Source organism: Oribacterium sinus, from assembly GCF_014202695.1.
Classification (GTDB): domain Bacteria; phylum Bacillota; class Clostridia; order Lachnospirales; family Lachnospiraceae; genus Oribacterium; species Oribacterium sinus.
The window spans coordinates 284,081-341,751 of the sequence record NZ_JACHHH010000001.1 but is presented as its reverse complement, the minus strand read 5'-3'; the positions used below and the strand labels follow the sequence as shown (position 1 = coordinate 341,751).

50 protein-coding genes, 1 tRNA gene and 1 riboswitch (2 of these 52 running past the window's edge) are annotated in these 57,671 nt (G+C 43.3%); of the genes, 9 read left to right on the top strand and 42 right to left on the bottom strand.

Going from position 1 to position 57,671, the window contains the following annotated elements:
• Together HNQ46_RS01420 and HNQ46_RS01415 are read right to left on the bottom strand one after the other, a co-directional pair.
• Positions 1 to 1,481: the 5' portion of a formate--tetrahydrofolate ligase gene (locus tag HNQ46_RS01420; RefSeq protein ID WP_183681999.1), read on the bottom strand. 187 nt of this gene lie to the left of the window's left edge; 1,481 of the gene's 1,668 nt are visible here — the first part of the coding sequence; the start codon lies at positions 1,479 to 1,481; its stop codon lies off the left edge, out of view.
• Positions 1,482 to 4,112 (bottom strand): FtsK/SpoIIIE family DNA translocase, encoded by a 2,631-nt coding sequence (locus HNQ46_RS01415; protein WP_183681996.1) that lies wholly within the window; start codon positions 4,110 to 4,112, stop codon positions 1,482 to 1,484. It lies immediately after the preceding gene.
• 247 nt (positions 4,113 to 4,359) lie between these two features.
• On the opposite strand from HNQ46_RS01415, the gene HNQ46_RS01410 reads away from it, so the two are divergent.
• Entirely contained in the window at positions 4,360 to 5,697 is a 1,338-nt protein-coding gene (locus HNQ46_RS01410) for a helix-turn-helix domain-containing protein (protein WP_183681993.1), read from the top strand.
• Positions 5,698 to 5,703: 6 nt separating this feature from the next.
• Here the strand turns inward: HNQ46_RS01410 and HNQ46_RS01405 are convergent, their stop codons facing one another.
• The 23 genes from HNQ46_RS01405 to HNQ46_RS01295 all read right to left on the bottom strand — a co-directional run bounded on the left by HNQ46_RS01405 (position 5,704) and on the right by HNQ46_RS01295 (position 27,391).
• Positions 5,704 to 6,573 (bottom strand): DegV family protein, encoded by an 870-nt coding sequence (locus HNQ46_RS01405; RefSeq protein ID WP_183681990.1) that lies wholly within the window; start codon positions 6,571 to 6,573, stop codon positions 5,704 to 5,706.
• Positions 6,574 to 6,756: 183 nt separating this feature from the next.
• Positions 6,757 to 8,334: a C40 family peptidase gene (locus HNQ46_RS01400; RefSeq protein ID WP_315270714.1), complete on the bottom strand. Its 1,578-nt coding sequence runs from the start codon at positions 8,332 to 8,334 to the stop codon at positions 6,757 to 6,759.
• Positions 8,335 to 8,412: 78 nt separating this feature from the next.
• Entirely contained in the window at positions 8,413 to 9,270 is an 858-nt protein-coding gene (pgeF, locus tag HNQ46_RS01395; protein ID WP_183681985.1) for a peptidoglycan editing factor PgeF, read from the bottom strand.
• A 17-nt stretch (positions 9,271 to 9,287) separates the two neighbouring features.
• On the bottom strand, positions 9,288 to 9,905 hold the full coding sequence (locus tag HNQ46_RS01390) for an HAD family hydrolase (protein WP_183681982.1): 618 nt from the start codon (positions 9,903 to 9,905) through the stop codon (positions 9,288 to 9,290).
• Between the two features lie 114 nt (positions 9,906 to 10,019).
• Positions 10,020 to 10,091 (bottom strand) — tRNA-Glu (locus tag HNQ46_RS01385).
• Between the two features lie 41 nt (positions 10,092 to 10,132).
• On the bottom strand, positions 10,133 to 11,461 hold the full coding sequence (gene aroA, locus HNQ46_RS01380) for a 3-phosphoshikimate 1-carboxyvinyltransferase (protein ID WP_183681980.1): 1,329 nt from the start codon (positions 11,459 to 11,461) through the stop codon (positions 10,133 to 10,135).
• Positions 11,458 to 12,093 carry a cytidylate kinase-like family protein gene (locus HNQ46_RS01375; protein WP_183681977.1) on the bottom strand — a complete coding sequence of 212 codons (636 nt, stop codon included), beginning with the start codon at positions 12,091 to 12,093 and terminating at the stop codon, positions 11,458 to 11,460. Before HNQ46_RS01375 ends, aroA begins: the two co-directional genes overlap by 4 nt.
• A 17-nt stretch (positions 12,094 to 12,110) precedes the next feature.
• Positions 12,111 to 12,905: an ABC transporter ATP-binding protein gene (locus tag HNQ46_RS01370; RefSeq protein WP_183681974.1), complete on the bottom strand. Its 795-nt coding sequence runs from the start codon at positions 12,903 to 12,905 to the stop codon at positions 12,111 to 12,113.
• Positions 12,898 to 13,839, bottom strand: a complete 942-nt coding sequence (locus HNQ46_RS01365; RefSeq protein WP_183681971.1) for an ABC transporter permease — start codon at positions 13,837 to 13,839, stop codon at positions 12,898 to 12,900. Before HNQ46_RS01365 ends, HNQ46_RS01370 begins: the two co-directional genes overlap by 8 nt.
• An 8-nt stretch (positions 13,840 to 13,847) precedes the next feature.
• Positions 13,848 to 14,972, bottom strand: coding sequence for an ABC transporter substrate-binding protein (locus HNQ46_RS01360; RefSeq protein WP_207719922.1), 1,125 nt, complete (start codon positions 14,970 to 14,972; stop codon positions 13,848 to 13,850).
• Positions 14,973 to 15,163: 191 nt separating this feature from the next.
• On the bottom strand, positions 15,164 to 16,006 hold the full coding sequence (locus HNQ46_RS01355) for a bifunctional hydroxymethylpyrimidine kinase/phosphomethylpyrimidine kinase (protein WP_183681966.1): 843 nt from the start codon (positions 16,004 to 16,006) through the stop codon (positions 15,164 to 15,166).
• Between the two features lie 627 nt (positions 16,007 to 16,633).
• Positions 16,634 to 17,248 (bottom strand): superoxide dismutase, encoded by a 615-nt coding sequence (locus HNQ46_RS01350; RefSeq protein WP_183681963.1) that lies wholly within the window; start codon positions 17,246 to 17,248, stop codon positions 16,634 to 16,636.
• 156 nt (positions 17,249 to 17,404) lie between these two features.
• Entirely contained in the window at positions 17,405 to 18,214 is an 810-nt protein-coding gene (locus HNQ46_RS01345; protein ID WP_183681960.1) for a hypothetical protein, read from the bottom strand.
• A gap of 11 nt (positions 18,215 to 18,225) precedes the next feature.
• Positions 18,226 to 19,050 carry a metal ABC transporter permease gene (locus tag HNQ46_RS01340; RefSeq protein WP_183681957.1) on the bottom strand — a complete coding sequence of 275 codons (825 nt, stop codon included), beginning with the start codon at positions 19,048 to 19,050 and terminating at the stop codon, positions 18,226 to 18,228.
• Positions 19,051 to 19,758: a metal ABC transporter ATP-binding protein gene (locus tag HNQ46_RS01335; protein ID WP_007155900.1), complete on the bottom strand. Its 708-nt coding sequence runs from the start codon at positions 19,756 to 19,758 to the stop codon at positions 19,051 to 19,053.
• Positions 19,758 to 20,858: a metal ABC transporter substrate-binding protein gene (locus tag HNQ46_RS01330; protein ID WP_183681954.1), complete on the bottom strand. Its 1,101-nt coding sequence runs from the start codon at positions 20,856 to 20,858 to the stop codon at positions 19,758 to 19,760. Before HNQ46_RS01330 ends, HNQ46_RS01335 begins: the two co-directional genes overlap by 1 nt.
• Positions 20,859 to 20,884: 26 nt before the next feature.
• Positions 20,885 to 21,319 carry a Fur family transcriptional regulator gene (locus tag HNQ46_RS01325; protein WP_183681951.1) on the bottom strand — a complete coding sequence of 145 codons (435 nt, stop codon included), beginning with the start codon at positions 21,317 to 21,319 and terminating at the stop codon, positions 20,885 to 20,887.
• Positions 21,320 to 21,784: 465 nt separating this feature from the next.
• Positions 21,785 to 22,549 (bottom strand): LamB/YcsF family protein, encoded by a 765-nt coding sequence (locus tag HNQ46_RS01320; RefSeq protein WP_183681948.1) that lies wholly within the window; start codon positions 22,547 to 22,549, stop codon positions 21,785 to 21,787.
• Positions 22,550 to 22,551: 2 nt separating this feature from the next.
• A complete protein-coding gene (accC, locus tag HNQ46_RS01315; RefSeq protein ID WP_183681945.1) occupies positions 22,552 to 23,901 on the bottom strand; it encodes an acetyl-CoA carboxylase biotin carboxylase subunit in 1,350 nt (449 codons plus the stop codon).
• A gap of 11 nt (positions 23,902 to 23,912) precedes the next feature.
• A complete protein-coding gene (gene accB / locus HNQ46_RS01310; RefSeq protein WP_007155895.1) occupies positions 23,913 to 24,350 on the bottom strand; it encodes an acetyl-CoA carboxylase biotin carboxyl carrier protein in 438 nt (145 codons plus the stop codon).
• A 13-nt stretch (positions 24,351 to 24,363) separates the two neighbouring features.
• Entirely contained in the window at positions 24,364 to 25,374 is a 1,011-nt protein-coding gene (locus HNQ46_RS01305) for a 5-oxoprolinase subunit C family protein (RefSeq protein ID WP_183681942.1), read from the bottom strand.
• 1 nt (position 25,375) lies between these two features.
• The gene (gene pxpB / locus HNQ46_RS01300) at positions 25,376 to 26,101 is read right to left on the bottom strand and encodes a 5-oxoprolinase subunit PxpB (RefSeq protein WP_183681939.1); all 726 of its coding nucleotides are present in this window, start codon (positions 26,099 to 26,101) and stop codon (positions 25,376 to 25,378) included.
• Between the two features lie 84 nt (positions 26,102 to 26,185).
• The gene (locus tag HNQ46_RS01295; protein WP_183681936.1) at positions 26,186 to 27,391 is read right to left on the bottom strand and encodes an NRAMP family divalent metal transporter; all 1,206 of its coding nucleotides are present in this window, start codon (positions 27,389 to 27,391) and stop codon (positions 26,186 to 26,188) included.
• 323 nt (positions 27,392 to 27,714) lie between these two features.
• On the opposite strand from HNQ46_RS01295, the gene HNQ46_RS01290 reads away from it, so the two are divergent.
• Complete coding sequence (locus HNQ46_RS01290) at positions 27,715 to 28,437, top strand: anthrax toxin lethal factor-related metalloendopeptidase (protein ID WP_183681933.1); 723 nt, start codon at positions 27,715 to 27,717, stop codon at positions 28,435 to 28,437.
• 235 nt (positions 28,438 to 28,672) lie between these two features.
• Here the strand turns inward: HNQ46_RS01290 and HNQ46_RS01285 are convergent, their stop codons facing one another.
• The 9 genes from HNQ46_RS01285 to HNQ46_RS01245 form a co-directional block, all read right to left on the bottom strand.
• A complete protein-coding gene (locus HNQ46_RS01285) occupies positions 28,673 to 31,654 on the bottom strand; it encodes a leucine-rich repeat protein (RefSeq protein WP_183681930.1) in 2,982 nt (993 codons plus the stop codon).
• Positions 31,655 to 31,858: 204 nt separating this feature from the next.
• The gene (locus HNQ46_RS01280; protein WP_243155798.1) at positions 31,859 to 33,817 is read right to left on the bottom strand and encodes an SseB family protein; all 1,959 of its coding nucleotides are present in this window, start codon (positions 33,815 to 33,817) and stop codon (positions 31,859 to 31,861) included.
• Positions 33,818 to 34,037: 220 nt separating this feature from the next.
• Complete coding sequence (locus tag HNQ46_RS01275; protein ID WP_243155797.1) at positions 34,038 to 35,261, bottom strand: PepSY domain-containing protein; 1,224 nt, start codon at positions 35,259 to 35,261, stop codon at positions 34,038 to 34,040.
• Positions 35,254 to 35,826, bottom strand: coding sequence for an RNA polymerase sigma factor (locus HNQ46_RS01270; RefSeq protein WP_183681927.1), 573 nt, complete (start codon positions 35,824 to 35,826; stop codon positions 35,254 to 35,256). Before HNQ46_RS01270 ends, HNQ46_RS01275 begins: the two co-directional genes overlap by 8 nt.
• Before the next feature lie 57 nt (positions 35,827 to 35,883).
• Positions 35,884 to 36,729: a mechanosensitive ion channel family protein gene (locus HNQ46_RS01265; protein WP_183681922.1), complete on the bottom strand. Its 846-nt coding sequence runs from the start codon at positions 36,727 to 36,729 to the stop codon at positions 35,884 to 35,886.
• Between the two features lie 184 nt (positions 36,730 to 36,913).
• Entirely contained in the window at positions 36,914 to 37,402 is a 489-nt protein-coding gene (locus tag HNQ46_RS01260; RefSeq protein ID WP_183681919.1) for a hypothetical protein, read from the bottom strand.
• Between the two features lie 153 nt (positions 37,403 to 37,555).
• Positions 37,556 to 38,590, bottom strand: coding sequence for a TIGR03943 family putative permease subunit (locus tag HNQ46_RS01255; protein WP_183681916.1), 1,035 nt, complete (start codon positions 38,588 to 38,590; stop codon positions 37,556 to 37,558).
• Positions 38,591 to 38,678: 88 nt separating this feature from the next.
• Positions 38,679 to 39,938 carry a CobW family GTP-binding protein gene (locus HNQ46_RS01250; protein WP_183681913.1) on the bottom strand — a complete coding sequence of 420 codons (1,260 nt, stop codon included), beginning with the start codon at positions 39,936 to 39,938 and terminating at the stop codon, positions 38,679 to 38,681.
• Between the two features lie 127 nt (positions 39,939 to 40,065).
• The gene (locus HNQ46_RS01245; RefSeq protein ID WP_183681910.1) at positions 40,066 to 40,821 is read right to left on the bottom strand and encodes an HAD family hydrolase; all 756 of its coding nucleotides are present in this window, start codon (positions 40,819 to 40,821) and stop codon (positions 40,066 to 40,068) included.
• Between the two features lie 208 nt (positions 40,822 to 41,029).
• Here HNQ46_RS01245 and HNQ46_RS01240 point away from each other — a divergent pair, with 208 nt between their 5' ends.
• Entirely contained in the window at positions 41,030 to 41,761 is a 732-nt protein-coding gene (locus HNQ46_RS01240; RefSeq protein WP_183681907.1) for a ribonuclease H1 domain-containing protein, read from the top strand.
• A gap of 316 nt (positions 41,762 to 42,077) precedes the next feature.
• Here HNQ46_RS01240 and asnA read toward each other — a convergent pair whose 3' ends face one another.
• From asnA to HNQ46_RS01225, 3 genes are all read right to left on the bottom strand, one after another.
• Positions 42,078 to 43,085 (bottom strand): aspartate--ammonia ligase, encoded by a 1,008-nt coding sequence (gene asnA / locus HNQ46_RS01235; protein ID WP_183681904.1) that lies wholly within the window; start codon positions 43,083 to 43,085, stop codon positions 42,078 to 42,080.
• Between the two features lie 103 nt (positions 43,086 to 43,188).
• Positions 43,189 to 43,506, bottom strand: coding sequence for a hypothetical protein (locus tag HNQ46_RS01230; protein WP_243155796.1), 318 nt, complete (start codon positions 43,504 to 43,506; stop codon positions 43,189 to 43,191).
• 122 nt (positions 43,507 to 43,628) lie between these two features.
• The gene (locus HNQ46_RS01225; RefSeq protein WP_183681901.1) at positions 43,629 to 44,933 is read right to left on the bottom strand and encodes an SPFH domain-containing protein; all 1,305 of its coding nucleotides are present in this window, start codon (positions 44,931 to 44,933) and stop codon (positions 43,629 to 43,631) included.
• Positions 44,934 to 45,107: 174 nt separating this feature from the next.
• On the opposite strand from HNQ46_RS01225, the gene scfA reads away from it, so the two are divergent.
• Together scfA and scfB are read left to right on the top strand one after the other, a co-directional pair.
• Entirely contained in the window at positions 45,108 to 45,254 is a 147-nt protein-coding gene (gene scfA, locus HNQ46_RS01220; RefSeq protein ID WP_007155875.1) for a six-cysteine ranthipeptide SCIFF, read from the top strand.
• Between the two features lie 167 nt (positions 45,255 to 45,421).
• Entirely contained in the window at positions 45,422 to 46,804 is a 1,383-nt protein-coding gene (scfB, locus tag HNQ46_RS01215; protein ID WP_183681898.1) for a thioether cross-link-forming SCIFF peptide maturase, read from the top strand.
• A gap of 283 nt (positions 46,805 to 47,087) precedes the next feature.
• On the opposite strand, the gene HNQ46_RS01210 is transcribed toward scfB, so the two are convergent.
• Positions 47,088 to 47,900 (bottom strand): Cof-type HAD-IIB family hydrolase, encoded by an 813-nt coding sequence (locus HNQ46_RS01210; protein WP_183681895.1) that lies wholly within the window; start codon positions 47,898 to 47,900, stop codon positions 47,088 to 47,090.
• Positions 47,901 to 48,124: 224 nt separating this feature from the next.
• A riboswitch (SAM riboswitch) is annotated at positions 48,125 to 48,229 on the top strand.
• 90 nt (positions 48,230 to 48,319) lie between these two features.
• Here HNQ46_RS01210 and metK point away from each other — a divergent pair.
• Entirely contained in the window at positions 48,320 to 49,378 is a 1,059-nt protein-coding gene (metK, locus tag HNQ46_RS01205; protein ID WP_183681890.1) for a methionine adenosyltransferase, read from the top strand.
• 4 nt (positions 49,379 to 49,382) lie between these two features.
• Positions 49,383 to 50,183 carry a hypothetical protein gene (locus tag HNQ46_RS01200; protein WP_183681888.1) on the top strand — a complete coding sequence of 267 codons (801 nt, stop codon included), beginning with the start codon at positions 49,383 to 49,385 and terminating at the stop codon, positions 50,181 to 50,183.
• Positions 50,184 to 50,520: 337 nt separating this feature from the next.
• On the opposite strand, the gene HNQ46_RS01195 is transcribed toward HNQ46_RS01200, so the two are convergent.
• A complete protein-coding gene (locus tag HNQ46_RS01195; RefSeq protein WP_183681885.1) occupies positions 50,521 to 52,671 on the bottom strand; it encodes a hypothetical protein in 2,151 nt (716 codons plus the stop codon).
• A gap of 522 nt (positions 52,672 to 53,193) precedes the next feature.
• Between HNQ46_RS01195 and HNQ46_RS01190 the strand changes: the two genes are divergently transcribed.
• Positions 53,194 to 54,789 carry a DUF438 domain-containing protein gene (locus HNQ46_RS01190; protein WP_183681882.1) on the top strand — a complete coding sequence of 532 codons (1,596 nt, stop codon included), beginning with the start codon at positions 53,194 to 53,196 and terminating at the stop codon, positions 54,787 to 54,789.
• Entirely contained in the window at positions 54,786 to 55,073 is a 288-nt protein-coding gene (locus HNQ46_RS01185) for a DUF4491 family protein (protein WP_183681879.1), read from the top strand. The genes HNQ46_RS01190 and HNQ46_RS01185 overlap by 4 nt, the downstream gene beginning before the upstream one ends.
• Before the next feature lie 276 nt (positions 55,074 to 55,349).
• Here the strand turns inward: HNQ46_RS01185 and tpiA are convergent, their stop codons facing one another.
• The 3 genes from tpiA to gap form a co-directional block, all read right to left on the bottom strand.
• Positions 55,350 to 56,099 carry a triose-phosphate isomerase gene (gene tpiA, locus HNQ46_RS01180; RefSeq protein WP_183681876.1) on the bottom strand — a complete coding sequence of 250 codons (750 nt, stop codon included), beginning with the start codon at positions 56,097 to 56,099 and terminating at the stop codon, positions 55,350 to 55,352.
• 147 nt (positions 56,100 to 56,246) lie between these two features.
• Positions 56,247 to 57,464, bottom strand: coding sequence for a phosphoglycerate kinase (locus HNQ46_RS01175; protein WP_183681873.1), 1,218 nt, complete (start codon positions 57,462 to 57,464; stop codon positions 56,247 to 56,249).
• Between the two features lie 78 nt (positions 57,465 to 57,542).
• Positions 57,543 to 57,671, bottom strand: partial view of a type I glyceraldehyde-3-phosphate dehydrogenase gene (gap, locus tag HNQ46_RS01170; protein ID WP_007155861.1) — the end only. It continues 897 nt past the right edge of the window; 129 of the gene's 1,026 nt are visible here — the last part of the coding sequence; its start codon lies beyond the right edge, outside the window; its stop codon occupies positions 57,543 to 57,545.

Here is a 57,671-nt window from a genome sequence, read left to right as displayed (position 1 = left end):
GACAAACTGTACGGCGTCTTTGCCATACAAATCGGAAGATTGGAATAGCAGGATTCTTCCAGCTTCTTTAATTCCTCTCTAGCCTTATTCGAATACTCTACCCCGTCGGCACCATAAATTTCCTTCGCCAAAAGTTCAATCTTCTGAGAAATCTTCTGCTCCGGAGTTTGCAAAGTATGGAAATTCACTTCCCCGGCTTCCACAGTTTCCAGCACTGCCTTGGCAAGCTCTTCTCCTCCTTCACTTCCCTTTCCGTAAGCTTCCATGATGGCGCAGCGAACGCCTCTCTGTGCACAGAAATCCTTTAAGAACGAAAGCTCTCCCTCGGTATCTGTAGCAAAACGATTTACTGCCACAACTGCAGGAACACCGAATTTCTTTACATTTTCGATATGCTTTTCCAGGTTCTCTAAGCCTTTTTCCAATGCTTCACGATTCTCCTTGGAAATCTCTTCCTTCGGAAGTCCGCCGTAGTATTTTAAGGTACGAAGGGTAGTTACGATTACGGCACAGGAAGGCGTTAATCCGGCTGCCGCACACTTAATATCAAAGAACTTCTCCGCTCCCAGGTCGGCACCGAAGCCTGCTTCGGTAACCAGAAAATCTGCTAAAGCCAAGCCCATCTTGGTGGCCCTTATGGAGTTACAGCCATGAGCAATGTTGGCAAAGGGTCCACCATGGATAATGGCAAGGTTTCCTTCCAGACTTTGCACAAGATTAGGTTGCATAGCATCCTTTAAAAGAACCGCCATAGCTCCGGTACATTCCAAATCCTTTGCATAGACTCTCTCACCCTTCTTGTTATAGGCTACTACGATTTTGTCTAAACGCTCCTGTAAATCCTTCATATCCTTGGCCAGACAAAGAATCGCCATGATTTCGGAAGCTACCGTAATCTGGAAATGATCCTCTCTCATAGCACCGTCCGCCTGATTTCCCAATCCAACGATAACATTTCTCAAAACTCTGTCATTCATATCCAAACAACGCTTCCAAAGAATCTTTTTGGGGTTGATTTCTAAAGCATTGCCCTGATGAATATGATTATCCAAAACTGCGGCCAGTAGGTTATTGGCAGAAGTGATGGCATGGAAGTCTCCCGTAAAATGAAGGTTAATGTCCTCCATGGGAGCAACCTGAGAATAGCCTCCGCCTGCAGCTCCCCCCTTTACGCCGAAGCATGGTCCAAGGCTGGGCTCTCTTAATGCCACAATGCTCTTCTTTCCTAAACGGTTCAACGCATCATTTAAGCCGATAGATACTGTGGTCTTTCCCTCTCCTAAGGGCGTGGGATTGGTGGCGGTAACCAGAATCAATTTTCCCTTCTGCTTTCCTTCATGGGCAGCACAAAAATTTTGGGATAATTTTGCCTTATATTTTCCATAGAGCTCTAAATCCTCTTCGGAAATCCCATAATTTCTAGCCACTAAAGCAATTGGTTTCAGTGTTACCTCGTGAGCAATTTCTAAATCTGATTTCATTTACTCCATCCTTTCTGTAGACAGTAACTCCTCAAATTCTTCCATGTTCATTAAAACCTTTCTGGCCTTGGTGCCTTCCTCCTCTCCAACGACATGTTCCGCAGCCAACTGATCCATTATCCTTGCCGCCCGATTAAAACCGATGCGGAATTTTCTTTGTAAAAAGCCGATACTTGCCTTGTCCGTTTCAATCACCAGTGATCCGGCCTCCGCAAAAAGCTCGTCTCTATCGCTTTGACTTCCTCCCGTCTCTTCCGTGGCTTCCTTTTCCAGGCTCTTAGAGATGGAATGGTTATACTCCGCTTCTCCTTGAGACTTTAAAAATTCCGTGACCTTAGCCACCTCTTCATCCGATACAAAGGCTCCCTGTACTCGGATAGGCTTGGGTAAATTCTGAGGGAAGAAAAGCATATCTCCCTTTCCCAGAAGCTTTTCCGCTCCATTCATGTCGATAATGGTACGGGAATCCACTCCGCTACTTACGGAAAAGGCAATGCGGGAAGGAACATTTGCCTTAATCAGTCCCGTTATGACATTGACGGAAGGTCTTTGGGTAGCAATAATCAAATGCATTCCGCAGGCTCTTGCCAGCTGAGTCAATCGGACAATAGCATCCTCCACTTCCGACGCCGATACCATCATCAAATCTGCAAGCTCATCAATGATGATTAAAATCTGGGGAAGAACGGAAAGTCCCTCCTTCTCTCTTTCTTCCTCGGTAAGGCCACGTATTTTTTCGTTGTAGCCGGATAAGTCTCTTACACCGTAAGCGGCAAATTTCTTATAGCGACTTGTCATCTCTGCCACAGCCCAGTTCAATGCCGCAGCCGCCTTTTTCGGATCCGTAACCACCGGAATAAGCAAATGAGGAATGCCGTTATATACCTGAAGCTCCACCACCTTAGGATCCACCATGATCATCCTGACCTCTTCCGGACTATAGCGATAGAGTATGGACATAATAAGAGTGTTGATGGAAACGGATTTTCCCGCTCCTGTAGCTCCTGCCACCAGCAGGTGGGGCATCTTGGCAATATCCGTTACCACCACCTTGCCTCCAATGTCTTTTCCCACACCAAAAGCCAGTTTCATCCGGTTCTCCTGAAAGGCGGGAGAAGACAGAATATCTCCCAAATACACAACCTGGCTGTTTTTATTGGGAACTTCAATTCCCACCGCAGACTTTCCCGGAATAGGCGCTTCAATACGGATATCCGCCGCCGCCAGTCGCATCTTAATATCATTGCTTAAAGATACAATCTTGGCTAATTTTACCCCCTGCTCCGGTTGCAACTCGTAGCGGGTAACGGATGGTCCTACAGAAACATTACTGATGCTTACGGTAATGCCGAAGCTCTTTAAGGTTTCCTTCAAGGTCTGGGCATTTTTCTCGATTTCACTTCGCTTTTCCTCTTCCTGACTATGGGAACGCTTCAAGAGGGAGAGCAGGGGGAACACATAGGGTTTTGCAGCCTTTTCCGGAACGGAATCCACTGTTAACTCTTCCTCTTTCTTCTCCTGAATACGCTTTTGTAAGTTTTCATTATCGGAAGCAATTCTTCGGCCATCGGCGGTGTAGACAACTCTGGAGGAAGGGTCTCCCTGTAAAAGACGCTTCTTCAGTTCCTCTTCGTCCAAGGGCTCTTCTTTCATAGACTGTTCTTTCATAGACTGTTCTTTCATAGACTGTTTTTTCAAAGACTGTGACTTTGGAACTGCGTCTATCTCAGAAAAGTCCTCCGGGAAAAGCTCTTCCACTTCCGAAGAATCTGATAAGCCTTCCACCGTGAAGGAATCCTCTTTCCAGTCTTCCTTCTTACTGTTTATTAAATCCAGTTCTTCCTTAACACTTAGTAAGTCGGAACGGAGCGCTTCCTTCTCCTTTTTTTCTTCCGCCTCTAAAAGAGAAACTTCCCTCTCTTCCTTAAAATCTTCCAAATGAAAGTCGGTGGTTTGAAAATCCGCCTCTCTCTCTTCCCGTCTCGATCTTCTTTCCTCCAAAGCTTCTCTCGCAGTTTGAGAAATTCTCTGTAAATCGCTTTTTGCCCTTCTTCCCGCCTTTTCCGCAGTCTGCACGGAAAATAAAGCAAAGAGACTCATCAGGGGCTTTTCGGTAATCATCACCAAACATAGTAATATAGCGAAAAACAGCACAATCATAGCTCCAAGACTACCTAAAAATTGCTTTAAAAATAAAAGAAAGATCCCGGGTAATACTCCCCCTTCGGTCAATAAATCCGTTAAATCTTCAGGAATAGTCTTTCCTAAAATAAGTACAGGAAGAAAAGCACCCAGAAAAATATACAAGAAGCAAATAAAAGGAATCTTCCTCATAATCATCGGATTGTTTCGATTTGCCATGGTAAAGGCAACAAGAAAAAATAATACAAAGGGAAAAAGAACACTGAAGGACCCGAATAAAAATACAAGCCCCTGTGAAAGTCCCTCTCCCACAATTCCGCAAAATCCTAAATTGCTAAGTAGCAAAAGTAAAGAAACAAGGAAGGATAAAATCAAAATGGCTTCTTCTTTGAGTCCTGCGTATGCATTTTGTTCTACATTCCCTTGTATAGCTTTTTTTCTGCTTGTACCTTTACCTGTTTTGTTTTTATTCGTCCTTTTTCTCGCCATAAATCCTCACAACTCCTATTTCTTTCCAGTGCATTATATAACATTTTCAAGACAAAAAAAAGCCAAGGCGCCCCTTGCGATATAGCCCCTGTAGTCCCATCTGAAATAGCCCCTGTAATAAAGATAGCTAATCCAAAAAAAATCTAAGGAGTCAGCTATCAAGGAATGGGTCACTAATTAAAGACATAATTGACTTTGTCTTAAATGCAAGATAAAATCTTAACATTACTGTGGAAGGGAGAACAGCATGATTCATGTAGCGATTGTCAGTCCGGAAAAATCTTTGGAGCCTATAGAAAAGGTCCTGCAAGACCCCTCCTTTGATTGTCAATTTTTCCCCTATATCTATAAGGACTTAAAGGATATTGACAGCATCTATGAAGACTGTAAAAAGAAATGTGATGTGATTTTCTTTTCCGGCGAACTGGGTTACCACTATATTCACCAGCGTTTTCCGGATAATCGTATTCCTTGTGCTTTTACCGCCTACGAAACCATTGATGTTCTTTCCATTCTGCTGCAATTTCAAATCGAACATCGGGATCAGCCATTAAACCGGGTATTCTGTGACTTCTTAACTGAAACCAACCATTTTATGGACATCCCCAAATATTTACCGGAAAAATTCTGCCCTATCTTTTACAAGGATCATCATTATGATTACAAGCATATTACCGAATATGCCAAAAACCTATGGAGCAAAGGAAAAATTGACTTGATTCTTTCTCGAAGCATCAATAATCTGGGGCAGCTGGATCAATTGCAGATTCCTTATATCGCCGTCTTCCCTAATGAAGAAATGATTCGAAGCTCTATTCAACACGCCTTGGACGAGCTTCGTTTAGGCAGTATCGCAGAGCAAAACCTCCTCAGTATTTTTCTCCGCCTTCCCTTTACGGAGGAGGTGGAAAAGGAAGAACAGGAATATCGGGAAGCCACTGTTTATAAGTTTTTAACGGAATATCGAAAAGAAAGTCATTTACATTTTGATATCGAAAAAGGCTTTAATCAATTTTCTATCCTTTTGAGCATTTCCATGGAAAAAGATCTGATGCCTATGCTACAGGAATTTCTTTCCGCCTGCAGGAAAAATCTGAACTTTCCTTTCCGTATGGGTATAGGCTTAAGCCATTCTAAGGAACGAAGTCGCTATTATGCGGAGCATGCCCTTTTGGAAAGTAATCGTTACGGAAGAAATGACGCCTTTTTTATGGAAGAGGAAGGAAAGCTGCTTGGCCCTCTTTCCCAGAAATTAAAATTGCTGGCTGATTACAGTAACCCGAAGGCAATACAATTTGCAAAAGAACAGGGTATTCACGAAAGTAATATCCTGAAGCTTATCAGCCTTTTTGAAAACGATCCTCTGCAGGCACTTAGTGCCCAATATATCGCAGAGCTTCTGGCCATCACCCCCCGCTCCGCCAGCAGAATTCTGGCAAAGCTTCTGCAGCTAAAGTTAATTCGTCAGGGACAGCTGGAGGAAGGCGAATCCTTGAAAGAAAAAAAGAAAATGCGACACGGCAGACCCGCATTGCATTTTCATTTCGAAGAAGAGGCTTTCCGCAAAACCTTTTTTATGGAGTAAAAAAGCTTATCTGCCTTCTCTTCCAAAGAAAAAGCAAGCCACGGTGCCGGGTCCGGTATGGCAGGCAATGGTGCCGCCAATCACAAAGGGCTCAATCTTCGCCTTCGGATAGCGTTCCAGAATCTTCTCCTTTAAGCTTTCCACATCCTCAGGGCAGGCGGAATGACAGAGAAATACCTTCTCCTCTTCCATAAATCCCTTCTTTTCCATCTTGGACAGCAGGTTATTAAAGGCCAGCTTTTTTCCTCTTGCCTTTTCGATAGGTTTTAGGGTTCCCTCTTCCGTAATCATGATAATGGGACAGATATTCAGTAAACCGCCGATAAATCCGGCCGCCTTGGAGATTCTTCCTCCCTGGATAAAAAAGCGAAGATCTGAGGTAAAGAAATATCCCTGTAAATGATTTCTGTATTCCAGAATCTTCTCAACAAGCTCCTCCATGGAAAGTCCCCGGTCTCTCAAATCTGCTGCCTTATCCACCAAGAGTCCATAGCCTGCAGAGGCGGAAAGAGAGTCTATAATCTCAATCTTTCTATCCGGAAATTCCTCCAGGAGAATGTCCTTGGCAATTTCACAGGAATTTCTGGTGCCGGATATTCCGCTGGATAAGCAGAAATGAACAATATCCTTTCCCGCCTCCAAGCTGGGGCGGAAAAGAGTCATATATTCTTCACTGTTTACCTGGGAAGTCTTACTCTTCTCCCCATTTAACATTCTTTCAAATAATTTCTCCTGAGAAAGGGAGGCATAAAAATCGTCTCTGTACTCCTCTTCATTTAAATAAAAACGAAAGTAGGCTAAAAGAATGTTTCTTTTTTCCGCCCATTCCTTAGAAATATCCACTGTAGAACAACAAGATAAAACGTAGCTTTCCATACCGTCTCCTTATTCCCTTCTGATGCTTTTCTTAGCTTATGCTTTTCTTATACTTTCTGCTTTTCTTAGTTTATGCTTTTCTTATACTTTCTGCTTTTCTTTTGCTTTTCTGCTTTGAATATATTTTATTGCTTTAATACTTTACTTATGCCCCTTTGTTTCCTTTAGCTGTTCCTGCTTTCACTATTCTCCTAATACATTTCGAATTGCCACAGGAGTTCTGTAATTCCAACGGTAAATTCGAATTCCGGAACGTCTGGAGGCCGCATTGACCACCTGACCATTACCAATATAGATTCCTACATGATTTACCACACCTCTCCTGTTGGCATAGAAAATCAAATCTCCGGGACGCATATTTTCACTGCTGACCTTCACACCGGTTCTGGACTGTTCCCTGGAAACTCTGGGTAAAGAAACGCCATATTTACTCATAATTGTCTGGGTAAATCCTGAGCAATCCGCTCCGTGGGTCAATGAAGTCCCGCCCCAAACATAGGGGTTTCCTACAAACTGGCAAGCAAAGTTTACCAAATCGCTTCGTCTCTTTGCCGCAATATTGGCTCTATCCTGTGCCGGTCTATAGGAAATGGCCTCGATTAAACCGTAGTTTACGGTAACATTGTTATCTCTTGTGGAAACATAGGCTCCCTGATCCCCCTCCTGATCATCTCCGGAGTCTAAGTCCAGCTGTACCCATCCATCCAGCTGATTAACCACGGAATATCTTTGATCTCTTGTAACCTTGGTCCAGGCATTGGATTCCGTACTGGGATTTGCCCGGACGTTTAAGGCATCCGTATTGACCGTTGCCATAACCTGGGCATGGGCAAGAGCCAGCTGCTCCGCTTCCTTTCCTTGCGCCACCAGCTCCGACTTTACATAGCCGGTGATTTCTCCGGAACGGATTTTCAGCCAACCGTTTTCTTCCCCTAAAATATCTCCTCCCGCATAGCCCGGGAATTTTCCGATAATGTTGTCAATGCCCTTGTCGGCAGGGTCGGAACGGATATTGATATAGTCTTGGGCCTTTGATACACCAAGGTGGTCATACTGGTTTATAACCTTTTGCTTTAAATTGTAGCTTCGCGCCTCATCCAAGCCATATTCCAAACTCACATTTTCCGCACTGGAAGATATATAAGCCTCTTCCACCCCTTCGATGGTATCCGCAGAAATTTTCAGATAATCCTTTCCGCTTCTTCCCAATACAATATATCGTTCACCCTTGGCACAGGAGCCTAAGGTATTTCCGTCAATCTTCTCCGGAGTAGAACGAATACGAAGCTTTTCCGCCAGGATGGTAACTCTTGGCTCCATATATTCCTTGGCCTTTTCTTTGGCTTTCTCTCCCTCCAGCAAAAACTGATTGGAAATATAGCCATCCAAACCTCCGGAACGGACCTTCACCCAGTTCTCCGTTCCCGCCGCCGGAGACTCTAAGATCTCCACTCCTGCTCCATTTTTTAAAATTCCGATAATGTTTTGAATATCATTTTCATTAGGCTGGGAACGGAAGTTAATAAAACTGGAATCACACTGTACCAGTCCCAGATTGGTATATCGGGAAAGAGCAAGTTCCTCTTCCTCCTGTTTTCTTTCTTCCACCTTTTTGGAAAGCTCTGAGGAACTGGCTTTCTCATCCACTACATCCTCCAGGTTGGAAGCGGAAGCCTCTTTCGCTACCGGCTTCTCTTTGCTTTTTCCGCAGGCTGAAAGACTGCAAAGGCAAAGCAAAATCAATATGGCATATTTTTTCATCGGCAAAATCATATCCTTTCTTTCCCAACGGAAAGCATACTATGAACTCTCATAGCCGGCTTTTTGCTTAAGTACTATCTAATCCTGTAAGCAGATAAAAGCTCCCTGCAGTCCTCTTTTTCCCTGACTGTAACGGTGAGAAAAAAACAGTTCCGGATTCTCCATGGTGCAATAACCGCTGATGGAAATATGTTCTTCTTTTATTCCGCAGTCCAGCGCTATCCTACGGTTTAAATCCCATAAGTCCAGTTGAAATTTATCCTTTGAAATCCTTTGAATTGGAGAAGCTGTATCTTCCCCTAAATCCGGATAATCCTCCAGGAAGGAAAGAGCTAAGTCTTCCGAAACAACGTATTGCTCCTTACAAATACTGGGGCCGATGGCAACAAGAATCTCCGCGGGATTTGAAGAGAAATGCTTTCTCATTTCCTCCACCACGTTTTGAAGAATCTTCCCCTTGGTCCCCCTCCAGCCGCTATGGCAGGCTCCTACCGCTTTATGAATAGGATCATAAAATAGAATCGGAACACAGTCTGCAGAAAAGCAGGAAAGTATAATTCCTTTCTCATCCGTGATTAAAGCATCTATTCCCTCATAATCTCTATCTTTTGTAATGCCCTTTCCCCTGTCCTTCGTGCCTACCTTCAGTACCTTGGTTTCATGGCTTTGCTTGCTAAGAACAAAGTCCTCAGGAGTTTTTCCAAAACGCTCTCCGATTCTCCGGAAATTCTCCAGGACGTTTTCCTTGGCATCCTCCGCGGAGAAGCTTAGGTTCAAAGAAGCCAAATGTTCCTTGGATACACCACCTTTTCTGGTGGAGAAGCCATGCTGTAACCCTATTTCTCTTTGGAAAAGGGGAGATTCCACCATTGGGAGAATGCCCGTGCTGATTGTATATTCCACCAAAGGAAAGGGATGTTCCTTAAGCTGATTCATTTATCCTCCTATAGACTTTATGCATTTTTCTCTTCTTCCAAAATCTTTTGAAGAGCAGATGCCTGGGGAAGGGGTAAAACCGCGCCATCAAAGCCTGCTTTCTTTGCACCCTCAATGTTTTCCGTTAAATCATCTATAAAAAAGCAATCCTTTGCTTCCAAAGAAAAATGCTTTAAAAATCTTTCATAAATAATATCCTGAGGCTTCATGCAATGAAAGGCCGCAGAATAAAAAATTCCGTCAAAATAATCCGATCCGGGAAGCACTTCCCTCCAAATCGGAACCAGCCTCATGGACGCATTGGACAAAAGATAAAGCTTTCTTCCCTGCTCCTTCTCCTCCTTTAGGATTTCCGCCACTCCCGGGATTTTTTTCATATTGAACTTATCCCAGTTTTCAAAACAGCTCTTACAAAGCTCTGCCACCTGGGGTGAACTGCAACGTTTCATCCATGCTTTCAAAGCATCCTCCTCCGACATCAGCCCCGCATCCAATCGAATCCACTCTCCGGAATAAAACATCACATCTTTAATTTCTTTAATCCAATCTTCTCTATCTGTATATTCTTGAATCACCCAAACCGGATTATAGGTGACTAAAACATTTCCCATATCCAAAACAAGATTTTTGTGCATTATCTTTCTCCTTTATTTTAAATGCTTCTCTATTGTACCAAATCAGAGAAAAAAGAAAAGAAAGAAAAAACGAAAGAAAAATAGACACAAAAAAACCCGAGCAATGCTCGGGAGTGACGAATCCGGGAATCGAACCCGGGATTCAGCCGTGAGAGGGCTGCGTCTTAACCGCTTGACCAATTCGCCTCAGTCGATTCAAAACCGACTAGCGTATATTAGCAAATATTTTATCCCTCGTCAAGAACTTTTTCAAAATCTTTGAAAAAATTCGGATAAGAAATCTGAATACATTCGGAATCCTCAATTTGCATGGGCTTTTCCGCCCTGCAGAGAAGTCCTAAAACAGAAAAGCTCATTGCAATTCTGTGATCCAAAAAGCTGGGAATCTTCTTTCCTTCCAGAGCGAATACAGAGCCTTTTCCCGGAATAATCATGCCATCTTCCGTTTCCACTGCAGAAATGCCCAGACACTGTAAGTTCTCCACACAGGCCTTGATTCGATTGGACTCCTTTACCTTAAGCTCCGCCGCATCATAAATCCGGGTATCTCCCTCTGCAATCGTAGCCAGTACAGCCAGTAGGGGAAGCTCATCAATCAAACGAGGAATTAAGTCTCCTCCGATATTCACTGCCTTTAAAGGTTCATAGTTAAGACAAATATCCCCACGCTCTTCTCCATACACTGTAGAGCAGTTTTCCAAGGAAATCTTCGCCCCCATCTTTTCCAATACCGTTAAAATTCCGCACCTGCTGGGATTCAGACCGATATTCTTAAGTCGTAAAGAAGAACCGGGAAGAAAAAATACGGAAGCCATAAAATAGGCCGCAGAGGAAATATCTCCCGGAACAAGATACTCTTCGGAAAGAGCCTTAAGCTCCTGCCCTCCCTCCAAAGAAATCTCCACTCTGCCATCCTCTAAGCTTCTTGTAGAACATTCCACACCCATAGCCCTCAAAAGACGTTCCGTATGGTCTCTGGAAAGACTCGGTTCAATCAGGGAGGTCTTCCCCTTGGCATAAAGCCCTGCCAAAAGAACGGAAGACTTCACCTGGGCGGAAGCAACCGGACTTTCGTAGCAAATCCCATTCAGAGGAGAGCCGCTAATCTCCAAAGGAGCTGTACCCTTTTCTCCTTGCATCTTGATTTTTGCCCCCATCTTTTCCAGGGGAAGGCAAACCCGCTTCATAGGACGTTTTTCCAGACTTTCATCTCCCGTTAAGCAGGAGGAAAAGCTTTGCCCTGCTAAGATTCCTGCCATCAGTCGCATGGTGGTGCCGGAATTCCCGCAGTATAAGGCTTCGCCCGGAGCCTTTAAACCGTGAAGACCAAGGCCTTGAATTCGGAGGCTGTCCTGCTCCTGTTCTATGGAAACACCCATTTTTCGGAAAACGGAAATGGTGGATAAACAGTCTTCCCCCGGCAAAAAGCCTTTTACTTTCGTTTCTCCCTTGGCCAAGGCAGAAAACATTACCGCCCGGTGAGAAATACTTTTGTCTCCGGGCACCGTTAAGCTGCCCTTTATCACTTTTCCCGCTCCCGCGATGCTTTTCATCATTCGATATAGCCTTTCATTTGCAGATAATTTCTCATCAACAATTCCATCTCATCATAATTGATGCGAGAAGCATTAATCATCAAATCGTAATTGTCCGGTTTCATCCATTCTTCTCCGGTATAATAACGATGATATTCTTTTCTTTCCTTATCAATCTTCTTGATACGCTTCTTAGCCTCTTCTCGTTCCACCTTACAATAGTCCATGGTTCTTTCAATACGTTTTTCCATATCTGCATAAACGAAGAAATCCACATGTTCTTTCCCGGCATCTCGAAGAACCACATTGGCACAACGGCCGGCAATAATACAGCATTCCTGCTCCGCCAGCTCCACCACCACCTGACTTTGAAAACGAAATAGATTCTCGGGGCTCACGATGTCCTCAGATAAACTGGGCTTTCCCAATCTGGGCTTTAAGGAATCCACGATCTTAAACAGCACATTGCTTCCGGCCTTCTCATCCGCCAGACGAAAATACTGCTCTCCGATAGCGGTTTTCTCTGAGGTGATTTTTAAAATCTCCTCATCATAAAAGGGAATCCCCAGGCTTTCCGCCAAACGCTTTCCCACAATTCTTCCTCCGGAACCGTACTGCCTACCAATAGTTATTACAAAGTCTTTCTTTAACATAGTCTCTCCTCCCCTTCTTAGGATAAAAGAATACGATCGTTGTCCAATGCCTTTCCTGCCTTTGCCATAAAGAGCTCCAGCAGCTTATCTACGGAAAGTCCCTCTCTCTCCTGCCCGAATAAATCCAAAACGATATTTCCCTGATCCATCATCAAAGTTCGGTTTCCAAGTTCCAAAGCCTGATGCATATTATGGGTAATCATCAGGCAGGTGATTTTTCTCTCTTCCACAATATTCCGGGTCAGTTCCAATACCTTATCCGCGGTTTTAGGATCCAATGCCGCTGTATGCTCGTCCAAAAGCAACAGCTTCGGCGTTACCATGGTGGCCATTAAAAGAGTAAGAGCCTGTCTTTGTCCGCCGGAAAGCAATCCCACAGGATGATTCATCCGATCCTCCAAGCCCATTTCCAAAAGGCTTAGCTGCTCCCGAAAGAATTCTCTGTCCTTCTTTTTCACTCTGGAAAATAAAGAGCTGTGGGAAGCTCGAAGATAGGAAACAGAGAGATTTTCCTCAATGCTCATGTGAGGCGCGGTACCCATCAGAGGATCCTGAAAAAGTCTTCCGATAAATTTACTCCGCTTATGCTCCTGTAAAAAGGTAATATCTTCTCCCTCTAAAACCACCGAGCCGCTGTCCAATAAAAAGCTCCCGGAAATTGCATTAAAGAGGGTGGATTTTCCTGCTCCGTTACTTCCTACTATAGTCGCAAAATCTCCGGAAGACAAATGCAAATTTAAATCCTGCAAGGCTTTTTTTTCATGAATGGTTCCCGCATTAAAGGTCTTATAAATATGGGATAAACTAAGCATGCTTCTCCCCTTCCTTTTTCTGTCGTTCCATAGCATTTCGTCTTAATCTGCTATATTGTAAAAGCTCCTTCACCTTGGTGGAAGAAATTGCCAGAGCCACAATGCAGGCACTGACCAGCTTGAAGGCTTCCGTGGGTACCTTTAAACGTAAAGCCAGTGCAATAATGCTTCTATAAAGCAGAGAACCGAATACCACACCCAAAAGGCGCAAAATCAGCTTTTTCTTTCCGAAAATGCTTTCCCCAATAACTAAAGATGCTAATGCCACCGTTACCATACCGGTACCCAAATTAATATCAGCCGTTTTGTTATACTGTGCGATTAAAGAGCCGGAAAGACCGGTTAAAGCATTGGACAAACAAAGTCCTACCGTAATGGTAAAGGTCGGATTAATAGAGGAAGCTCGGACCATAGCAGGACTGTCTCCCGTTGCCCGAATCGATAGCCCCAGTCCGGTTTTAAAGAACCATTTTAAGAAAAAACAAAGAAGAAGAACTATAATACTAAGGAGAATCACCACTCCCCACTCATTTAAAAAGGCATTATCCCCTGCAAAAAGCGTAAAAATCGTGTCTGTACCAAAGATGGACAGATTGGAAGAAAAACCCATCACCGCTAAATTCACGGTATAAAGGCCTGTATTCACAATGATTCCCGCCAAAATACTTTCAATCCCCAGAGTAGTTTGCAAAAAGGCCGTGACAAAGCCGGAAAGAGAACCGGATAACATAGCCATAAAAATTCCCAAAATCGGATGTCCGGAAATTGTAAAAACTGCAGACACTGCCGTGCCTAAAGTATAGGATCCGTCGGTAGAAAGGTCTGCGATATTTAAAATACTATAAGAAATAAATAGTGCCATGGCAACCAGGGCATAAATAAGCCCCAGTTCCACAGCTGTTTTCATAATTCCTACTGTTAAAAATCCACTCATCTTGTATCCTATGATTTAAATTCCTTTTCCGTCTTAATCTCCACAATCTTGGTGCAGAACGGCTTGAAGGCTTCTTTAATCTTATCTAAGGAATAGCCTAATTTTTCGGCAGTTTCCGTATTGACTGTTGCAATACCGTTATCAAAGGTCTGAACCGGAAGGGTTGCCGTGTCCTTACCTTGGCGAAGTACCTCATCCACCATATCCGCAGTAGCCTTTCCAAGCTGTACGTAATCTACGCCGTAACCGGCAAAGGCTCCATTTAACGCAAAGGAATCCGCTCCGCCGTAGTGAGGAATCTTCGCCTTTATCAGCTTCTCATAGAAGGAAAGCTCTGCCTTCTGAATGGTATTGTCTGTAGGAGTGAAAATCGCATCCACCTTCTCTGCAATCAGTGCATCCACAGCCTGACTTACCTCATCGGTGGTGGTTCCGGTCTTTTCTACTACTTCCACACCCTTGTCAGCCAGATACTTCTTCGCTGCAGCAATAGGCTGCTGAGAGGAGTTTTCACTCTTGGAGTACAGAAGACCGATCTTCTTTGCCTCAGGATTCTGAGCAAAAATCAAATCCATAATGGCATCCGTATTTAAGAAATCGGAGGTTCCGGTAATATTTCCTCCCGGCTTTTCCATAGAATCCACAAGCTTTGCGGAAACCGGATCGGAGGCTGCGGAGAAAACGATGGGGATATTTTTTCCTTCGGTCTGAGACTGTACTACCTGAATCGCCGGGGTAGCAATGGGAACAATCACATCCACATCATCCGCAATCAGCTGCGCAGTCATCTGGTTTAATACGGAAGCATCTCCCTGTCCGTTCAAACGATATTCCTTATACTCATACTTTGCTCCGGAGCTTTCAGACAAGCTATCCAGCTCCTCACAAAGACTGTCCTCAATCTGGTTTAAGGAGGGGTGATCCATAAACTTTAAAATACCTACCTTGTAGGTCTTTCCCTCTCCGGCATCTGCCTTGCTATCCGCTTCCTTGCTTTCCTCTTTCGCTGCAGTAGAGGCTTCTGTACCCTTCTGCTCTGTACCCTTTACACTCTCTGCCTGCTGCTTAGCGCCACAAGCCCCTAAAACCATGGCCATAGACAAGACCAATGCTACTCCAAATCTCTTTTTCATAATGTCCTCCTTAAAAACTGTAAGTCTAAACTCTAGCACAAAAGACCTTCTCTTTCAAGAATTCCCCCATGGGAATGCCCCGGCAGAGCGAAAAGAACCATACTTATTTTTCATATCTCCTATGCTTTGGCGAATCTTCTCTTGAAACATAAAGAGTCAGACTTTGACTGTACAAAATTCAAGAGTCAGAACTACGCATTTAAAAGACTCAGATAGCGCTCCATTGGAATACCCTTTTCAGAAAGATGATCCTCCTCATAAGCATCGATAAATGCTCCGATTTTTTCCACCGCCCACATTCCTGCGGCAAAAAAATCATTTTCCTGCATAAAACGCCCCAGAAGAAGGGCGGAGAACAAATCTCCGGTTCCCACAAAATGCTTGTCTCTCATTCTGTAAGGAATCCGGCAAAACTCCTCCTTCTTCTCGTCATAAAGGAAAACACAATTTTGTCCGTCAATCTTCATACTGGTAATACAAACCGATTTCGCTCCCGCCTCTCTTAGAGACTTCACCAAGTCCTTAGCCTCCTCTAAGCTAAAGTCCGACTGCTCCGGATTCTTCCTTGCCAGCAGCAGAGCTTCGGTACTGTTAGGAACAATATAGTCTGAAAGCCCCATAAGCTTTCTTCTACTTTCCACCGCCTCCGGTGAAATCCCGTAATAGAGCTTTCCATTGTCCGCCATAATAGGATCAAAGAAAATAACGCAGCCCTTCTCTCTTTCTTCCTTACAAAGCTCCGCCAAAAATTCTCCCTGCTTTTCCCCGGTAATAAAGCCGATAGCCATGGCATCAAAGGAAAAGCCAAGTTCTCTCCAGACCGCAACGCTGCCCTTCATATATTCCGTAGTATCTAAAATTTCCGCCTTGCCAAAGTCCAAAACATTGGAAACCAAAGCGGTAGGCAAGGAAAACAGCTGATATTTCATTGCCGTTAAGGTAGGAATCATCCCCTGCAAAGCCACCTTCCCATAGCCCGGAAAATCATTACACAAAAAAATATTTTTCCCGCTTTCTCTTTTCACATCAGCCATTGCTTTCTCCTTTTTATACTATTTGAAGTATACTTTATAGTGTGCTAACAATAATTCTCACATAAATTTTTTAGCGCTTTATTTTAGCATATTTTTAGAAAAAAAATAAGTATTCTACTCCGCTAGAATGAGTATCGGAGTAGAATACTTTTTTTATTTCTCGAAAGATAATATGCACGTTTCCTTTATACCGGTCTGAAAAAGGAATACTTCAGACTCGCCGGTACTTGGCTAGCAAGAGCGTTGCCGAAACAAAATCTGTAGGAATCCATTAACCAACGCGACTGATGCAGTACAGGTCTTTCATAGGGGGTAGTCTGAGCCCGTCAGTACTTACTGAAAGCGAGCAAAGCGAAGCTTGAAGTTAGTACTGGTAAGGAGGTACTTTTCTTCAGAAAAGGTACCTCCTGTACGTAGACCAACTTCCGAAGGAATTTGCTTTGCGAAGCAAAGTGAGCAGTGGTTAACAAAACCACTGCTCAGTCGCGAAGCTAGCGAGAGCGTGCCCCGAGGAAAGACCTATACTGCATCGGAGCGTAGCTTTTTATTTCTACAGTCCATTATTACTAAAGTCGAGCTTAGTCGAAAAGTATTCTGAATTCAGACCTTGTTATGAAGGAAACAAATTTACCTGCACTGCTCATAATTCTCACTGACCTTCTCCCAGTCTAAAACCTCGAAGAAATTTTTCAGATAGTCGCCTCTTAGATTCTTATAACGAAGGTAGTAGGCATGCTCCCAAACATCAATTCCCAGGATGGGGGTATGCTGTCCTTCTTCCATAAAAGGATTATTCTGGTTTGCGGCCTTTGTGGCATAAAGCTTTCCTTCTTTATCTACCGATAAGAACGCCCAACCGGAACCAAACTGCCCCAGTGCCAGATTCTGCAAGGTTTCTATCAGCTTCTCCAAGGATCCGAAGTCTCTGTTGATTGCCTCTGCCAGGGCAGGGCTTGGTTTTGTTCCCTTTTTAGGACTCATAACGGAAAAATACAAATTATGGTTATAGAAACCGCCACCATTATTCTGTAAAGCATTTCTCAAGGCCTCATCACTCACGGAAGAGAGAGAAGAAAGGATCTCTTCTACTGATTTTCCGCCAAGTCCCGCCTTTTCCACCGCATCATTAAAGTTCTTGGTATAGGTGGCATGATGCTTTCCATAGTGGGTTTCCATAGTCATCGTGTCGATATGGGGCTCCAGAGCATCAAAGGCATAGTCTAATTTTACTTGTTCAAACATAGTTTTCCTCCTTATTTGTTCTACTGTTTTCAGTATTTCCTTCTGCTTTTCTCAAACTTTTCTTAAAATTGAAAAGTATTATTATTTTATACTCTTAGTATAACAGACAAAGAAAAAGAAAAGTATAAAAGTTATATTAAACTAACCCTTAGTGAATTAGTCTGTGATAGGGTTCACTCCGGGCTTATCCATTTTCTCTACTTCCAAAGCCTCAATATAGTAAATCAACTGGGAAACATCCTTGGAAATGGAATACTTTCCCTGCCGTAAAACGCCCTTTACCCGAATCCAGGATTTTTCCGACTCCAATCCGGAAAGATCCAGGTCAGTTTTAAATTCAAAATTCACATAGCCACCGGTACAATAAGGACAGGAGGGACCGTTTCTTCCCACCAGGGTATAGCCTCCGAAGTTCATATACATTCCTTCAATGCTGACCGTCTTTCCTTCATAATCCTGAAAGTTCTTGTACCAGTCATTAATCTGAGTGGCATAGAGTTTATCTCCCACCACAATATCCGGCTTCTCCAAAGAATACTTTCCTCTGTCTTCTTTAGGATTGTAGGGATAGTCATCTATAGGATAGGTTCTTCCCTGCTCATCGGTTTCCTTCACGCTTTCTGCGGAATTGGTGCTTCCGGCAATTTTACTTTCTGAGGAGGGATTTGTATTTTCCGCCGCCACCGATGCAGCATCCTTAGACTCTAAGGCATCCAAAGCAGCCGCCATAGACATTGCTTCCTCTTCGGATACGGAAGAAGTACTTTCCGTACTCTCCACCTTTCCCGGGGTCTTCCGCACGGTATCCTTTTCCTTACAGGCTACCAAAAATCCTGCGCAAAGGGCAAGAAGAAGACAAGCCCTTCTCAAAGGAATGATCCCGTTTGCTCTTCTGCTTTTTCCGAAAATGCGAAAAGGCCCTAAGGCCTTCTCTTCTTTTGTATTCATTTTTCTGCTTAATTTCATTTTCTTATCCTCTATCCCTTTCTATTCCGGATTGCTTCAATCCCACAAAACAGGAAGAATAACACAATATCTATCACCACAATGGAAGCTCCCGTAGGAATCCTGTAAAGGAAGGATAGAGTCATTCCTACAAAGAATCCAAAGAGAGAAAGTATAGACGCCAGAATAATGGTACCTAAGAAGTTTTTACATACCCGCATTGCCGTAATAGAAGGAAACACGATCAAGCTGGAAATCAATAAGGTTCCCATCATTCGCATGCCCAGCACAATGGTGATAGAGGTCAGTAAGGCCAAAACCATGTTGTAGAAACGGGTATTGGTTCCGCTGGCTTTTGCAAAATTTTCATCAAAGGTCACCGCGAAGATGCGGGGATAGAAGAAAATGTAAAGGAACAGCACCACCACGGATAAAATTACGGAAAGCCGCATGTCCGAGGGACTGATGGCCAGGATGGAGCCGAACATATAGTTACAAACATCTGTATTCATACCGGTGGTCAAAGAAATCGTCATTACTCCCACCGCCAAAGCTCCGCTACAAAGCAGGGCGGTAGCCGCATCTCCCTTAATTTTGGAATTTTCTTCCAGTTGCAAAAGGAAAAATGCCGCAATCACACAGACCGGAATAGACACGGACATGGGGGCTAATTGCAGAGCATAGGCAATTGCCAATGCCGCAAAGCCCACGTGGGACAAGCCATCCCCAATCATGGAATATCTTTTTAAAACCAGACTGGTTCCCAAAAGTGTAGAACACAGGGAAACCAGAGAACCTACGATAATCGCTCGAATCATAAAATCGTAGGAAAGCATCGACCCTAAAACCTTAAACATTTAGCCCTCCAAATCCTTCACAAAACTTTTTCCAAGCTCCGACTCTCTATACTTTTCCGCCTCTCCGAAAAATAACTGCTTATGGGCCAAATGGAGAATATGCTTTGCTCTTTGTACTATTTCCTTCACATCATGGGAAACCATGATGATGGTAATCTTTAATTCCTTATTCAATCTGTCAATTAAATCGTAGAGCTCTGTCTGGGCCTTAGGATCCAGCCCTGCCACAGGCTCATCCAAAATCAAGAGCTTGGAGCCGGCGCAAAGGGCTCTCGCCAGAAGAACCCTTTGCTGTTGTCCGCCGGAAAGCTCCCGATAGCAGGACTTTCTCAAATTCTCAATGTTTAAAAAACGAAGAGCATCCTCTACCCGCTTCTTATCTTCCTTACGATAAAAGGGAAATAAGGAAAGCTTGTTTAGGCATCCGGACTCCACCACCTCGTAAACACTGGCAGGGAAATCCTTCTGCGCCTCCGTCTGTTGGGGAAGATATCCGATATCCTGCCTTTTCAGGCCGTCCCCCAGAATGATTTCTCCTTCACCGGGCTTTTTCAACCCTAATATGCCCTTTAAAAGGGTACTTTTTCCGGCTCCGTTTTCCCCCACGATACAAAGATAATCTCCCTTTTCCACGGAAAAATGAATGTCCTCTAATACCACCTTCCCTTCATAGGAAAAGCCAATCTTGTTTAGGGAAAAATAACTCATTAATTCAGTGCCTCCTTCAATGCCTCTACATTCGGCTTCATTAAGTCCACATAGGTCTTGCCTGCTTTGAAATCCTCATCGGTCACATTGTGTACCGCATTCAAAAGCATTTTCTTGGCTCCCGTATCCTTACAAATGGCATTTACCATATCCTCGTTGCTCATTTCAATATGGAATACCACCGGAATACCGTCTTCCTTTACCTTATCCTGTAAGAACGCAATGGTCTGTGCAGCAGGCTGGGTATCGGTAGAACAGCCCGGGAATGCCGCAAAGTAGCTTAAGCCGTACTCTTTACAGAAATAAGCAAAGGGGAAACGGTCTGCTACAATGATTTCCTTTCTCTTTCCGGAATCTACCACTTCTCTAAAGCTTTTATCCACCTCTTCCAATTCCTTCACATAGGCCTCAGTATTCTTCTCAAAAACGTCCTTTTTGGAAGAATCCAAGGAAGAAATCTTCTCATCCAGCTTCTTTACAATCTGAATGGCATTTACGGGAGAGGTCCATACATGCTCATCCATCTCCACTTCCTCTTCCTCGTGGCTGTCACTCTTTGCCTCGGAAGCCTTATCCTCATGGTCGGCAGCTTCTTCCTTAGGCTCTCCGGACTCTCCTTCATGGTCTTGGTCATGCTCCTCTTCTTCCTGCATTCCCTCAACCGTTTCCTCTTCCATTAAATTTACCGCATCCATCATTTTGAAAACGGAGGAATCCTCCTTGTTCATGGACTTTAACATACCGTCTACCCAGGCATCACTGTCTCCGCCTACATAGAGGAATAAATCCGCATTTTGAATGGTAATAATATCCTGAGGGCTTGGCTCATAGCTGTGGGTCTCGGATCCGGGCTTTACCAGCATGGTAACATCCGCCTCTCCCTTGGTAACAGCTCTTGCAAAATCATAAGCAGGGAAATTGGTAGCCACAATCTTCAGCTTCTCTCCGCCTGCCTTGCTCTCCTCCTTGCTGCTTTCTGCTGCTGCCTGTGTGGTGACTGCTGTAGTCTCAGTCTTTCCTGCATTACTTGCTCCACAGGCAAAAAGATTTGCTGCAAGTAAGGAAAATGTGGTGGCAATCGCCAGTTTTCTTAGTCCCATAGGGGCTCCTTTCTAGATAAATAACTTTAAGGCCTATTTTCCTCTTCCCGGGCACAGTTTTCACACAAACCGTAGAAAACCGTCCTTTTCGGATTCCAATGAAAGCCATGATGCACAAGAAGATGCTCCATCATAAAGTCCAGTTCATGACAATGCAGATGAATCAAGGCTCCACAACGGCTACATTTACAATGGAAAAAAAGATGTTCCTTGAAAGCTTCCTTCCTCTCCCCCACATATTCAAAGCAGGCCGGACTATTTTGATCGATCAGGTACTTATTCACCAGACCTTCCTCGCAAAGCCGTTCCAACTGCCTGTAAATAGTGGTGGTTCCGATGGGCCTTCCCTCTTCACGGAAATGAATCACTAAGTCCGCTACCGTGAAATGTTCTCCCTCTAAATTGGATAGATATTTCTGCAATTCCTCTTTATGCTGGGTTTTGTACTTCCCTTTTTCCATATCCGCTCCCCTACAAAATCTATCTCAACCCTGCTCTTTGCTCCCCTGTTTTCCTGACCATAGAGAAGCTTTCCTGTTAAGATTTCCTTTTCAAGCCTCAGAACTCTAAAAATTCATTCCAAAAAATGAATACAAAAAGCATGAAAACGGAAACCATTTTCATATTTTACTATTATTATTTTCCCTGTCAATGAAATACAGAAAATTTTCATAAAAGCTGAAGAAATTAATATCAAAAATCAGCCTTCTATACAGTATAGGTCCGGGCTCGGGGCACGCTCTCGCTAACTTCGCCTCGTAACAGTACTAAGTTCAAGCTTCGCTCTGCTTGCTTTCACTAAGTACTGACGGGCTCAGATTGCCCCTATTCCGGACCTATACTGCATGAAGGCTATAAATTGATTTGACTTTCACAGTCCCTTCAAGTTTTATAAAGATATTTTCCTTTTTTATAAAAAATTTTCCCTAAAAATGTTTACCAAAAGCTTCTATTGTCACCCCTTCTTTTTCAAGAGTCTTTCTGAGCTTTTCTACAAAGAGCAGGGCCTTCTCCCCGTCTCCGTGGACGCAGATGGAATCCGCCTGGATAGGGATTTCCTTTCCTGTGATGGCTCTGACCTTCTTCTCCAGTACCATGGAAAGCACCCGTTCAATAGCTTCCTCTTCGTCGGTAATCATGGCTCCCGGTTTTCTTCGATTCACCAAGGAACCGTCCTCCTCATAGGCTCTGTCCATAAAAACCTCAGCCTTTACAGGAATTCCCATCTTTTCCGCCAATTGGTAGAGCTTACCGGAGGCCTGTGCCAGAATTACCAAGGAAGAATCATATTCCTTTACCGCATCGCAAATGGCCTTAGCCAGTTCTTCCTCCTTTGCGGCCATGTTATAAAGGGCGCCATGGGGCTTTACATGCTGAAGCTTCAAACCATCCTTGTGCAAAAAGGCTTCCAAGGCTCCCATTTGGTAGAGCAGCATGGTCTTTAATTCCTTAGGCGTACAGTCCATATTTCTTCTGCCAAAGCCCTGCAAGTCCGGAAACCCGGGATGTACCCCTAAGGCAACTCCCGCATTTTTACACAGTTCCACGGTTTTCTCCATCACCAAAGGGTCTCCTGCATGGTAGCCACAGGCAATATTGGCAGAGCTGAGAAGGGGAATCAAGTGGTCATCCATTCCCAAGGTATAGCGCCCGAAGCTCTCTCCCACATCTGCATTTAAATCAACCTTCATGCTTATTTTCCTCCTAAGGTAAAGCGCTCAATAAAGCCGGTATCTACCTTTCCTTCCACAAATGCCTCAGACTGCATGATTTTATATTGGAAATCCAGGTTGGTTTCCACCCCCAGCACCAGCATCTCTTCCAAGGCTCCCTTCATTTTCCGGATAGCCTCTTGCCTATCTTTTCCATGCACCAAGACCTTGGCAATCATGGAATCGTATTCCATAGGAATCTTGTAGCCGGTATAAATGGCTGTATCCACTCGCACCCCGTTTCCTCCCGGTAAATGCAAGGCCGTAATGGTTCCGGGACTTGGCATAAAATTCTTCTCCGGAATTTCCGCATTGATTCTACACTCTATGGCATGTCCCCGTAGAAGAACTTCCTCCTGCTTCATGCTAAGAGGCTCTCCCGCACAGACCCGAATCTGCTCTATCACAAGATCCGTATCCGTTACCAGTTCCGTTACCCCGTGTTCCACCTGAATACGGGTATTCATTTCCATAAAATAGAACTTGCCTTCCTGATCCACGATAAATTCTATGGTGCCGGCTCCCACGTAGGACACTGCCTTGGCCGCATTTACCGCAGCCTCCATCATGGCTTTTCGACTTTCCGCTGTCACAATGGGGGAAGGGGATTCCTCCACCAGCTTTTGGTGATTTCTCTGGATGGAACAGTCTCTTTCCCCAAGAGCAATCACGTTTCCGAAGCTGTCTCCCATAATCTGTACTTCCACATGACGGGGCTCCAAAATCAGCTTTTCCAAATACATGGCATCATCGGAAAAGGCATTGGCGGATTCTCTTTGGGCGGTGAGAAATTCATTTTCAAAATCTCCCTCGGAAAAGCACTCCCGCATCCCCTTACCGCCACCGCCGGAACTGGCCTTTATCATCACCGGAAAGCCCATGGACTTAGCCTCCTCTAAAGCCTCCTTCACATCATAAAGAGCCTTTAAAGAACCGGGTACCACCGGCACGCCGGCTTCCCGCATCTTTGCTCTGGCCTGGGATTTATTCCCCATGCCGTCTATCACTTCCGGACTTGGGCCGATAAAGCAAATGTCGTTTTCCCTACATTTTTCGGCAAACTGAGCATTTTCCGACAGGAAACCATAGCCGGGATGAATAGCATCACAGCCCGTATTCTTGGCTACGGTAATCAAAGTATCCATATTTAAATAGGAATTTCGGGAAGATCCCTCTCCGATACAGACCCTTTCCTCCGCCAGTCGTCCGTGAAGGCTGTCCTGGTCTTCTTTGGAATACACCGCCACGGAGGGGATGCCCATGCCCCGAAGAGCTCGAATTACCCGAACGGCAATCTCTCCTCGATTGGCTACTAAGACTCGCTTAAACACTTCCGCCTCCTTTACAGCTTACGCACGCGGAACAAAGGCTGCCCATACTCCACCTTCTGCTCATTGGAAACCAGCACCGCCTCGATTTCGCAGTCAAAATCCGCCGTGATTTCATTCATCATTTTCATAGCTTCCAGAATACAAACCGTATCCCCCGCTTTGACAGTGTCTCCCACCGTAACGAAGGCAGGAATATCCGGTCCGGATGCGGAATAAAAAGTTCCCACGATAGGACTGGTGATATGCACCTCATTCTCCTCTTCAGAATTCTCCTGCTTTTCCGTAGCCGGACTCTCATAGACAAGCTGAGATGCTCCTCCCTGAGCAAGCACGGGAGGATGATCTAATTTACTCATAACAATCTTAAAATCTCCATCTTTAATGGACATGGTATTTAAGGAGGAATTCTCCAAAATTCTTACCAAACCCTCTACCTTTTCTAAATCCATTCTTTCTCCTCTCCTACTTCTCAAATAACTTGGATAAGCGTTTTGCCGCCAAACGACAATCTAAGACTTCCTTACAGGGCTTATGAATCAGCTTTCGCATTTCCTGTAGCTCCTTTTCCTCTTCCCGGAGCAACTTTTGTGCCTCCTGTACCGTAATCTTTTCAAAATGAATCTTATCATCCATCCTTCTTTGTACAAGCTTTGGCAAATCTACCGTAGCTACCGTAGCTATTTTTCCATAACCTCCGGTGGTTTGCCGGTCTGCCAGAAGGACAATGGGCTTTCCGTGGGAAGGAACTTGAATAGAGCCTAGGGCAATTCCGTCGGAAATAATGTCGGAGCCCTTCTTACTTTCAATATATGCCCCATCCAAACGAAGTCCCATACGGTCAAATTCGCTTCCCACTGTATATTCGCTTTCATAGAAGCTCTTAATTCCTCTTTTGGAAAATACCTCTTCCTCCGGTCCGGGAACTACCCGAATCTTCACTTTACTTTCTTCATACTCCTTTAAGGGGAGGGTTCTGGAAAGAAAGCTGGGAAGATAAATTCTTCGATTAATTCTGGTATCCAGATAATCCCCATCCTCTAATTTTCTTCCCTTAAAGCCGCCAATCTGACTTTTTAAATTGGTAGACCGGGAGCCCATAATCACCGGAACCTTTAAGTAGTTGGAAAAGGCAATATAGCAGGTCCGTCCGGTTCTTGCAGATCCTACTTTCAATACATCCCCCTTAGCCACATAAATGGCAGTATACATGGGAATTGCTTCATCATTTAACTCCGGTCGAAAGTCTCCTCCTGTAATGGAGATAATCATGGGGGCGGTAAACTCTAAGGTAGGGCCAATCAGGGTACATTCCAGCACTGCCTCATTTTCCGGATTATCCAAAAGCAGGTTTGCGATACGAAAGGCTCTTCTATCCATGACACCGTTCACATTAAAACCCTGAGACTGATAGCCTGTACGGCCTAAGTCCTGAACCGTAGTAAGAAGGCCTCCCTTAATAACTCGAAATCCCATATCAGCCCTCCTTATGCCACTGTACGCTATAGTTTCCTGATGCTACCGCCTCGGAAATCCTTGCATATTCAGCGTCTGTAATCGGATAAAAATGGATATATTCTCCGGCCTGTACCAAGATAGGATCCTGCTTTTCCGGGTCGTACATCTTCACCGGCGTTCTTCCGATTAACTGCCAGCCTCCCGGAGAGTCCACAGGATAAACACCGGTCTGAGAACCTCCGATTCCTACAGAACCTGCCGGAATCTTCACTCTGGGGTTTTCCAGCCTGGGAGTATGAAGCTTTTCCTCCAGACCGCCAAGGTAAGTAAAGCCCGGTAAAAAGCCCAGCATATACACCAGGTAATCCTTCTCACTATGGAGGCGTATCAGTTCTTCTCCGCTGATTCCGGCATGCTCCGCCACATAGGAAAAGTCCGGTCCCAGCTCTCCTCCGTATAAGACGGGAATCTCCCAAACCTTCTTCTCCATGCTTTCTACCTTGGTATCCATCTTCACAATAGCGGAAACCCTCTTGTAAATTTCCTCATAGCGAATCACCAAGGGGTTATACTGCACCAGCAGGGAGGCGTAGGCGGGAATCATATCCACAATCCCTTCGATTTGTTGCATTTTCAATAACTTTACGGTAGCGCTGATTCTGCGATTTACATCCTCTCCGATTCTTTGCTCAAACTGAATCAGTAAAGCAGAGTCTCCTGCAGTAAGCACTCGTATCTTTTCCATAGTTTTCCTTTCTCCGAAAACAATCTCTGTTTAAAAATCCCGTTCTTTAAAAATCTATATGCTCTAAGCTTTCATACATAGATTTTATGCGGTAAAGAGAGTGGATAACTTTGTCAAGGAAGTTAATCCCACATAAGCCGATAATACTACCACGACAATCCCCAAGAAAAGCAGAATTTTCGGATGCTTATAATTTTCTCCCATAATCTTCTTATTCTGAGAAGCCACAAGACAAATCCCTAAGCTTACCGGTAAGATTAAACCGTTCAAAGAACCTGCTAAAACCAGAAGCTTTGCAGGACTTCCAAGGCCTGCCATTACCAAGGTGGAAAGGAGGATAAATCCAATGATAAAAAGATTTTCTCTCTTAGCCACTGCAGGAAACAATGTCTTTAAGAAGCTGACAGAGGTGTATGCCGCACCAACGATAGAGGTAATTGCCGCACAACAGAGCACCAAACCGGAAATTCTCTGTCCTATTACGCCGGCTCCCTGAAGAAAGGCATCCGCTGCCGGGTTTTTCGCATCCAAGCTGGCACCCTTCGCCACAACACCCAATACGGCAAAGAATAAAAGGACGCGAACCAAGGCGGCAACAAACATTCCCATAACTGCGGAATAATTAATATCTTTCAATTTATCTTCTCCGGTAACGCCGGCATCAATCAAACGGTGCGCCCCTGCAAAGGTAATATATCCTCCAACCGTCCCCCCCAAAAGAGTAAGGATGGCAGGAAATAAACTTACGATGCTTGCTTCCGGAAGAATACTGTTTTTAAGGCCGGAGGCAATGGGAGGCTTTACCATAAAGATCACCACGAAGATGACAAGAATCATAATTGCCCCAAGAATTTTCACCAAATAATCCATGATTCCCTTGGCATTTTTAGATAAGAAAACCAGAATTGCCAAACCGCCTGCCAAGAAATATCCCGCCTTAGTGGGAATCCCTAACGTGGTTTGTAAGCCTAAGGCTCCTCCTCCAACATTACCGATATTAAAAACCAAACCGCCCAAAACTATTAAGAAGGAAACAAAGTAGCCTAGTCCCGGAAGAATACGATTCCCCACATCCTGCCCGCGCATTCCGCTGATGCAAAGCACACGCCAGATATTCAGCTGGGCAATCGCTGCCAAAATAACCGAAGCTAAAATAACAAAGGCAAAGCTGGCTTTAAAATCACCGGTAAACTTTGCCGTCTGGGTTAAAAATCCCGGTCCGATGGCTGAAGTTGCCATCAGAAAGGCTGCTCCAAGCAGTGCTCCGCTTTTCTTCTTCGTTCCGCTCATAATAAGTTCCTCCTTCTTTTTATTAGACAGTTGAACTGTTGCGTTGTTTATTTAAGACTTATTTATCAGTGTCTTTAAGTTAAGTCTTATACACAGTATAGCCATTTTTTCTCGAGCGTCAAGATTTTTTCCGGATTTTCCTGAATAAGAATAGAACGAAAACAGAATAAACATGGAACAACACAGAACAGAAGCAGAAATCCGCAGTATTTTCTTAAGAATTTTTCCAAGCTTTGAGATTTCTAATTTATTTTATAAATAGGCCGATATATAAGCTGGGTCTAAGAGCTACTCTTAGCCATTTGCATGAGAAAGGAGCAAATATGCAAAAGTTTTTTACACAAACTAAGGCATTTTCAAGAAGGATTTTGAAGGCTTTAGAAAATTACGGAAGAAAAGGCTTAGGAGTTCTTACCCTATGTTCTCTTCTGGCAAGCTCTCCGGTTTTTGCCGGAATCCCTTTAAAACAGGGAGATGGTGCAGTGAATGATGCCCAGGTCAATGCGGCTATTGAAGTTTATAACAGAATTCCTGCATCCATTCGTTTACAGTATGAGTTGAATCATAACAGTATTACTTTTTTTAACAGTAAACAAAGACGAGACAATGTCATCGGCATGTATACCGCTTTGGACGGAATGGAAGCAAACATAATGCTATCCGACCAGGACTTACTGGGAGCCTACGCTCTTGCCCATGAAATCGGACATTATTTCGATGATGTAGTATATAAAGACGAAGAAATTCTTTTACAAGAAAAGCGTTATGGAAATCAGGTCTTCCGCTATGTTACCAGAGGAAAACGCTCTCGTTCCGAGGAAGCGGATTTCGTAGCAATCTATCAGCAGGAAGCCAATCAAAACGGTTTGGTAACCCAATATGAGAAATCCGACAGTACAGAGTACTTTGCCGGAAGCTTTAAAGCTTATGTGGATACTCCCGAGCAGCTACAGGTTGTAGCTCCCGCTACTTATGCTTTTATCGATCAGTTGGTAACGGAATTTAACGCTAGCCACCCGGTACCGGAGGAAGCGCTAACTGCATAAGAATCTAATTAGCTTATATCAAGCGGCCTGAGATAATCTGAATCTCATACTTTTTAAACTTGTCCTATATAAAAAATAAGTAACGTATTTACAGCATTATTCGTAAACAGAAAAGAGCAGAGAATAGAAGATTTTCTTCATACTCTGCTCTTTTTTCGTTCATAACGGGTATTGCTCACAAAGCGTGTGATATCTCGTTTGCAAATAATATGATTCCATGCATGGAAAACGGACTTTATACTACTCTTTGAACTTCTGTTTTCCATGCTCCATCCACAGCTAAAGTATAGCCATCTACCATGGTATTGGACAGCATTTTTCCATTATCTTTACCCTCGACAGGATTGAAAAAATACCATTTATTACGGATTTCTTTCCAAGCAGTGCACATTTTTCCAATATTCGCAGCATCCTCTTCAGTAAAATAATACCAATCCTCTTTAATCTGCTTCCAACCTATGCACATTTTCCCTTGTTCACTTCCCTCATTTTCTTCAAAATAATACCAGGAATTATTGATAAACTGCCAGCCAATAAGCATATAGCCATCTTGGTTAAAATAGTACCAGCAATGATTAAGCCATAACCACTGAGCCTTTGGATAAGTTCCATCGGCATATAGAATCCACCAGCCTTTTGCATTTCTCTGCCAATTCACAATAGAAGGAACTTCTCTATCCACGCCTAAAACCTTAGGCTTGCCTCCGGAGATAATGACTTTTCCACCCGAAGCGCCGGAGCTGCTTGAACCGCCAGATCCACCTGAGCTGCTTGAACCGCCGGTACCGCCTAAGACGATTGTAGCTCCTGTTCTTCCGGAACTGCCGGAAGTATTAGCGCCGACGTTTCCTCCGGTAGCAGACGAAGGATCATTCGAACTATTTTTCCAAATAACATCCGTAAAATACGGATTTATATAACGCTCAGTTAGTCTTACCGGCGAATAGTTCGTAATAGTATTCTTTGTTCCATGCCAATCATCATCCAAACGAAAAAAAGCTGAATTTCCTATGTATTGCACCGAAGATGGGATTATTATATTCTCATAGTCGAATCGATTTACAAATGCCTCTTCCCCAATACTTTTTAGACCTTCCGGTAAAGTAATATCCCCACGAAAATGACAATATTTAAAAGCTTTTTTTCCGATTGCCTTTAAGCGTGATGGAAATATTAGTCTTTCCTTATCAAGACTCTTCTCAGCAAATACCTCTTCTCCAATTTCTTCTATAGAATCAGGCAATCGCAAATCTCCGGTAAAATTTCTAAATCCTTCCAGGGAATGGGGATCCAAGGCGGTAATATTTCCCTGCAATTCTAAATGAACATCATTGAGACAAAAGGACATTTTTGTATGAGCATATAGATCTCCATTTTGCTTAATTCCCTTCAGTCTTCCATTCCCCTGTATCCGTACTACATTTGTATCACCCTCTTTTTTTGCCGACCATCGAAATCCTCCATCTTCATGAGGAAGTATATTTGCTTCACCGACTTGTATCTTCTTTTGATAAACAGCCATACTTTCCCAAGGGATATATTTTTTATAAGTTCGATTTAATATTCCACAATAATAGGTATGGCCCGGTTTGATTTTTCCATTCAAAGAATTGTAGGCAAAGCCGTCAGTGTAAAAATATCTCTTTTTAATATTTCCATCTTTAGAATCCCGAATATCCACTTCCCTTAAAGACAAATTTGCATTAAATACTTTACCTGCATAGTTCTTATCTACAAAATCTTCTACTGTGATTTCTCTGGGTTCTTCCGTAATGTATAAATAATATTTTCCATCAAGCTCATCACCGGAAGTCTCCAACTCAAAAAAACATTTTTCAATTTCAGGAATTGTGTATACTTTAAAATCTCTAATTTGAGTAACCTCCTCTGTGCTTTGAAGATTTGGATCCTGCACCACAGTAGTAATATATTTATTGTAGTCCTCATCTCCGATGAATACTTTCGAATGATTGTAAATAGTATTCTTCCTGTCTCCATGTTTCAAAAATGCGCGTTCCCCTATCTTTTTAACGGAAGGCGGAATATTGACATCCCCAAGTTCATCACAAAAAGCAAAAGCACGCTTAGGAATTTCCTGCAAAGTGGAGGGTAGCTGCACATGCCTAATATTTTTCATATCGTAAAATGTCCAGCCATCTTCCCCCCCAAACGTTTCAATTCCTTCTCCAATGATTACGGTACTGATTTTATCTTTATAAGTCTCCCACAGGCGGCTGTGATTTACATCCATGGCGCCATAACCTTTAAAGCTCAAAGTCAGATTATTTCCTGAACCGGTGATTTCAAATTCTATATTCTCTCCGATCTTTCCTTTGGTAAGGGCTTTCTGAACAAGTACCTCCACTTTCCTTTCCACTATTCTATCTTCTATTTCTTTGCTTGCATATATTCTGGCCTTTCCCTCTTTTAAGGCTTTAAAAACAAATTCATTTTTAGCATTCTTACCGACCTCGACAATATCAGGATTCTCAGACCTTACTCTTAGGATAGGAATCTTAGGATCCCTTGAAAAGACATTCCTAAACATCTTCTCTATATTTCCCTCTTCTCCTGCATAAAGCCCAAAATTATTAGTATCATAACCGCTTGTTGCAGAAATAATGAATAAGGAGAAATGCGTGGCTCTGATTTCTACGGATTTTTCTTCCTCGTTTAAGCTAATATCTTCTATTTTTTCCGCTTCCGCACCAAGTTCATCTAAATGAAAAATAGAGATATTATCTTCTCCGGCCTGAGCCCAAAAGGGTATCTGTGAAAAATTAACCATTACTTCCCCTTTTGACATATCCGGCTGAATTTCAACACCATCTTTATCTAAAATACTAATATCTAAAATAATACTATCCTTCAGATTTCCTTCCGCTATCCTCTCAACTGCAGTCTCAACTTTCTTTTGCTCTTCTACTTTATTAACTACTTTAACTCTTAGCTTTGCATCCTTTGGGAATACACCCGGATCTGCCTTCACACTAAGCAAAATACCTGAAACCTCTTGTTCTTCATAAAAATACTCGTCTTGAGAATCAAGTTTTTCTGTGTCCTCCTGTAAATCCTCTTGTAAATCCGCTTCTTGATTTACAGCTTCCGTCTCTACAAAAGTCACTGCTTCTCCAGAAAAATTTTCTGCAGGAACAATGGTAGAGTGGATACAAGACATGACCAAAAATAGCGCTAAAGCTGTTCTCAATTTTCTCATACTAATCTTTCCTTTCCTCAGTATGCCAATCCATATTTTTTCTTAAACAGAATACCATGTCCATTATTTTCAAGCAAGAAATATATTTGTTTAATAAAAAAGCCCGACTGGATAGCCGAGCTTTTTTATTATTCTTTACTTGTATAATAAAATTGATTGCGTTAAATAAAGTATGAAAAATTGATTTCGATACAAATTCCCCCCTTAATCTAACCAGCGCATCTGCCACTCAATGGCGATTTCGCGAACTTCCTCTTTTCCGGCTAAAGCGTTCACCCAGTCCTTAGGAATCTCAGATAAGCCGTAGTAAGCTGCTGCAAGGGTAGAAACCACTACAGGAAGGTTCTTACTTCCCTTTACGGAAAGTGCAGATTCCACTGCTTCCTGATAGCTCTTGCTGTTAAGCAGTACCCAGGTAGCTAAAAGAAGAGTATCTTCGCAGCTTTCCTTTCCGGACAGCTCCTCCGCCTTCTTTCCTTCCAGGCTCTTTAAATCCAAGAAGGGCTTTAGAATATCAAAGGAAGCAACCAGTGCATCATAGTCCTTAACATCCTCTCTATGCTGCTCCTTGGCCTCTTCGTTCAGGCGCTTCTCTTCTTCATTCTCCGCCTCTTCCTCTTCGTAGAACAAAGCTACATAGTTGGCCGCAGCCTGTAGCTGCTCTTCCAGGCTTTCTCCCCCTAAATGAAGAACCAGATTACGAAGCATGGTGGCATACAGCTCTCCCATCAGCATCGCCTTAGGATTATTGTTTGTTAATCGCACTGCATCATGGAGCATTGCCCTGTCCATGTCACTAAACTGATGCAAACGTCTGCAAAGCATCATGGCAAAGGGCAGCATTCTGGAAAGGAAGGAATCATCCTCTGCATCCACACCGCAATCCTTAGGTCCTTTACCGGTGGCAAAGCGCATAATGCTGGCATCCATAGTTTCCACGGCATCCTGCCCCTGTCCTTCCAAGGCATACACTCCCTTAGACTTCCAGTCGTAGAACTTTTCCTGCATATCCGGGAAGGAAAGCTTTCTTTCGGTATTCAGGCTGTGGAACTCTGCCAAAAGAACGGATCCCATAGCAGGACGATAGCTAAAGGCCTGCTCTCTATAAGGAGCTTCTCCAAGAGCATTTTTCTCCTTGGCAATTCCTAAGCTTCCACCGATTAAAGCGGAGTACAACATGGTTTCGGAAAGCCCCTGGGTCATGGCTCTCTTTTCTTCATTTTCCTTCGCTCTCTCTTCTCCTCGCATCTTGGCATCCAGAAGCCACTTCACCATGTCCAGACTTAAGAAGAAGGATTGAGACCAGGGATTAATAATCAGTCCGTCCATCTTTCCGGATTCGGAAATGTGGATAGCCGCCTTCAGCACATCCTGCACCGGCATGGCGATAGCCGCTGTTTCTGCAGGATTCTTCTCGATTTGTTCCCCGGAGGTAAATACCGCAATGGCGTCTCTTCCATCCTGTGTTGTTAAATGGTTCAGAAGAACCTGACCATCTGCGATTTCTCCCTCTTTTTTCTCGGTGGATACGATAGCCACCAAAAGCTGAGCATTAAGCTCCATGGCCTGTAAAAAGCCCTGTAATACTCGCTCAATGCCGGCACGCTTCTTGTCTTCCGGCATAGCCTCTCCTTCAGGAAGCTTCTTCTGCTCCTCATGGTAAGCTGCAACCGCCTGAAAAATTCCGGCACTTCCCTTTAAACGCTCTTCCACGTTCTGGGTACGCATCTTATTTTGCAAAGCCACGATGGCTTCTTTCAGAAGAATAAAGCTGTTGCTGAAGGGATTGATTACCACACCGTCGGAATGGGGATGGTTAGCCGCAATCTGTAACAGCTCCGCCACAGGAAGTAAAACTGCGGAGGATTGCTGTCCTTCGTTCCCCGCCTTCTGCTCTTCCACATTAGTGAAAGCTGCGGCATAGCTTTTTCCTTCCTCGGTTGTTAAAAACTTCAGGTTAATCTGCTGCTGACCGTCCTTTTCTCCGGCAGGATCCGCCGCAAGAAGAAGTCCTCCTCCGTTGTTAATTAACTCTTCGATACTAGCAAAAATTTTATTTAAATTCTCTTGGTTTCGCTCATCGGAAAAACGAAGAATACTTTCCTCAAGTCCCTTGGCTAATTCGAGTTTTTCAGAAAACTCCTTCTGTCCCATCTCTTTCATCTAATCCTCCTAAGTCTCGCAAAAAAGGAAATATGCCCTTTTTTGTACTTCAGACAGTATAGCAAAGAATGGGGGATAGAGAAACATTTTGATGAAGAAAAATCAAAATATCACTTATGCAAATGGGCCTGAAAATCAGGGCGAGCTCAAATTGCCCCTCATTTCAGACCCATACTGAAAATCGTATTCGATATTTAAATTGTAATAAACGCTTCTCTATTTAGTCATCCTGCTCTACATTGGCTTTTCTGATGGAACCATCTACAGCACCAATTTCGTAATCGTACTCCATGTTTCCTACTTTAAAGTCAATCTCATATACACCGTCATCATCATACTCAACAGAAAGCTCTCTAACTTGTCCTGCAGAAACCCCGGCATGACCGAAGGCAATAGCCTTTGCCTTGTCTGCACTGATTCTCTGAGGAGCTGCCTGAGTCTGTGCCTGAGTCTGAGTCTGTGCCTGAGTCTGAGCCTGTGTCTGTGTCTGAGCCTGTGTCTGTGTCTGAGCTACAACAGCCTGTGTTTCTGTAGGCTGAACCTGAACCGCCTGAGTAGTACCCTGCTGCGTTGTTGTTACGATGTAGTCATCATCTCCCTCATTAATATCTTCAATGGCATCCGCAATATTTTCCCAGAGGCTGTCATCGGAATCATACTCAATAATATCACGGATATCGATATTTTTATCAGCAACCAGCTTTGCAATTTCGGAAATCTTCATCTTTGCCAGCTCTTTGGCATCTAAGGATCTGGCCTTATTGGCAAGGTTCAGTACGAACACAGCCTTTCCTAAGGAAATGTTATTTTTCCTGGCAAATGCGGAAGCATTGTTATTCTGAGTGGAAATCACCTGATGAAAAACTGCAGCATTCATATCCTCTGTGGACAAAGCTATCTCCATTTCTTTCACCACCAGCTTACGAAGAGTATCCGCCTTCTTCTGATCCTTATTCTGCACGGTTACCAATACGCCCTTGGTGTCCTTCGTCATATAGCCTTGCTGCACCATGGAACCTACGATAGCATTTAATGCCACCTGTAAATCCACATTATGTAAATCCATACCGGAAAGAACCTTATCACCGTCGCCGTTGGTTGCATAAGCTTCTAATACGCGGTTCTTTTGGTTGGTAAGAAGCTCAATTCCCGGATTCACATCCAGATCCACCAAGCTATCCACCATTAAGTTTCCTCTGTAATAAAAGATTCCCCCAACTATCAATACCAAAGCTACGCAAGCTGCTGCCAACTGCATCACTGTTTTTAATCCTAGACTTGTACGCTTATTTTCGATTCTACTTACCAGCACTTTTTCCATCTTTGCACCCTCTTCCTTGGAATCCAGTTCTGCGGTAATCCTAGTAAATAAGTCATTGGGGATAAGATTTTGAACAGCCTCTTGAAGCTCTTTTTCCATATTTTCCTGCTTCATCTTACTCATCCTTTCCTAAATGCTCCTGCAGCTTCTTAATGCTCCTCTGGTATTTGGATAAAACCGTATTTAAGTTTTTTCCTAAATACTCCGCAATTTCCCGATTCTTCCAGCCTGCCACGGCATGAAGAAATAGAATCTGTCGTTCTTCTTCCTCCAATATTTCCATGGCGGATTCCAAAAGCATTCTGTGGTCTGCATTTTCTACGAAGGAAAAGGAATATTTGGCGTCCACCGCCTCTTCCACTTCATGAATACTTTCTTTGTTCTTCTCTTTTCGGAAATGCATCAGGGTGAAATTCTTGGCAACTCGGAATATCCATGCCATCGCCTTATTTCCCCCATGATAGGAAGCTGCATTTTCTGCAATGCTTACATAGGTTTCCTGCAAAACATCCTCTGTGTCATACTTATTTTTCGTTAATGAAAGAACGTAGGCATACAATGCATTGATGCTTTTCTCATATATGATTTTTAGCGCTTCCCGGTTTCCCTTTGCCAGGGAGAAAATCAGTTCATCCGCTATTTCTTCCTGCCCGGGAAAATCCGCAACCAGCATACTCACATTGATCATGTTTTTCGTCCTTTCATAAGTACAATGCATAGAGAGGGCATTTTATTGCAAAGAAAATCAATTTTGTATGTTTTTAATAGCCGTGCTGGGCAAAAGCACATTTTCTTTAGCGAATTTGATGGCAACTTTCTCATTAATTCGGTTATACAGGGTCCAGTAAGATGGAGTATCCACCCAAAGACGAACACTGAATTCCAAATAATCTCTTCCTACCGCGGTAAGTCCTACGAAGGGCTCAGGATATTTTCGGATCAGCTCATCGTCCTGAATACAAGCCTCCAAATATCCCTTAATCTTTTCTACATCCTCATCCCGACCAAGCTGGTAAATCAAATCCACTCTCCGGAAACGCTCCGCACTGTAATTAATGATATTGGCATTCATCAGGCTGCCGTTGGGGATGGAAATACGCTTGTTATCCGGAGAAAGAATAACAGTATAGAAGATACTCACCTCCTGCACCGTACCTTCATCCGTACCGCTTTTGATATAATTCCCCACCTTAAAGGGGCGAAACAGCAAAAGCATAATGCCTCCCGCAAGGTTAGATAGGGAGCCCTGTAAGGCCAGACCTACCGCCACACCGGCAGAAGCCAAAAGAGTGATGACGGAAGCAATGGGAACCCCCAGAATGCTGACACAGCTGATTCCTAAAATCAGATACAGACAAAGTACGATTGCTCGAAAGAAAAAATTCCGAACCGTAGGATCGATCTTAGCTGAAATAGGGGTTTTCGGAAGAATATGTCCCAGCTTTTTAATGATAAATCGACCAATCAAAAACAATGCCAGCGCCAATAAAAATTTCCCCATAAAACGGGTAAGCCCCAGAGCTAAGCCGTTTCCAAAATTTTGGAAGCTCCAGACCCGAATTTCATTTTCAATACTTTCTACCTGATTCATATTATCTCCCGTCCCTACCACTGTAGATGGATAAAACTTTTTCCTAAAAATCATACCGGAGCAATATCCCCGGCTCTACTTTGGCTGTAAAAATATTTATAAAAATACCGGCTTCCAAGGTTAGATTCTTGGGTCTAACTTTTGGAGCCGGTATAACACTGCTATAGCTTGCTGAAAAGAAATATTACTCTACGATATCTCCGTCCTCTACCAGAATATCATTTCTGTGAAGGAAAATGAAGATTACACGGCAAAGGGAAATTACGGCAGCCAAAACACCGAAAAGAGTAGAATCGGAAACACTGCTCATCTTTCCGTATACGGCTTTATAATTGTAGAAAGAAACAATAATCACTACGATGGTAAAAATAATGCCAACCAATCCCCAAAGGGCGCCGCCAACAAATCCACCAAGAAGGGGAAGCACACCCATGATTGCAGCACTGGCAATCGTGGGAACCTGATTACCGAACATCTCCTGGTCACCTGCAAAATAAGCATAGAGTCCACGATTTACGTAGGGGATAAAGGCTAAAATTGCCTTATCCTCCTGACCGTTATTCTTAGCCAGGGTATAAAGAGCGTAAGCCTCCAAGCCGTAGCAAATCAGCCAAAGCAAGATAAACGGGATTAAAAATGCTCCTAATAGTGCAAAGATCTGTAAATATGACATAGTAAGTCCTCCTTTAAGTTGTAGGGCATCTTGCATCCATACAAATCCTGCCCTTGTTAAATTAACACTCCTAGTATACAAAAATAATATAATTTCGCAAGGCTTTCTTACTTATTTCTAAAAAAATATCGTTTATCCTTCTATAAGAAATCGTTAGAAATTCACAGGTTCCTTGATTTCTCCGGTTCTGGCAATCTTTTCCAAATGTAAAACCGGTCCTATACCATGATATTCTTCCCGTTTCTCCAGCTTCACCTTTGCAGTGAGCTTTGCCCAGTCTCTTGTTGAAAAGGGAGCAATTAACTTCTTGTCTCCCTTACAGATAAAGCCCAGGAAGGTCATATCCTCCGCACAACAGGTCATCGCCATACGTCCCGGAACAAATTCATTCTCCGGCATATTTTTTCGTTTTAAAATCATCGCGGAAAATGTGATTTCTTTATTCAGATAGCGCTCCGGGTTCTCCATGCAGTCCAAGAACCAGGTACCATAATCTTCATCTGCTAAAGTAATGGCATCCTGTCCAAGATCGTAGGGCAGGTCTTCCGGAAGAGCGGTCTGGGGAATTTCTCCATTTTTATCCTCCAGTAAAATCATGGCATTCTGCCCCATTGCCCGAATCTTTCTACGATAATCCACTAATTCTTCATTGGACAGATTATCGCAACGATTCACGATGCACAGCTCCGCATGACGAAGCATCTGCCCCAGGAAAGAACGCATATTGGAAAGATAGATCTTTAGGCTGGAACCGTCTAAAATCGTAATCACCTGATATAAAAACCAGTTCTTCGGCATGGACACATGATACTTCGGCTCACGATTTTGCTGTTTTGCCAGTACCTCTTCACTCATGGGACCGCCGTATAAATCATCCTGGTTCCACATCCCGTTCCACTCGATTAAGACTCTCTCCGCCTTATACTGTCTTGCCAGAGACTGCAATTTATCTTCCTGAAAATCAGTAATATTTTCCATATACACCGGCGTTGTATGATGTGCTGCCAGCTTAATAGGGTCATATTCCACTTCCCCATCCTCACAAAGAAGAAGGAGGGTATTGCCCTCGGTCTGAAAATATTCCTGCTCCATGGTAAATTGAATGAAGCTGCTTTTTCCTACCTCTAAAAATCCGTTAATCAAAAAGACAGGAATGCCTTCTCCCTCCGCTTCCCACTGTTCTCCCATTCTACTCTCCTTCCGTTCTATGCTTTCTTCTCCGAAAAGGAAAATAAACCTGTTCCTTTTCAGAGAATTCTTTTTTTAAATTTTAAAATTAGTCGTTAAACAAAGCCTTAATCTTGTCCTTTTTCAACTCAGTTCCGATGACCACGAACTTTCCGATATTTTCAGGACCGGCCTCACGGATTTCCACCTGTTCCGGCACCAAATCAAAGTTTACCCAAGTGCCGTCTGTGCAAGCCAGCATACCCTTTGCACGGACAATACCGCCGTAAGCACAGCCTTCAGCCATTTCCTCTAAAATCTCTGCCAAATGATTTCTGTCTACCTTCTTAAATACTTCCAAACCGATGCTGTCAAAAATTTCATCCGCATCATGGTCATGACCGCAAGCGCAGCCTTCATGATGATGGTGATGATGATGCTCATGCTCTTCTTCATCATGACATCCACAACCGCAGGACTCTCCATGCTCATGATGGTGATGATGCTCATGTTCCTCATCATGGCAGCCACAGCCGCAGGACTCATCATGCTCATGATGGTGATGATGCTCATGTTCCTCATCATGGCAACCACAGCCGCAGGACTCATCATGCTCGTGATGGTGATGATGCTCTTCCTCATCATGGCATCCGCAACCACAGGACTCCCCGTGCTCATGGTGATGTTCATGATGATGCTCGTGGTCATGATGATGCTCATGGTGATGAGCGGCTTTCGCCTTTACTTCTGCCAAAAGCTCCTCTTCCAGATTCTCTTCCTTCCCGATGATTTCCAGAAGCTTTTCTCCGCTTAACTCCGTAAGGGCTGTGGTAATCAGGTTAGCATGAGGATTGATGCCACGAACAATATTTACGGCCTCCTGAGCCTTCTCTCCGGAAGCAATATCCATTCTGGACAGTACAACGGAAGTGGCAAAACGAATCTGGTCATCAAAAAACTCACCGAAATTCTTGTTGTACAGCTTTGCCTTTGTAGCGTCCACTACGGTTACGGCTCCATCCAGCTTTACATCCAGATTCTCGGAAACGGTCTTTACAGCCGATAAAATATCGGAAAGCTTTCCAACTCCGGAAGGCTCAATCAGAATACGATCAGGATGGTACTGTTCAATAACTTCCTTTAAGGAGCTTTCAAAGTCTCCCACTAAAGAACAACAAATGCAGCCCTGGTTCATTTCCCGAATTTCAATTCCCGCATTCTTTAAAAAGCCGCTGTCCACACCAATCTCACCGAACTCATTCTCGATAAGAACAACATTTTCCCCCTTTAAAGCATCGGAAAGTAATTTCTGTATAAATGTAGTTTTTCCGGCTCCTAAAAAACCTGAAATAATATCAATCTTTGTCATAAAATCCTCCTTTGGGATGAATACATTTTTCTATGGATACAAGCGCTATTTTACGATAATCTTCCACCTTGTCAATATAACCGCGGTATAAAGTTAGCTATACTTAACTTTCTTTAGAAATATTAAATCATTTTTCCAAAAAATTCTCCTCCAAAACCTGCCATAGCTCTTCTCCGTCCTTCACAAGGTACTTTGCCCCATGCTCCTCAAGCTCCTTTTTATCCCGAAATCCATAAAGACAGCCAATGCTGAGCATACCCGCATTTTTCGCCGCATCCAAGTCCGTCTTGGTATCTCCCACCATGACAGCCTCCTCCGAAGAAATCCCCAGTTCCTTGCAAACCGTAAGAAGCATATCCGGATTCGGTTTTAAAGGAATCTTTCCATTATCTCCCAGTACCAGAGTAAAGCTGTCAGAAGCAAATACCTTGTCCAAAATAATGGACGCCTCTTCCTTGGGTTTATTGGTAATACAAACTCTGAAAATCCCCTTTTCCTCCAAGCGTTTCAGGCAGGCATGAATACCGGGGTAGGGTTCCGCCTCATAGGTACAATTATCCGGAAAAATGGAGCGATAATATTCATAGGCCTCTTCATAAAGCTCCATGACCTCATCCCCCTTAAGGTCCAAGTCCATGGCCTTCTCCTCATCCTTTGCTTCCCATTTTTCCGCCTTCTCATACCAAATCTGCGCATTCTTTTCCAGGCATCTTTCCACAAATTTCTTGGTCCCCACACCCACAAACTTCTTGGTTTCCTCCAGACTGACACCCTCCAAAGAAAAATGCTCCATGGTCAAATCCATATTTCTTTTTAGGCTGGCTAAGGTATTGACCAAAGTTCCATCCAAATCAAAAAGTACTGCCTTTATTTTCTTTCCCATTTTCAACTCCTCTATATACTTTTTAAAAGCTTTTAGTGTATATTCACTATGCATTCAAAGGAAATCTGCTGTTTGGATTTCTATATCTCAGCTAGTTGGATTTCTATATCTCAGCTAGTAGAATTTCAATATCTCAGCTTTCCTTTGAAAAAATAATCTTGAAAATCCAATGTTTTCTCCTCCACCAGTATAAAGAGGAAGAAAGGGAATGTCTATCATGGCTTATTATTACGCGGTAAAAATCGGAAAAAATCCGGGAATATACAGTAGCTGGGCAGAATGCGAAAAACAGGTAAAGGCTTATCCCAGTGCCAAATTCAAAAAGTGGAAAACAAGGGAAGAGGCAGAAGCCTATATGAACGGTAGCGGCAATTCAAAGCCATACGGCTCCGACATGAGCTCTATTAGTTTTGGTTCAAAAACGCCTTCTTCCCGGAAAGAAAAAGGGAAGGCAACTCTTCTCCCCTTACAAGACGGTTCTCTTTCGGCCATAGAAGAGCTTTTTCAGAGCACTAAGACAGACTGCATTGCCTATGTGGACGGAAGCTTTGAAAAAGACAATGGAGTCTACGGATACGGCGTGGTTTTCATTGAAAAGAATGGAACTATAGAAGAATACTTTGATTCAGGCCGGGAAGAAAGCTACCAAAGCATGAGAAATGTTTCCGGAGAAATCCTGGGAGCCTTAAAAGCAGCTTCCTTGGCTGTGGAAAAAGGCTACTCCTCCATCGCCATATTCCACGATTACCAAGGCATCGCCTCCTGGGCAAAGGGAGAATGGAAATGCAACAAAGAAAAAACTATAGAATATAGAGAAAAAATGCTGGAATTCCAAAAAAAGCTGATAATTTCTTTCCATAAGGTTCAAGCCCATAGCGGGGATTACTTTAATGAAAGAGCCGACCTCTTAGCCAAGCAGGCGGCAGGAATAAATATTTGACTTTTATAGTACCTTTGCCAAATATCAATTTATATATAAAGTGAATAAGCTATTGTTTACAAAAGATACCGGCTCCGAACGGTGGATGAGCATTTTACCAGCTTTTCTGCATTTATAGTCTGAAACAGGGGTAATCTGAGGCCGTCTGTACTTGCGAAAAGCAAACGAAGTGTAGCTTTTAGCTTAGTACAGCTACGTGCCGAAGTTAGCGAGAGCGTGCCCCTGTTTTAGAGCTATAATGCAGAAAAGCGAAAACACAAAAAGTGTCTTCGCTTCTACTATTTCTATACTCTCTTATATATAATTTTCAAACGTACTATAAAAGGAAAATATTATTCTCCTCGCAAAGCTTTCGCATCTCCTCCGGCCAGATGGATGCCTGTACTTCTCCCACATGAGCGCGGTCCAAAAGCAACATACAAAGTCTGCTCTGTCCGATTCCGCCTCCGATGGTCTGGGGGAGCTTTCCTTCCAAAAGCATCTTATGGTAAGGGAGCTTTGCCCTGTCTTCATTATGGGATAGCTTGAGCTGTCTCTCTAAAGCCTTCTCATCCACGCGGATTCCCATGGAGGAAATCTCCAGAGCACAATTTAAGGTTTCAAACCAGAAGAGGATGTCTCCGTTTAAGCTCCAATCATCATAGTCCGGAGCTCTGCCGTCATGGGGTTCCCCGTTACTGAGCTTATCTCCGATTCTTTGAATAAATACACAGCCGTGCTCTTTGGTGATGGCATTTTCTCTTTCCTTCGGACTGAGATTCGGATATCTTTTAAGCAGTTCCTCAGAGTCAATAAAGTAAATCTCCTCCGGCAGCTTCTTCACCGCATCCGGATACTTATACCAAACCTGATGCTCCATATGCTTGATAATACGAAAAATGTCTCTTACCGTGTTCTGTAGTACCTCTTCCGTTCTTTCGTCTTTTCCGATGACTCTTTCCCAGTCCCACTGGTCTACATAGCAGCTATGCAGATTATCCAATTCTTCATCTCGGCGAATGGCATTCATATTGGTGTAGAGGCCTTCTCCCACTTGGAAATTATAACGCTTTAAAGCAATCCTCTTCCACTTTGCCAGAGACTGGACAACCTCCACCACTTCCTCTTTTTTCCATGGCACATCAAAGGACACCGGTCTTTCCACACCGTTTAAGTTATCATTTAATCCGGAGCTCTTCTCCACAAAAAGCGGAGCGGAAATTCTGGATAAATTCATCTCCTTTCCAAACTCCTTTTGGAAAGTATCTCTGATATATTTAATTGCCTCTTGGGTTTCCCGAACACTGAGCCTTGGGGAATAGTCCTTTGGAATTACGAGTGCCATGCTTCTTCCTCCTTTAAGTCACATAAGATTAAGTGCCTATCATACTCTTCTTTTTTTCATTCGTAAAGACAAAAAACCATCTAAAAGGCTTTCATAAAAATGTTTAGAAAGCCTCCTCCAGATAGTATTTTGCTTCCTTACTTTTCCCCAACTCCAAAAAATATCCGTAAAGAAAATTTCTTTGCGCCTTGCTAAGGGGACAAAGAGCTGTAGCCATCAGTTTTTTCTTACTGGGATTATGCAAAAGCACATAGCCTCTTCCGCTTAAAAAATCTCCGGCATTGAATAGGCTTTGTTTTGAAAATTCCTCATAAAGCCCTAATTTCATTAAAATTCTTTCCGCTTCCATACAATGCTTTCCCCAGTCTGTAGGGAAGAAATCCCCCTTGGGAGAAAGCCAGCCCAGTAACTCTTTATCCATATCGTCCTCCATCCTTAAGAACATAAGTCAAGAATTTTACCCTATAGCTGTTTCTATATAGAAAAACTGTGAAAAAGAAAGTCTCTATTCTGCCCTTTCTTCTTCACAGTCCGGTCTATATTTTATCTTTTATGTCCACACTCCGGACAGAATTTACCTACATTGCCGGTATGTCCGCACTCCGGACAATTCCATTTATCCGCTCTAGCCTCTCCACATTCAGAGCAGAACTTCCCGGTATTATGGGTATGTCCGCATTTTGCGCAGGTCCAATCCTCCGCTGTGCCTGCTTCTGCAGTCGGTACGGCACCGTTTGCAGTTTCTTGCATAGGAACACTTACCTGTCCAAAGATGCTTCCCTGAGCTCCTGCATTTGCCTGATTAGCGGTATTTTGTCCCGCCTGCGCATTGCCCTGCTTAGCCCCCATGGAGAAAAGCTCGGAGGCATTGAAACCACCGGTCTGATTTGCCATATTCATTCCCGCAAAGGCCATCATTGGTCCTGTAGCGGTATTTCCTGCTGCAAGCTTCATAGCATCTCCCTGAGCCTTGGAAAGATAAGCCGCAGCCATGCTGGGATCACGGAAAACAGCATCTCTCTGCATTTCCTTAATCATCTTCTCATCTTCTTCCGGCGCCTTGATGGAGCTGATACCGAAGCTGGTAATCTTAATACCGTAATGTCCTCCCCAGGTACTGGAAAGAATATCATTTAAAGCATGAGCAATATCATCCGTATGGCTAAGAATGCTGTGGTAGCGGATTCCCTGTTCGGAAATACGGGAAAAAGCAGGCTGTAAATTGGTTAAAAGTTCAGACTTTAACTGAGACTCCACCTCTTCCTTCTTATAATCTCCCTCTACATTGCCCGCAAGATTCCTATAGAAGAGTACAGGGTCCGTAATCTTATAAGCATATTCTCCGTGACAGCGAAGGGAAATCTCTATGTCCAGATTAATGTTGGGATCCACCGCTCTAAAAGGAATGGGGTTTACGGTACCGTATTTATTGCCCACAATATCCTTAAGATTAATGAAATAAATGCGTTGATCCTTTGCCGTGTCTCCGCCGAAGCTCAAACGCTTCATAAAGGTCTTAAAGCTTTCTACTACGCTTTCACCCAGTGAGCCGTAGAAAATACTGGGTTCCGTGGAGGAATCGAAAACAAACTCTCCTGCCTCTGCAGACAGCTCCACGATGGCGCCCTGCTCCACAATCAGCATACACTGTCCTTCGTTTACGGCAATGACAGCACCGTTGGAAATAATATTGTCTGAAGCTCGAGTATTGGAACTGTTTTGTCCAATTCTCTTATGCCCCTTGGTCATGAGGGTATCATTGTCTAAGGAAGAACAATAGAAATACTCTCTCCACTGATCTGCTAAAACGGAAATTCCCGCTTCTTTACCTGCTTTTATCAATCCCATAGACTCACTCCTTTATGGTAAGCAAATTCATTTTTGTCCCTCTAAGACTACCATATTTTCCTCTAAAGGGAAAGAAAATCCCTTTCCAATCTTGACAAAGTTTTAGCGTAACAGGTAAAATGCAGGAGTAAATAAATTGCTTGAAAAAGCATTCAGGAGAAAGAGGGATAGGAAATGAAGCACATTATTACCTTAAGCACCAGAGATTTAGAGAAGAGCGTTGAGCACGGCGGATGTGGAGAGTGTCAAACATCTTGTCAATCTGCTTGTAAGACCAGCTGCGGTATCGCAAATCAAAACTGCGAGAACGAAAACAACTAAGGATTTCTCAGAAGAAGGAGCTGTGTGCAGACACAGTTCTTTTTTTTCGCCATTGATTGAAACACTATCTTTATGCATTGATTATCTTTATACATTGATTTTATTTATACTGATTTAGTTTATACATTAATTTTATGTATACATTTGTTTTATAGAAGGAAGGGTAAATGATTCACCAGTATTTGATGAACGGACGACACATTGTTTTGGATGTATACAGCGGAAGCATCCATGTTACGGATCCTATGGCTTATGCTGCCATCGGCTATTTGGAAAAAGGACTTTCCAGAGAGGAAGTGCTCCAAAAGCTTAAAGTGGAATTTCCGGAGAGTACAGAGCAGGACTTTCTAGACTGCTTTTCGGATATAGATGAATTAATCGAAAGCAAAAAGCTCTTTACTAAAGACAACTATGCGCCTTTAGCCGGAAAGCTAAAATCCCACAGCGGAAATGTGATCAAGGCTCTTTGCCTTTTGGTAGCCCACAGCTGTAACTTAGCTTGCTCCTACTGCTTTGCCTCCCAAGGGCATTATCACGGAGAGTCAGGGCTTATGAGCTTTGAAACCGGAAAAAGAGCCCTGGATTTCCTCATTGAAAATTCCGGCACCCGCCGAAATTTAGAGGTGGACTTCTTTGGTGGAGAGCCCTTGGTGAACTTCCAGGTTTGTAAGGATCTGGTGGCCTATGCCCGCTCCATCGAGAAGGAAAAGGGAAAGAACTTCCGTTTCACCCTAACCACCAACGGTGTAGGACTCACGGAAGAAATCATGGATTGGGCAAATGAAGAATGTCATAATGTGGTTTTAAGTCTGGATGGACGAAAGGAAGTCAATGACCGTTTTCGTGTAGACCGAAAGGGAAAGGGAAGCTACGATCAAATCGTCCCCAAGTTCCAGCGTTTTGTGGAAAAACGGGGGGACAAGGAGTACTACATGAGAGGAACCTTCTCCCATTTTAATACGGATTTTACGGAAGATATTGCCCACATGGCTGATGAGCTGGGCTTTAAAGAGCTGTCCATGGAACCGGTGGTTTTAAAGCCGGGAGAGCCCTCCGCCCTAACCGAGGAAGATTTGCCCATCCTCTATGAGCAATATGAAAAGCTGGCACTGGACCTGCTTCGCAGAAAAAAGGCGGGAGATCCTGTAACCTTCTACCATTATATGGTGGATTTGGACAGAGGCCCCTGCATTTATAAGAGAATCTCCGGCTGCGGTTCCGGAACCGAGTATATGGCGGTTTCCGCCCAGGGGGAGCTATACCCCTGCCACCAGTTCGTCTCCGACAAGGAATATAAGCTGGGAGATATTTGGAACGGTATCACCAAGGAAGAAGCTAGAGAAGAATTCCGAAACACCAATGTCTATACCAGAGAAGACTGCGGAAAATGCTGGGCAAAGCTATATTGCGCCGGAGGCTGTGCCGCAAATGCCTACCACTCCACCGGAGATATTGCCGGTACCTATGAGTATGGCTGTAAGCTCTTCCGAAAGAGAATGGAATGCGCCATTATGATGAAGGTGGAGGAATCCTTGATGGAGCAGGGGTAAGGAAGCCCATTGCGCAAAGTATTTAAGGAAATAGTGTGTTGAATTATAATTTTTACGCTTTTTTAGGCAGAATAGGTCTGAAATTGGGGCACGCTCTCGCTAACATCGCCTCGCAGGGGATACTAAGCGAAAAACTGCGCTTCTCTTGTTTTTCGCAAGTACCCGCGGGCTCAGATTACCCCTTTTTCAGACCTATTTTGCATAAAAAGCTGTATACGTATTATTACAAATTTGATTTCACCCTAAATGAATATGCAAAAATAACATGTATCAATACTATTTCTTATATATTGCTCAAAATGTACTTCTCCACCATTACTGCTACTCCGTCTTCATCATTGCTGAGTGTGATTTCGTCAGCTATTTCTAAAACATGCTTTTGGGAATTGGCCATGGCAATGCCTTTTCCGGCATATTCTAACATGGTAAGGTCATTTCCTCCATCTCCAAAGGCCATCAGCTCTTCTCTCTTCCAGCCCTTTTTCTCTAAAAGTCTTTTTAAGGATTCTCCCTTGTCTACTCCTAGGGGGCAGATTTCCAGGAAAAAGGGTTCGGAAAAGAAGATACTTAATTCCTCCCCATACTCCTTTTCCAGTCTTTCCTTTAAGGGAAGGAGCTCCTCATGCTCTCCCAATGCCAGAAGTTTACAAACTTCCTCCGATAAGGCATTTGGAAAATCTTCTACCTTTCGAAAGGGCATCTTATTAATGGTGCTTTCTCTATCCATATAGGGAAATTCCGGTCGTTCTGTTACAATCTCCTTCCCCTGATAGGAAAGGAGACCTAAATCCGCCTCTCTTACTGCCTTGGCGATAGGCTCATAATACTTCCGGGGAATCGTCTTCTCAAACAAAACCTCTTTGCTCTTACAATCCATACAGAGACTTCCGTTATAGGAAAGAACATAGCCTCCCAATTTTTCCAGCTCTAAGGCCTCCCACACCTCGGACATGCCATAGGTAGGTCTTCCGGAAGCCAGAATAATGCTGACGCCCCTTTTTACAGCTTCCTGCAAAGCTTTTTTGTTTCTTTCGCTGACCTTCTTTTCCGAATTGGTCAATGTTCCATCCAAATCCAATGCTATCGCTTTAAACATTTTAATCCCTTCCTCTATCCTCTATTATTGTTCGCTTTCCTTTTGACAGTATTATTTTTCTCATTACCTTTTATCTTATATCGGCAAAGCCGTGCCCTCTCTTATATCTCATTCTTCCCGGAATGTAAAGAAAACTTAAATTTATTATTTTTTTATATTCTTCTCCCGAACTTTTCCTTGCATTTTACGCTTCTCTTTGTTAGTATAACAGAACAAAATTTCATAGCTTATTCAGAGTCGGTGGAGCTACATAGGAGCTAAGAAGCCGCAGCAACCCCGGAAACGGAAGGTGCTAACCTGAGCGAACCATTTGTTTCGATCAATAAGAAGATTATCGACCATTGGCGAGCCCAATGGTTTTTTTATGTCTTTTCGAAGCTTTCTCCCACTCTGTATACAAAATAGAAAGGATTATTTTTATGTTATTTTCATCAGAACAGGTTTCCAACGGACATCCGGATAAAATTTGCGATCAAATCAGTGATGCCATCGTTACAGACATTTTAAAGCACGATCCCAAGGGAAGAATCGCCGCAGAATGTTGCATTAAAGACTATGATATTGTGATTTTGGGAGAAATCACCAGCAGCCACACCCCCGACTACGATACTCTTTGCCGAAACGTGTTAAAGAATATCGGTTTGGAGGACTTGGATCGCTATAAGATTCAAGAGTTGATTTCCGTACAGTCTCCCGATATTGCCATGGGTGTAGACCATGACGGTGCCGGAGATCAGGGAATGATGTTCGGGTATGCCACCAATGAAACCAAGGAAATGCTCCCTATTCCCTATGTTTTATCCACCAGAGCTTTGCAGAAGCTCCGTGCCTTTAATCTGGAAAATGCCTTTTCTATTTTAAAGCCGGATGCTAAGGCCCAGGTAAGCTATGATTACAAGGAAAATCGCATTGATACCTTCCTGATTTCTTCTCAGCACAGTGAATCCGTTTCCCTGTCACAGGTTCGGGAGATTATTCAGAAAATCATGGTGGAAACCGCTGCGGAAATGAATTTAAATACCGACTTCCGCATCTTGGTAAACCCCACCGGACGTTTTGTTCTCGGTTCCTCCTTTGCAGATTCCGGTCTTACAGGACGTAAGATTATTGCCGACACCTACGGCGGCGCTGCTCATCACGGCGGCGGCGCATTTTCCGGAAAGGATCCTTCCAAGGTAGACCGTTCTGCAGCCTATATGGCCAGAAAAATTGCGAAGGACCTGGTTTCCGCAGGAAAGACTGACAGATGTGAGGTACAGCTGGCTTATGCTATCGGTGTGGCGGAGCCTGTATCCGTTTATCTGGACTGCTTCGGTACCGAGCATGAAAATGTGGGAGACCTTTGGCGTTCCGTAATCGAAAAGTACGACCTTACGCCAAAGGGTATTATTTCCAACTTAAATCTTTTAAATACAGACTATAATCTGGTTTCTTCTTACGGACACTTCGGTAAGGAAAACCTGCCATGGGAAATCTAAGCAAATGTCTAAGGATTTACATTTCACAGAAAATAAAAATAAGAGCGGAAAGTCCTTTTTAGGCGCCCTCTTTCAGAAGAACCAAAAGCTTGCAACAGAAAAAGGCAGTCCCAAAAGACTGCTTTTTTCTCATCATTTTTTTCCATTGATTCTTTTCGGAATCAGCTTACAATTTCTTCTGTTTCTTCTACCTATCTTACTCTACAGCTATAAAAATCCGAAGCTTTTGCTTCCCTCTTCCCCCCTACTGTCCCTTTGCTTCTTTTTCACAGTCCTTCCCTTACTGTATGGAGGGCTGGGACTTTTGGCTTCCTACGCCAAGAAACTGGCAGTATTTGAGCTGTTTCGTAAGGGGACTATAGTGATATTTCTTCTTTCGCTACTCTCTTCCCTTCCTCTCTTTCTTCATCCAGTTTACTGCTCCAGAACATCTTCTCTTTTCGGAAAAGCAGATGTTCAGGAGGAGAATTTTCTGTATCCCTACAGCGAAAGTCTTCCGAACAATTCCCAGGAAGCTATTGAAAAAGCACTTAGCAGTTTTCCGGATACACCCCTTTATGAAATGAGCTTTTTCCACTATGGAGAAGGAAATATAGAGCAATTCCAGTACCAGTTCTTCTTTACTATTGATAATATGGAAGACAATATAAAGCTGCTGGAAAAAAAACTTCCCTTCCAACAAAAGGTAGAGGAAGAGAATATATTCTATGGAAATGGAAGGCTATCCAATGAACTATTCTTTGACATCAGCATCGATAAGAAGGGCGGAAAAACGGAATTCAGCTTTAGTAATCTTCCTTTTTAAAACAGATTTATAATAATCAAAAACGTTTTCCGTACAGTATAGGTCTGAAAGTGGGGCACGCTCTCGCTAGCTTCGCCTGACTGAGCAGTGGTTTTGTTAACCACTGCTCACTTTGCTTCGCAAAGCAAATTCCTTCGGAAGTTGGTCTCGTACAGAACAACTTTTCTGATGAAAAGTTTGTCCTTACATAAGGGATACTAAGCGAAAAACTGCGTTTCTCTTGTTTTTCGCAAGTACCCACGGGCTCAGACTACCCCTTTTTCAGGACTATACTGCCGGAAAACGATTTATTTTTCTGATTGCTAATAAATTCTAAAAAAGAGGATTGCTATGCGCATTACTCTGTTTCCACTGCTCCATCTTCGCCTTCCTCCTCGATAGAAACATAGTGAAGACGAAGAATTAACTTCGCCGTCTTCCCTTTAATGATTAAATCCGGAAAACTTAGTTCTACGGTAGCATTTTTCTCTTCTTCTCCATCCCCGTTTTCAGAGTTTCCCTCTCCGGAAACTTTTTTCTCTGTCTTGTCAGGAATATAGCGTAGTTCCACTTTTACAGTCTTTTCATTTTCATTCTCCGCTTCTCCAAGCAGTAAAGCTGGATTTTTTTCGATTTCATCGAAATAATCAAGATTTACATCCCCGTCCTTTTCAAGAACTTCTCCGGACAGAATGGCTTCTTTTTCCAGATGGATTGTGTCTTCCAGAATATACTCCCCATCATAAAGAAGTTCTACGGAAGCAGGGATTTTTCCTTCATCCATAACTTCTTTTAATTGAATATCCTTATATCTCCAAGCATCATAGTCTTTTGGAAGCTGTTTATCATCTAATTGGAAATCCCAAACAGAGCGATTTGCATCATACACTCCCTCCGTCAGGACCTTTCCTCCCCGAAGCAACTCCGCCTTGATGATGTCTTTCCCCGTTTCTACAGCACGGTAAACAAAATGATCTTTATCTGTTGGAAGGGTTTTCACCTCTCCATTTTCATAGGTCAGGCGAATCTCATCCGCATAAGCCCACCTATAATCCTTTTGCACCTGAATAAAACTTGGGAGCTTAATCAAAGAGTCTTCGTTTTGGAAATATACCGGAAAAGTTGTTCCAATTTCCGGTAAGGGGCTTCCCTGTTCTTTATCCACGGTAATGCCATGCTTTGCAAAGTCTGCATAAGGAACATCCTGTCTGCTTACGTCTGCAAAATGTAGGTCAAGAATGGTGTCAGAAAGATCCAAGCTATCCCCTACTGCTCTGGCATTTGGCTTTCTTGTAAAATCAAAATAGGCAATTTTTTGTTCTTTTTTGTCTTTTTTCAGCTTTCTGGAACGGGCAAGAGCATTATCCACTGCACTGACCTCGCCCAATGTGGACTGGGTTGCAGAAGCTACCGCATCATAGGCTTCGCCCTTTTTCTCCTTCAGGTTTTTCTCCAGTTCTTTTACATCCTCTAAGCCTTTGAGATAATCAAAGATCTTAAAGGTCTTGTCCTGATAGCTGTCATCTTCCGTGTATTTCACATTGCTAACTTCTGCAATCTTGCCGTCTTTAATGCTGACTTTTACGATATCCGGACCGCTTTGCTCATAGTATCTTGACCAAGTTCCCGTACCGTAGAAAACACCATCTGCAAGCAAGGATTCCGCCTTCTTATCCGGATTTTCTTTTCCTGTTTCCACTTTAGAATTTTCTGCTTTAGAATTCTCCTGAGGCAGTTCAGTCTTGGAATTTTTCTTATCTTGCTCACCCACTCCGCTAGAGGAAGCTCCTGCATTTCCGCTTGCTCCGGCATTGCTTCCATTCCTGTTTATATTACCGCTTCCGTTACTTCCTGCTCCACTGCTTCTTCTTCCGGAGTGACTGCGTGTAGAACTTGTTCTCTCCGGACGAGCTTCCGTATTTTCAATCGTTCTGGAAACACCTTTTACATCGGATTTTTTTGTGATAAAGCCTTTTCCCTCAACAAACTGCACTACACCGTTTACCGTCCATTGTCCCTCTTCATTTACGGTATAACCGTCCTTGCTCATGCCGTTTTGCAGGAGAATTCCCTTTTTCTCGCCTTCTTCTTCTTCAAAATAATAGCAATATCCGTCAATCCATTGCCAGCCTCTAAGCTCCTGTCCCTCTGTAGGGCTTCCCTCCCGGTTATCGTAAAAGCGATAGGCACCCTTACTGTCTTGATGCCAGCCTCTTGCCATAGAACCTTCTACCGCCTCATTTTTATTTTGAAAATAATAGTTAGCGCCCTTAATATCTTGACTTCCCAGAAGCATCTCTCCGGAGTCCTGAGAAAGATAATACCAATTTCCCTTATCCATAAGCCAATCCTTTACCGGCTTACCTTCTTTCTCATAGAACCATTTTCCATTCATTGCTTTCCACTCGCCGGTATTTGCAGTCTCTGCAGCAAATGCTTTTCCCTGCACCAAAATTGTAGGCAAGACAAAAGCAAGGGATAGAATAACCCCTTTCGTCATCTTCTTCATTTTAAACCTCTTTCTATAAACTGTGATTTACGGCCTCACGTCCAGGTTTAATTTTCTTAACGCCCCTTACTATGCTTTCCGGTTTATCCAAAAATGAAGCTTAGTTCTTTGCTTTTCTCTGCCGGCATATTCTAAAAATGATAAGAAATCATTTGAATAGAAAAGTTAGTCGAACTCGCCTGTTTCAATTATTATTATTTAAATCGGTTAGCCATATCTACCCAATCAGTATATTGCTATTTTTAAGAATAATAAATAAAATCTTCGTTATGAATATCATTAATAATTTTTATATTTTTTCCCCATATATTAAAAGAGCTCATACCCTTTACAAAGTGACAATGTGTTAGAGAAATCTTCTGAAAATCTCTTTAGAATTTGATATGGAATTTTCATTGTTATTCTCTCATCGTTTTTGTTATGATAGTGTTGGTTAGATAGTTCTAACTCAATAGACTAGTAAAGCTGTCTAATTCTGATTTAATTGTTTAGTAGATTGAAAATCTACATAAGGAGGAAGCGATGAGAGAGAATTTTCAAAATATTGATGGGAAGAAGTTAGAAATTGTTCACGAAATAAAGTCCGCCTATGATGAAGGTAAGATTTCCTTGGAAGAAGCCAGAAAAGCGCTGAAGGATAGAGTACAACACCTGGCCCCCTATGAAATTGCCATTATCGAGCAGGAAATGGTGGAGGAAACCGAAGACGAGTGCATTAAGGAAGATATTCAGGCCATGCTGGAGGTCTTCCAGGATGTTTTAGTCACAAAGGATCAAGAGCTTCCGGAAAATCATCCTATCTCCTGTTACCGTAGGGAAAATGCCAAAATGAAGGAATTACTGTTTTCTGTAGAGGATTTGGTGCAGTATCCCCTCATTAAAAACCAATGGCTGGAACTATATGAAGAATTGTTGAAATTCAAAATTCATTTGTCCAGAAAACAAAACCAGCTCTATCCGGTTTTGGAAAAGAAGGGCTTTACCCGCCCTACCACCACCATGTGGACGCTGGATGACTTTATCCGGGATGAGATTGCAGAGTGCTACAAGCTTCTTTTAGAGGATAAGGAAGAGGAGTTTATCGGAAAGCAGGCAGAGCTTGTGGCGGATGTTCGGGATTTGATGGACAAGGAGGAAAATATCCTCTACCCCACTTCCTTGGAGATGATAAGTGACGAAGAGTTTCGCTATATGGCTGAGGGAGACCGGGAAATCGGCTTTGCTTATATTACCGTTGAGCCGGAAAAATCTCCAAAGCAAAACGTCTCCCATACCGCTTCTCAGAGTACCTCTCCCCTCTCCGGTCTTTCCTCTGCTCCCGGCTTTGCGGAAGAGCTTGCCGGTCTTCTAGGAAAATACGGCTTTAACAATAAAGAAGAAAAATTGAATGTTACTACCGGTCAGCTTACTCTGGAGCAGATTAATCTGATTTACCAGCATATGCCGGTGGATCTTTCCTATGTAGATGAAAATGAACTGGTTTGCTTCTATACCGACACCAAGCACAGAGTTTTCCCCAGAAGTAAAAATGTCATCGGTAGAGATGTGAAAAACTGTCATCCAAAAGCTTCGGTACATATCGTTGAAGAAATAATCAAGAAGTTCCGTTCCGGAGAGCAGGACAAGGCGGAGTTTTGGATTAATAAGCCGGACCTCTTTATTTACATCATCTACTATGCGGTTCGGGATGAAAACGGAAAGTTCCGGGGTGTGCTGGAAATGATGCAGGACTGCACCCATATCCGTTCCTTACAAGGCTCTCAAACTCTTCTAACCTGGGAGCAACAGGAAAAGGGAGAAAGCAAGGAGACTTCTGAAGACGAAGACAAGAGGGAAGGCTCAAAGACTTCTGAAGATGTAGGCAATAAAGAAAGCGCAGGGACTTTGGCAGCCGGCAAGCTGACGGAAATCAACGAAGACACCCTGCTAAAGGATATTTTGGAAGCAGATCCCAATGTAAAGACTCTCCTTTTCCGATTAAGTGACCGCTTTAAGGCCTTAAACACTCCTCTTGCTCGTATTATGATGCCGAAAGCCACGGTAAAGATTATGAGTGAACGGGCAGAGGTGGATTTGGATACCCTGCTTCGAGAGCTTCGGGAGTATTTTAAACTATGAGTATTCAAGGTTTACTCTTAGGCTTGGTGTGTTTTCTCTGCATAGGGATATTTCACCCCATAGTGGTATATGCGGAATATTACTTTAGTAAGAAAATAGCCTGGCTTTTTTTCTTAATCGGTTTATTCGCTTGTATAGCCAGCCTTTTTCTTCCTTCTCTATTCCTCTCCGGAAGCCTGGCCATCTTCGGCATCTCCTGCTTTTGGAGTATCCATGAATTATACGAACAGGAAAAGAGAGTGGAAAGAGGCTGGTTTCCGAAAAATCCAAAGAGAAAATTTTAGGATTATAAAGAGACTTTAATCAGTTTTATAAATAGCCTTTATGCAGTATAGGTCTAAAACGGGGCACGCTCTCGCTAACCTCGCCACGTAGGGGTTCTAAGCTTTTAAAAGACAAAAGCCAAGAACCCACGGGCTCAGATTACCCCTTTTTAGACCTATACTGCATAACAGGCTACCCACTATTTCTGATTCGTTAAATCCTCTTTATAATCCTTCTAAATTTAAAGAGTACCGTACGCATAACGTACGGTACTCCTTTAGTTCTGGTACTTCTTCTTAATCCTGGTAGTTTACAATCTTAGCAAACTCCTCTTTAAGGGATGCACCGCCGATTAATCCGCCATCAATGTTTGGCTTGGACAGAAGCTCCTTGCAGTTTCCGGCATTCATAGATCCGCCATACTGAATACGAATCTTCTCTCCTACCGCCTGGGAATAGATTTCGCAAATTACCTTACGGATGTATGCACAAACCTCTTCCGCCTGCTCAGCCGTTGCAGTCTTTCCGGTTCCGATGGCCCAGATTGGTTCATAAGCGATAACGCATTTTCCGGCATCCTCCGCGGAAATTCCCTGGAAAGCCGCCTTAATCTGCATGGAAATCCACTCAAAGTAAATTCCCATTTCTCTCTGCTCTAAGCTTTCTCCACAGCAAATGATAGGGGTAAGCCCCTTTTCCAAAGCCTTCTTAGCCTTCTTGTTAATATCCTCATCTGTCTCATGGAAATATCCTCTACGCTCGGAGTGTCCCATGATAACATACTTTACTCCTGCATCCACCAGCATATTGGCGGAGATTTCTCCGGTGTAAGCGCCGGCCTCTTCAAAGTAAAGATTCTCCGCTCCAACGGAAATCTTGGAGCTCTGAAGCTTCTCCACTACAGGTACAATGTCGATAGCCGGTACACAGAAAACCACGTCCACCGCATCCGTATTCACCAAGGGAAGCAGTTTATCGCATAAAGCCTTGGCCTCTGTTACGGTCATATTCATCTTCCAGTTTCCTGCAATAATTTTCTTTCTCATCTTCTCACCTATTTCCTACAATTTCTATCTATCTTATGCATAATAATCTATATACTGATTTCTGTATTTACTAACTACTGTCCTTAATGACATCTGTATATACTGACTTCTATGCATACGGATTTATCTGATTATTTATAGAACTTCTTACTTATTATTTGCAGCTGCAACACCGGGAAGCTCTTTTCCCTCCAGGAACTCTAAGGAAGCTCCGCCGCCGGTGGAAATATGAGTCATCTTATCTCCGAAGCCCAAGATATTCACCGCTGCGGCACTATCTCCACCACCGATAATGGTAGTAGCCTCTGTCTCTGCCAAAGCCTTTGCTACTGCAATGGTTCCCTTAGCCAATACAGGGTTCTCAAAAACGCCCATAGGTCCGTTCCATACCACAGTCTTTGCAGACTTCACCGCATTGGCAAAAAGCTCTGCAGACTTCGGTCCGATATCCAAGCCCAGCATATCTGCAGGAATTTCAGAAATATCCACAGTCTTTACTGCTAAGTTGGCATCATCAATAGGATCCGGGAAAGATGCCGCACAAACCGCATCCACAGGAAGCAGAATTTCACAGCCTAATTTCTTTCCCTTTTCAAGCATTTCTTTACAGTAGGAAAGCTTCTCGTCATCCACTAAGGACTTTCCGATTTCATAGCCCATAGCCTTTACGAAGGTAAATGCCATTCCTCCACCGATAATCAGAGTATTGCATTTCTCTAAAAGGTTGGAGATTACATTTAACTTATCGGACACCTTAGCACCGCCAAGAATGGCAACGAAGGGACGAACAGGATTTTCTACAGCCTGTCCCAGGAACTGAATTTCCTTCTGCATTAAGTAGCCCACTACAGCAGGTCCGGAAATAAACTGGGTCACACCAACGTTGGAGCAATGAGCTCTGTGTGCAGTTCCAAAAGCATCATTTACAAAAACATCTGCTAAAGAAGCCAATTCCTTGGAGAAAGCCTCTCCATTCTTAGTCTCCTCCGCACGGTAGCGAGTATTCTCCAGAAGAACCACATCTCCGTCCTTCATCTTTTCTACTGCAGCTTTAGCATTTTCTCCTACTACAGTATCATCTTTGGCGAAAACCACAGGCTGTCCTAAAAGCTCGGAAAGACGCTTTGCTACAGGTGCTAAAGAAAGCTCAGGCTTTGGCTCTCCCTTTGGCTTTCCAAGGTGAGAACATAAAATCACCTTTCCGCCATCAGCAATCAGCTTCTTAATGGTAGGAAGCGCTGCCACAAGGCGGTTCTCATCGGTAATCTTTCCCTCTTTTAAAGGTACATTAAAATCACAACGGCATAAAACCCTCTTGCCTTTTACGGAAATGTCATCTACGGATTTCTTGTTTAATTCTGCCATGCTAATCTCCTTCTCTACTTCGGAAAAAGCCACCGGATCCACTCCGGCGGCTTTCCGCAAAAATCTATGCCTATAAAATTACTTTACAAACTTCTCGAAGTACTTAATGGTACGAACCATCTGAGAAGTGTAGGAGTTCTCGTTGTCATACCAAGATACAACCTGAACCTCATAAAGGTCATCTCCCACCTTGGATACCATGGTCTG

Excerpts from the sequence above, each read along its gene's own strand:
- HNQ46_RS01245 (WP_183681910.1), bottom strand. The coding sequence starts at position 40,821 with ATGGGAAAGAAAATAAAGGCAGTACTTTTTGATTTGGATGGAACTTTG.
- HNQ46_RS01400 (WP_315270714.1), bottom strand. The coding sequence starts at position 8,334 with ATGAAAAAATATGCCATATTGATTTTGCTTTGCCTTTGCAGTCTTTCA.
- HNQ46_RS01285 (WP_183681930.1), bottom strand. The coding sequence starts at position 31,654 with ATGAGAAAATTGAGAACAGCTTTAGCGCTATTTTTGGTCATGTCTTGT.
- HNQ46_RS01375 (WP_183681977.1), bottom strand. The coding sequence starts at position 12,093 with ATGTTAAAGAAAGACTTTGTAATAACTATTGGTAGGCAGTACGGTTCC.
- HNQ46_RS01230 (WP_243155796.1), bottom strand. The coding sequence starts at position 43,506 with ATGGATAAAGAGTTACTGGGCTGGCTTTCTCCCAAGGGGGATTTCTTC.
- HNQ46_RS01345 (WP_183681960.1), bottom strand. The coding sequence starts at position 18,214 with ATGAAATTAAGCAGAAAAATGAATACAAAAGAAGAGAAGGCCTTAGGG.
- HNQ46_RS01190 (WP_183681882.1), top strand. The coding sequence starts at position 53,194 with ATGAGAGAGAATTTTCAAAATATTGATGGGAAGAAGTTAGAAATTGTT.
- HNQ46_RS01225 (WP_183681901.1), bottom strand. The coding sequence starts at position 44,933 with ATGGGATTGATAAAAGCAGGTAAAGAAGCGGGAATTTCCGTTTTAGCA.
- HNQ46_RS01240 (WP_183681907.1), top strand. The coding sequence starts at position 41,030 with ATGTCTATCATGGCTTATTATTACGCGGTAAAAATCGGAAAAAATCCG.
- HNQ46_RS01275 (WP_243155797.1), bottom strand. The coding sequence starts at position 35,261 with ATGAGTAAGATGAAGCAGGAAAATATGGAAAAAGAGCTTCAAGAGGCT.
- accB (WP_007155895.1), bottom strand. The coding sequence starts at position 24,350 with ATGGATTTAGAAAAGGTAGAGGGTTTGGTAAGAATTTTGGAGAATTCC.
- tpiA (WP_183681876.1), bottom strand. The coding sequence starts at position 56,099 with ATGAGAAAGAAAATTATTGCAGGAAACTGGAAGATGAATATGACCGTA.
- HNQ46_RS01200 (WP_183681888.1), top strand. The coding sequence starts at position 49,383 with ATGTCTAAGGATTTACATTTCACAGAAAATAAAAATAAGAGCGGAAAG.
- HNQ46_RS01330 (WP_183681954.1), bottom strand. The coding sequence starts at position 20,858 with ATGGGACTAAGAAAACTGGCGATTGCCACCACATTTTCCTTACTTGCA.
- HNQ46_RS01335 (WP_007155900.1), bottom strand. The coding sequence starts at position 19,758 with ATGAGTTATTTTTCCCTAAACAAGATTGGCTTTTCCTATGAAGGGAAG.
- HNQ46_RS01195 (WP_183681885.1), bottom strand. The coding sequence starts at position 52,671 with ATGAAGAAGATGACGAAAGGGGTTATTCTATCCCTTGCTTTTGTCTTG.
- HNQ46_RS01360 (WP_207719922.1), bottom strand. The coding sequence starts at position 14,972 with ATGAAAAAGAGATTTGGAGTAGCATTGGTCTTGTCTATGGCCATGGTT.
- pxpB (WP_183681939.1), bottom strand. The coding sequence starts at position 26,101 with ATGGAAAAGATACGAGTGCTTACTGCAGGAGACTCTGCTTTACTGATT.
- HNQ46_RS01175 (WP_183681873.1), bottom strand. The coding sequence starts at position 57,464 with ATGGCAGAATTAAACAAGAAATCCGTAGATGACATTTCCGTAAAAGGC.
- HNQ46_RS01350 (WP_183681963.1), bottom strand. The coding sequence starts at position 17,248 with ATGTTTGAACAAGTAAAATTAGACTATGCCTTTGATGCTCTGGAGCCC.
- HNQ46_RS01340 (WP_183681957.1), bottom strand. The coding sequence starts at position 19,050 with ATGTTTAAGGTTTTAGGGTCGATGCTTTCCTACGATTTTATGATTCGA.
- aroA (WP_183681980.1), bottom strand. The coding sequence starts at position 11,461 with ATGATGAAAAGCATCGCGGGAGCGGGAAAAGTGATAAAGGGCAGCTTA.
- HNQ46_RS01295 (WP_183681936.1), bottom strand. The coding sequence starts at position 27,391 with ATGAGCGGAACGAAGAAGAAAAGCGGAGCACTGCTTGGAGCAGCCTTT.
- HNQ46_RS01365 (WP_183681971.1), bottom strand. The coding sequence starts at position 13,839 with ATGAGTGGATTTTTAACAGTAGGAATTATGAAAACAGCTGTGGAACTG.
- HNQ46_RS01280 (WP_243155798.1), bottom strand. The coding sequence starts at position 33,817 with ATGAAAGAGATGGGACAGAAGGAGTTTTCTGAAAAACTCGAATTAGCC.
- HNQ46_RS01260 (WP_183681919.1), bottom strand. The coding sequence starts at position 37,402 with ATGTCATATTTACAGATCTTTGCACTATTAGGAGCATTTTTAATCCCG.
- HNQ46_RS01405 (WP_183681990.1), bottom strand. The coding sequence starts at position 6,573 with ATGGAAAGCTACGTTTTATCTTGTTGTTCTACAGTGGATATTTCTAAG.
- HNQ46_RS01410 (WP_183681993.1), top strand. The coding sequence starts at position 4,360 with ATGATTCATGTAGCGATTGTCAGTCCGGAAAAATCTTTGGAGCCTATA.
- HNQ46_RS01390 (WP_183681982.1), bottom strand. The coding sequence starts at position 9,905 with ATGCACAAAAATCTTGTTTTGGATATGGGAAATGTTTTAGTCACCTAT.
- HNQ46_RS01370 (WP_183681974.1), bottom strand. The coding sequence starts at position 12,905 with ATGCTTAGTTTATCCCATATTTATAAGACCTTTAATGCGGGAACCATT.
- HNQ46_RS01305 (WP_183681942.1), bottom strand. The coding sequence starts at position 25,374 with ATGGGATTTCGAGTTATTAAGGGAGGCCTTCTTACTACGGTTCAGGAC.
- metK (WP_183681890.1), top strand. The coding sequence starts at position 48,320 with ATGTTATTTTCATCAGAACAGGTTTCCAACGGACATCCGGATAAAATT.
- HNQ46_RS01270 (WP_183681927.1), bottom strand. The coding sequence starts at position 35,826 with ATGATCAATGTGAGTATGCTGGTTGCGGATTTTCCCGGGCAGGAAGAA.
- asnA (WP_183681904.1), bottom strand. The coding sequence starts at position 43,085 with ATGGCACTCGTAATTCCAAAGGACTATTCCCCAAGGCTCAGTGTTCGG.
- HNQ46_RS01290 (WP_183681933.1), top strand. The coding sequence starts at position 27,715 with ATGCAAAAGTTTTTTACACAAACTAAGGCATTTTCAAGAAGGATTTTG.
- HNQ46_RS01210 (WP_183681895.1), bottom strand. The coding sequence starts at position 47,900 with ATGTTTAAAGCGATAGCATTGGATTTGGATGGAACATTGACCAATTCG.
- HNQ46_RS01355 (WP_183681966.1), bottom strand. The coding sequence starts at position 16,006 with ATGGCTGATGTGAAAAGAGAAAGCGGGAAAAATATTTTTTTGTGTAAT.
- HNQ46_RS01250 (WP_183681913.1), bottom strand. The coding sequence starts at position 39,938 with ATGACAAAGATTGATATTATTTCAGGTTTTTTAGGAGCCGGAAAAACT.
- HNQ46_RS01320 (WP_183681948.1), bottom strand. The coding sequence starts at position 22,549 with ATGAAGGTTGATTTAAATGCAGATGTGGGAGAGAGCTTCGGGCGCTAT.
- HNQ46_RS01255 (WP_183681916.1), bottom strand. The coding sequence starts at position 38,590 with ATGGGAGAACAGTGGGAAGCGGAGGGAGAAGGCATTCCTGTCTTTTTG.
- scfB (WP_183681898.1), top strand. The coding sequence starts at position 45,422 with ATGATTCACCAGTATTTGATGAACGGACGACACATTGTTTTGGATGTA.
- pgeF (WP_183681985.1), bottom strand. The coding sequence starts at position 9,270 with ATGAATCAGCTTAAGGAACATCCCTTTCCTTTGGTGGAATATACAATC.
- HNQ46_RS01325 (WP_183681951.1), bottom strand. The coding sequence starts at position 21,319 with ATGGAAAAAGGGAAGTACAAAACCCAGCATAAAGAGGAATTGCAGAAA.
- HNQ46_RS01265 (WP_183681922.1), bottom strand. The coding sequence starts at position 36,729 with ATGAATCAGGTAGAAAGTATTGAAAATGAAATTCGGGTCTGGAGCTTC.
- HNQ46_RS01185 (WP_183681879.1), top strand. The coding sequence starts at position 54,786 with ATGAGTATTCAAGGTTTACTCTTAGGCTTGGTGTGTTTTCTCTGCATA.
- HNQ46_RS01415 (WP_183681996.1), bottom strand. The coding sequence starts at position 4,112 with ATGGCGAGAAAAAGGACGAATAAAAACAAAACAGGTAAAGGTACAAGC.
- scfA (WP_007155875.1), top strand. The coding sequence starts at position 45,108 with ATGAAGCACATTATTACCTTAAGCACCAGAGATTTAGAGAAGAGCGTT.